Raw genomic sequence first — 55737 nt, forward strand, 5'->3', positions numbered from 1 at the left:
CGCAAAGCTCGTCGCAAAATAAAAAAACATTTCGCAACGGCTGCCTGACCCGCATCGTGCGGGCAAACGTTGCCGCAGGACGCGGCGAACTTAGATTGCCTTCCCTTTGAGAGGTGGCGCTCTTAGCCTTTGTACTCCACCTGAAACGCAAATCAGTAGTATTATTCATTCTTTCAAGTCCCATGAATCTAGTGTACACGGTACATTTTATATACTTTCTTATCTTTTAAAAAAGAAGGCCATCTAAGATTGGCCTTCCATACATTAAAAATATTTTATTGTGCTTGATAAAGGTACTTTTTCATTTGTTTCAAAATGACTCTTCTAGTTAATATCCCTAAAAAAGTTCGCTCATCGTCTACTACACAAACATAAGGATTATTTACTAATAAATCTAACCCTTTTTGAAATTTTTCATTGACATGAATAACAGCAACATCTGTTTGCATAATATCGTCCACTTTTAAATTTGGTAAACGTTCGTATTCAATATGTTCTAATCCTAAAATTTCATCTGTAATTTGTTGAGAACTTATTAAGCCCTGAAGTCTATATTTTATATCCAATACTGGAATAGAAGAATACCCAGTTTTTGTAAGTACAAGTAAAGCATGTTCTGCGTTATTTCCTAATTGTACATGCGCAACCTTTTCCGCAGAAATAATGAAATCCAAAATTGGAATTTGTAAAAAATCTTTGCTGCTCACGGTTATCATTGCATCCTACTCCTTTGTTTGCTTCTATCATAAGTAAACACCCTATGTAACTATCATAGCATATTTAAGGAATAAAAAACCCATGTAATCGCTTACTTTTTTTAGAAAGGATTAGCATTTAACCATTGCCCACCATCTAACGTTACTATTTCACCATTCATATATGAAGCTTTGTCCGACAATATAAATGTGGCTAGATCTGCAATTTCTTCTGGTTTTCCAAGCCTTCCAAGAGGAACAGATTGAAGTGTTCGTCTCGCAGCTTCTTCTGATTCCCACAGTTTTCCTGCTCCTCCAGTACGTTCGATAGGACCTGGTGCAATTCCATTTACTCGAATTCCATATTTAGTCCCCCACTCAACTGCTAATGTTCTTGTTAGGGACATAACACCAGCTTTTGCGGCAGCTGAATGTACTACTCCAGCTCCTGCTCCCCATGCGTAAGTGGCAAGCATATTTAAAATAGAACCCTTACTCCCTTTACTAATCCAATAATTTCCAATAGCACTTGAACAATAAAAAGAACCATTTAGAACGATATCAATTACTGCTTTCCACCCATTAGGAGAAAGTTTTTCTGCTTCTACTATAAAATTACCTGCTGCATTATTAACTAAACCATCAATATGACCATATGTTTTGTCTGCAAACTGAATCATCGCTTCTACATGTTCTGGTTTACGAACATCCATTTGAAAGTACGATATAGTATTACCATATGCTTCAATTTCTTTTTTAGCGCTCTCTAGTTTTTCTAAGTCACGTCCAGTGATGACTACATTAGCACCTTCTGCTACAAACTTCATCGCCATGTACTTCCCCATCCCATTTGAACCACCTGTAATAATTATCGTTTTTTCTTTCAGCATAATCAAACACCCCTTTTTAATTGAATGAACATTCACTCAATATTTTATCATACAAAATGAAAAAAAACCGTAAATTCTTAATAATGAATTTACGGATTTTCATGCTGCATATAAGATTCGTTGATACGTTCAATTGGAACAGGTTTACTGAACAAGTAGCCCTGAGCTTTTTGACAATTAGCGGATTTAAGTATTTCTACTTGTCTGTCCTTTTCCACTCCTTCGGCAATAACTTCCATACCTAAGCTGTGGGCAAGTTGGATAATCGTTGTAGCAATAGCTGCATTTTTATCATCTAATTCCATGTCTTTTATAAAAGATTGGTCTATTTTAATAATATCGATAGGATATTTCTTTAAATAGCTTAGGGAAGAATAGCCAGTTCCAAAATCATCAATGGAAATAATCACTCCTATATCCTTTAGTTCTTTTAACGTAGTAAACGTATCCTGCATATCGGTCATAGCACTCTCCGTGATCTCCACTTCTAATGAACTCGGACTGATCTCATACTTTTGTATTTTTCCGTGTATCTTCCTAGCAAAGTTGTCTTGGATAAACTGTTTTGGGGATATGTTTACTGCGATTCTTACTGGTCTATACCCTTTTTCTTGCCAATACTTCAACTGTTTACAAACCTCTTCTAGTACCCAATCTCCTATTTGCATGATCATCCCGGACTCTTCAGCAATTGGTATGAAATTCATAGGTGATACATAACCAAATTTTCTATTATTCCATCGAAGTAACGCTTCAAATGAATTTATTTCACCTGTTACAAGATTAACTTGCGGCTGATAATGAATAGAAAACTCTTCTTTTTCAATCGCTCTTCGTAAATGCGATTCCATTAAGGCATCATTTGGAAAGGCTAGATTCATATGTTCTTGGTAATAACGATAATGGGCTCTTCCTCTGTCTTTTGCTACAAATAATGCTTGATCTGCTTTTATAAGTAACTCATCCATTTTTTTCCCATCGTATGGAAACATGGAAATACCGATCGAAGCCGTAACAAAATATTCTTGATGATCTAAATATAGAGGCTTAGAAAGTTCTATTAAAATATTCTCTGCAAATTCACTGGTCTCATCTCTAGATTTACCATTAATGATAAAAACAAATTCGTCTCCACTTTGTCGATATAAGTTATTTGATTTATCGATGTACAATCCAAGTCTATCCGCAATTTTTTTTAATAGCTCGTCTCCATAATTATAGCCAAGTGACTCATTTATCAATTTAAATCGATCTAAATCAATTCGAACTATAGATATTTCACTATCTTGTACCGCATTCATTAAAGTATCCCGTAAATGTTCCTTCAAGGCCCGTCTATTCCATAAGCCAGTTAGATGATCATGATAAGCAAGATAATACAATTGTTCTTGGTCATCTGACACTTCCGCAATATCTCGAAGAACCAAATGCAAACCACTTACATTACTATTTGTTTCCAAAGGCATTGCTTTTAAATACATAGGTAAATAATGGCCTTTTACATGCAGTATTAAACATGTTTGCATTTCTGTAGCATAGCCAGACAATGTTTGCTTCATCATCAATTGAAAATTTCTCATCGAGTTTTCTTCAATAAGTTGTTCGATTGGTTGACCTAATAAAACCTTTGGATCATACCCTAACATTTTGGATGTCATAATATTTATATCAAGGATATTTCCATTCTCACAAATTGAAATAATAGGATCCAAATTATTATTAAATAAAGAAAGATATTTGTCTTTATATCCCTTTAATACATTTTTTTCTTTTTCGTCATTCGTCCTATCGTACATCGTTACCCCATAAATAGTTTCTATTCCATCTTCTAGCAAAATAATAGCAACATCATATATATATAATTTATTTTGTATGGTAAAAGAAATATTTTGATGGAACTCGTACCTTTGATTGCTCACCAATAATGCTAGTATTTGGTTCAATACATCTTCCAGTAAGCTTTGTTCAACCGGTTGAAAGATAAAAGAAGCAGCATCATTTACGTAAATAAGAGAAAATCCATTTTGTTCATCTTTTTTAAGCAAATATGTTGGGATTGAAGGATTTTCCTTGATGATATTTATTAAATAATCACTGATAGCTAATCTTATATTTGATGAATTATGCATTTGATCCTCCAATGATTCCATTAAAAGTACTTTAATATATATAACTTTACTTTATTTATCGGTTTATTGACTACTTTCTTTAGAAATGTCTTCCATATATATTTATTTGTATAATTTTTCGGATTTGTGTACACAATTACCTGTAAAATTGGTATGATATACTTATTGGAGTGCTTTAGAAGGGAGATTATATGTCAGTTATATTAGATGAAAAAAACATAGCAACAGCAATCTATACAGTAAACCGTCATGCGAAAACAGCACTAGATAACAAGCCACTATATGAGTTAAAAAAGTTAACAATTGATAAACTTTTAACTGAAAACAAAGCGAAGAAAGTTGGACTTCATTTTGTTCGAAATCCTAAACATAGTCAACAACAATCCTCTGTCTTGATCCAGTACGCCGACTATTATTTTCATATGATTCCGGTAAAAGAAGATTTTAAGAACCTCCCGCATCTTGGACATCTAGATGATTCCTATCGAAACCCAATTCGAAAGATGAATTTAAAGATAGCTAAGCAGTTACTTACCGAATATATCGGTCCTCAACCTATTGTGAAAAAGTCCTCGAAGAAACCTGTTGTTTGCACTAAGTCTTACATGAGTGAGCAAAGAAAGAAAAGTACAATGAAATCCTATTTAGATCGATGAGAAGTTTATAATCGAATTGAAACTAACAGGAAGAAATTATTCTTCCTGTTAGTTTTTTTGCATAGAAAATAATATATAATGTATTTTGCAAACTCTTCTATCAAGGTAGATATTTCCTTTTCCGTCTAGATTACAGAATCATTTTTCCAATAGAACATCATTTTTAAACTGAATTTTTTGGATCAGTTTACTAAATAATGAAGCAAGTACTTGCTGGAATAACATTCCGAAGACTACAGGCATTGCAACTTTTGCAGGAAAATAAGTGGTTGCAACAACAACCCCAACTGCAATGTTTCTCATTCCACCAATGAAAACAAATGTAGTTAGAATACTAGTATCCTTCCAGATAAATCGACCAAGTAGCATAGCAAAAGTATAGCCGGAAATAGATAGAATGAGTACAAAGATTATTACAACGATTAGTTCCCAATTAACATCTTTTAGATAGGGTGCAACAGCACTACTATTAATCATAATGACTGCAAAAAGACATAATTTTGACAGCGGTGCTAAGTGTTTTCCTAAGGTGCTTTGGATAGCACCTCTAGAAACTTCATTAAGTACAATCCCTAGAATAGAAGGCAGAACTATCATCCATAGTAAATCTATGACAATTGCTGATGTATTAATAGAAATACTTTCACCCACAATTAAATGCAATAAATACGGCATAATTATTGGAGATAATAATGTATCAATTAATACAATAGACAAGCTAAGTGGTAAATGTCCTTTACACATATTAACCCAAATGACACTTGTTACTCCAGTTGGAACTGCAACAGAAATAACAAATCCAATCGTTAACAAATGATCATCAAAAACAATTTTAGAAAGCCAATATGCCCAAATAGGCATCAAAATATGTAAAAATGCGATACTTACTAAAATTGTTTTATGGTATGTGTTAAAAACCTTTATATCGTTAAGCTTCATACTCAGACTACTAGAAAAAGTCATAATCGCAAATAGCCATGGAACTAAGAATAATAGATGTCCACCCACATCTTCAAAAAGTACTCCTAGAACTAAGCTTAAAGGAGTTAAAACAGCCATCCATTTTTGAATAAAGAAATTGAAATTTAGTAGCAAAGGAACGCCCTGCCTTCTAAATGATGTTTGCTCATACTAGAACATTTTAAACAAAGATTATAATATAAACTTGTCGATCTTCAGGACAAGTTCTGCTATTTCTGGTTTACTAATTTGATCCTCTGCTCCGACTTTATCTCCTTTGTGACGAAGATCATCCGTAATTAAACTAGAGAATATAAGTACAGGTAGCTTTGATAATTTACTATCCGCTTTTATCTTTTTAGTTAGAGCATGGCCATCCATTTGAGGCATTTCAATATCAGTTACAACAATTTGCACATGTTCTGTAATATCACTCGTCACTTTTGTTAGTTGTTCTAAATAGTTAATCGCATCTAACCCGTTCTCAAAAAACTCTAAGTTTGCGTAACCTGCTTCCGTCAAAGTGTCATGTAACAGTTTACGGAGTAAGGGTGAATCCTCTGCTATCACAATTTTTTTGTCTGAACGCTCCCGTTTTCCAAGCTTTTTCACGGACTCCACACTAATACCTGATTCTGGATTAATATCGACAATAATTTTCTCGAAATCTATTAATAGAATCATTTCTTCCTGTCTTTTAATAACCCCAATAACATGTGATGCGCTGCCTTGGTAGATTTCTGATGGTTTTTCAATTTGATCCCATGAAATACGATGAATTTGCGTGACATTATCCACATGGAATACGACACGTTGTTTGTTGAACTCTGCTACGATAAACTTTTCTTGCTCACATTTATTTTGGACAGGAATACCTAACACTCTATTCATGCTTATTACGGGTAAAACCTCACCACGAAGTTGAACAATCCCTTCCACATGTGGATGTGCATGTGGGATAAATGTAATGGCAATAGGCTGGATTATTTCTTTAACCTTTATCACATTTATACCAAACTTATTTTGTCCAATTTGAAATTCTACAATTTCCAATTCGTTTGTGCCACTTTCGAGTAATATACCTTTATGATTGTTCATGATGATTCGCCTACCTTCATAATTATTAATACAGTTATTATAACATGCACTAGTAAATAATTACTATATTATAAATAGAGTTTAATTAAGGCTTGTGTACCATTTTCACCGTAACCATCATTCATTAAGTCCTCATACAAAGATTTTGCAAGTGTTAAACCAGGCAATGAAAGACCCATCTTTTCTGCCTCTTCCAAAGCAATTCTCATGTCTTTCACGAAATGCTTTATAAAAAAGCCTGGTTCATTATTTCCTGCTATCATTCTAGGAGCCAAATTGCTAAGTGACCATGAACCTGCTGCTCCTGTTGAAATAGAACGCAAAACCTGATCTAAATCCAAGCCGGCCTTCCTTCCATAAGCTAACGACTCACAAACCCCTATCATGCCTGTTGCAATAGTAATTTGGTTACACATTTTAGTATGCTGCCCAGCACCAGCTGTTCCTTGATATAAAATCGTTTCACCAAAGAGATTTAATATGGGAAGGGCTTGGTCAAACGTCGACTTTTCTCCACCACACATGATAGAAAGCTTCCCTAGTTGTGCACCAATATCTCCTCCAGAAACAGGGGCATCTAATGACAGTATTCCCTTCTCTTTTGCTTTTTCATCTATTTTCTTTGCTAAGGTTGGAGTAGACGTTGTCATATCTATTACCACTAAATTACGTTTGTCTATTTGAAAAATACCATTATCTCCAAAATACACTTCTTCTACATCCTGAGGATAACCAACCATTGTAAACAAAACTTCTACTTTTTGTGCAACTTCGCTAGGAGAAGCGGCCATTATCGCTCCTTCTTTTACAAGATCAGCTGCCTTCTCTTTCGTTCTTGTATAAATTGTTACCTCATGATGAGCGTTTAATAAATGCTTCACCAAACTTTTCCCCATTACACCTGTACCGATAAATCCAATCTTCAATTGTTTTGACATAGTTAATCCTCCATTTATATTTAATACATTTAGTGTACCAAAAAAAGAGGACCATCCATATAACTTTTGGATGGTCCTTAAAAAGGGGGAAATGAGAATGTTGCTGTGTTCTTTATTATTATGCCCCGCTCACTATTTTTTAAACATCTTTTTCAAAGAAAAATTTTGTTTTTATATTTTTTAGAGTTGACAGAAAAAATTCGGCCTTATCCGAGGATATAGTTAAACCACCATATCTTACTTCCTCATAAATTTGAATGAACTCATCCTTCACTGCCCATTCCATCCGTAGGAACCATTCACGAACTGTTTCACTTTTAGTCCGCTCAAAAGAAAACAAAGCGGCCTCTTCTTCAAATTCTTTGTACCGCTCTCTTAATAGTGATGTATCAACTTTATACAGTGAAAGCTGACCATTCCTTTGTTTCTCTTCCTGATCATCCTCTAACTCTTTATTTAAATAATGAATAACACTAGGCTCTGCCTCTAATGTATCTGGTTTACTTTTCAATAAAAATCGAACAAAAACTATGACCACAATAACTGCTAGTGCCATGAAGAAAATTTCAAAAGGAAAACCATTACCAAAACTTTCCGAAACCATTTCAGTTGGCTCTAGCTCCGTTTGCTCTTCCGACTGGATACGTTCACTTTCCTCCGGCACTTTAATTTCTAACCTATCTAATAATTTATCTAAGTATTCTAATAATGGAATAAATGGGATTATTGCGATACTCGTTACCTTTCCCAAAAGAAAACCTAATCCTTTTCTTATAAACGGACTCAAAAAATAAATGGCAGTAGATAAGCCTATAACAGAAAGCAATCCTAGGGAAAATCCACCTATCACCTGAGGCATGGAAGCGGAGTTTTGTTTATTCGTACTCATCCAAACAGCATACAACCTCATAGCGACAGGCAACACTATTCCTAAAATGACTATGCAGTAAAGTGGGAATATATAGTTCTCTATTCCAAGCATAAAACATATTAAATGAACAACTAAAAATAGTAAAAAGAAATTCAGATTATAGTTGCTTTCAACTGTTTGATCATCTTGTATTTTATTAAACCGTACTTGTATACGCCATATAGATATGCCTGCACCTAGTACAAACAACCAAAGAGGACTATTATACAAAAATAAGATTAGTAAAACACTAGTAGGAACTATAAACGGAATAACTGAATTTGGTCCTGTTCTACTCATTATTATTTGCATGCAGATTGCTATGATCAGTTGAAGTATAATCCATAAAAAAGGTAAGACAAAAACCGTTTCATGCTGAAAAATAACTAAAAGTAGCGCAACAAACCATATGTCTTGCATGTATTTCTCCAATGACTGTGCTTGAACTTTTATGGGGTTACTCATACTCATATTAACCATAAGAGATGCCCCCTACGTCCGCAGACGACTTATAAAATACATTTGTTCGCTGCTCCCATTGACGGAGCAATGGTGTATCCTTATGGGCATTATTCGTCATTACATATGTTGCAACTGGTAGCTCCTCATGCAAATCTAAGTATGCTAGTAATTTATCAAAAGGAATAATACTATGAGCAATCGATAGGACGGAAAGTAGTTCCATTGCCTGTATACGATGGGAATCCCCACTACCTAATGGGAGATATACAAAGGGCACTTTTCCTGTCGTACGGATATTTATAGCAAATGAAAAAGGGATATCTTCCTTGTAGCAAGCATCCACGTATGAAGCAAGCCACTCTAATTTTTCTTCAAAATCAGCAAGAACACTAAACTTGTCACCTACATTAACGACAAATAGAACCGACACATTTGCCACACGGGTAAATACCTTTGTCTGTAACTGCTGAGTCTTTGCACTAGCCTTCCAATGTATATGATGAAACTGATCTCCAGGTTCATATTCCCTAGTACCTATAGGAAAGAAAGGATCATCAAACAAAGAGGAATTCAAAACTAAATCTCCTTGCTTCAATTTTGATGGCGCAATATTGTCCTTAATAGTATATATATTAGGAAATACAATCGCATCGATAAGGATATATGGTTTAAATTCCAATAATATGGATCCATCTGTTAAAGGATGTGGTATTTGGATTTCGAGTTGCTTGATCTTGGCAAGTCCTCTGCTAACACCTTTAATAGGAATCTTTAAGGAGACACTTTTATTATAGCCAATAGAAAAAGGGATTTTAACTTCGTGAAAGTCCCCCACTGTTGTATTAGGAATTCCATTTGGCTCTATATTCGTTTGAAAAGATACGGTTAATACAGCGTTCCAAATTGGCAGACCTTTGTTGTGGAAAGTCAATGTAAAGTCGGAGGAAGTATTCGTCATTAAGCGTATTCTTTTTTTATCATTCACAAATTCAAATTTTTTCCCTACATTACGATAATAAATTATTTGCACTAGGCCAACTAATAATAAAAATGAAACAACTGCAACTAAAACAAATTGTTTAAAAAGAAAACTGAGAATGAGAGCAAAAACGAGGAGATCTATGTAAAATTTAGCGTTCCTCATACCTGAACCATGCCGATTCCAATTCATCGTGCACTGGCCTCAACAGGTGCTTCCACCTCTTCTACTATTGCTTTTAAAATATCAGATAGATTGTGAATAAGCATTCCTTGAGATGATAACTTCATTCGATGAAGACATACTGGTTCCAAAACCATTTTCACATCATCTGGTGTCACGAAAGTTCTATTGTTCACAAAAGCATATGCCTTTGCAGCTTGTAGCATAGCGAGAGAAGCTCGGCTACTTAAACCTAGTTCTATGTATGGATGATTTCTTGTATAATGCACAATTTGAATGATATACGTCATAATATCTTCATGGACTGTTACTTCTTTCACTTGCTCCGTCCACTCTTCAATCTGTTGCAATGAAACCATTTTATCGATAATAACTTTTCCTGGCGTCCGGCCAAATTGCTGTAGAATACTTTTTTCCTCTTCCTGAGAAGGATATCCTATTGTCAATTTAAATATAAAACGATCTAATTGAGCTGCCGGCAAAGGAAATGTACCTTGTTGCGATTCTACTGGGTTTTGTGTAGCAATAACCATGAAAGGACTTAACAGAGGAATCGTTTCTCCATCTATGGTGACCTGTTTTTCTTCCATTGCTTCTAGCAAGCTGGACTGGGTTCGTGGGGTTGCACGATTGATCTCATCGGCAAGTAATATATTACTCATTACTGGTCCTACGCGAAGAACGAATTCTTGTTTTTGCGGGTGAAAATAACTTATGCCGGTAACATCTGAAGGCAATACGTCCGGTGTAAATTGCAAACGCTTAAATTCACCTTGAATAGCTTCTGCAAATGCCTTAGCCATCATTGTTTTACCGGATCCCGGGACACTTTCTAATAGTACATGACCCTGCACTAATAACCCCATTAACATAAAGTTTATTTCTTTTTCTCTTCCAACAATGGCTTTATTCAGTTCTTGTTGTAATAATGACATATTACTCAATGAATTCTCTCCCCTTGTTATCACTCTATTTTGTTTTTTTCCTCATCTGCATCTATATATTGAAAATCATTTAATAACTGATCTAACTCTTCACTCAATTTAATCGTATCATAGCTTAAAACACCTTTTTCTAGTGCTGATTTATACATTTTTTCTCTTGTAGCCTCTAATCGGTTTAATCTTTTCTCTGACATACTGAATCACTCCTTTAAAAAACCTTCATTATTACTCAGTATACCTTTTGAATTTGTTTGCTAAACCTTAAAGTGTACGACAATTAATGACATTCTCAACTTCTAGCAATATTTAAATAGGTATATACTATTTGTCCACCTTGTTTTGCATTTCCAGAAAAATGTTTAAAATCTTCTCGTTGAACTAACACTTCTCTAAAATCGATAAAGTCATTTTTTTCTATGACTACGTCTTTAATATCGCCATTTTTTAGCATATTAAGTTTTTCTTCAAATGATTGTTGCATGTATGTTCATTCCTTTCATTTTTAAATTAAATTTTTTTCTAGAAGATTAGCGAAAATACTTTACGTACTCTTTATTTTAAGGCAAACTGTATTATATTATGTTCTTAAGGGGATGGGACACTCTATGAAAATAGCTGAAGTTGGGAATATTATTGAATTCAAAGATGGTCTTCAAGGCATTGTAGAAAAAGTCAATGAAAACTCGGTGATCGTAAACTTAACTTACATGGAAAACTTTAACGAACTAGAGACAGAAGAGAAAACAGTTGTCAATCACAAGCGTTATAAAATATTATATAGTAATGAAGATTAAACGTCATGCCGTTCCTCTCAAATAGAGGGAGGGTTTTTTTAAATATGAAAAGGATGTGTAGTATGTTTCGTCAACCACCAATATATCAGCTAGTACTTCCATTAATTCTCGCCTTTTGTTTATCCTGGATTACTTTTTCAAACGAAAAAGTATTTTGGTACTTTTATACTTTCTCTGTATTTTTCCTGATGGCAGCTTATTTCTATTTTTCCAAAAAAGAAGAAGACAACAATTCAATTCGCTTAAGTTTACTTGGGATTATGTTTGGGGTGATTGCTTATGCGGGTATGTTTGGGGCTTATCTCTTAATGGACATGGGACCAGCTTATTTGACAAACAGTATCGATAAATTTTTAAGCGTGTATGGTCCAACAGCCATTTGGCATTACTTATTGCTCCTATTCATCATTGCTCCTGGAGAAGAAGTTTTTTGGAGAGGATTAATCCAACAACAATTGAAAAATTATATGCAACCAAAATTTGCTGTTATTTTGAGCTCACTGCTATTTGGACTGTCGTTCATTTTCACTGGTTTTTGGATAGGTATATTAGGAGGATTTTTCGTTGGGATCATCTTTGGTATACTGTATGAGTGGAAACGTAGTATTACTGCAATAGTACTTGCACATATTACTTTGCTAATTCTATTGTTTTTAGTATTACCTTTCACTTGAAACAAATGATAACCCTTTTCGTCAATATAAAAAAGGAGCTGAAAAAGGATGAAAAAAATTTATACATTGCTTTCAATTCTCGTACTAACCGTTCTTCTTGCAGCTTGTGGTACAAGCACAACGACTGAGGAACCAGATAGTACCCAAGGAACAGTAAGTGAAAGTACAGAACAAACAACATCGCCGGAAGAAACAGAAGATGAGGCTGATACAACCCAGTCTACTTCACCTGATAAACAATTGGAAGGAACCTCAACGGATAGTGACAGTCAAAACTATTCCATCACTGTTGTGGAAGGCTTTGAGTTAACTGGTGAAGAACCAAATAAAGATATGTTGTTCAATCTAGACAACGATTTACAGTCCATGCGCATCGAAACTTTCTCAGCAGATGAAGTAACTATTGAAGAGATACAAGAAAATTTAGTTCCTACTTTACAGGCATCTAATGAATCTTCAACTGTTACAGAAATTAAAGATGAAAATCTAATTCCAACACATGAAACTATAACAAATACTTCCGCGCATCAAATTGATACTCCTGAAGGTAAAGTGTCAGGTTATGTATTTAATCGAGAAGGTCTAATTGTTAAACTAACTGTATTTGACACAACTGATTCTCCTGCTCTCGAAACATTTGTACAGATGGCAGAAACAATTAGAGCAAAATAAATAAAGTCCAGCGATAGAATGTGAGATATTCACTTTCTATCGCTTTTTTCACACAAATTTTCATACTACAAGTTATGACAAAAAAACTTCGATCCCATTGCAAGGCCGAAGTTTCATTTATTAATATGATAGATTTTTAATAGATAGACCTAATTTTTTTATAAGCTCAATTACTTCTAGTTTTTCGTCTTCCGATAATGCATCCATGAGTTTGACCAATTGCTCCTCATGGCGTGGAAATAACTCATCCATAAACTTTGTGCCTTCTGCAGTTATTTCTGCATATGTCACACGTCTATCCGTTGGACTTGATACTCGATTAACATAGCCTCGTCCCTCTAGTTTATCCACAACATACGTGATAGAACCGCTTGCCAATAAAATTTTGTTACCAATTTGCTGAAGTGGTTGTTTACCTTTATGATATAAAAGCTCTAACACAGCAAATTCCGTTGGATTTAAGCCATTTTCCTGAAAAAATTGATTGGTGCATTCATGAATTACTTTATGGGCACGTGATAATACTATAAATAGTTTTAATGCACTGTTTGGTTGTTCAATTGTCATATTACGCCATCCTCACCTATATAAAATACATTACCCACTATTATATAGGTTCATGGATTGTATTGTCAAAAAACTAAGACTTTATAAACTATATTGGCAAGGCAGGATAAACTCAAAAGTAGTACCTTTACCTACTATACTTCTTACTTCTATATTTCCACCATGTTCTTCTATAACTTTATAAACATGTGATAATCCAAGACCTGTCCCAGTTGATTTTGTAGTGAAAAAAGGTTGAAATATTTTTTTGATATGCTCATCCTCAATCCCACATCCTTGGTCACTTATAGAAATACTAACAAAGCTTCCACGTATACTTGAAATTTTAATATCGATATTTCCACCATTTGGCATAGCCTCGATCCCATTTTTAATAGCATTAATAAATACCTGCTTCAATAATTGACTGTCTCCGTAGACTTGGCACCCCTTGTCTATGCTACTAGTAACTACTAGTTTAATAGATTTTAGTAGTGCTTGAGGAGCCATAAAATTTACAACTTCAAATACTATATCTTCTATATTTAGGAAAACAAATTGGGACTTACTTGGTTTAGAGAGATGTAAAAATTGCGTGAGTATATCTTCCATTTTATTAATTTCGTCCGTTATTACATTTAAGTATCGCTTTGCATCTTCCGTCGCATTTTGGTTTAATAATTGAGTAAACCCTTTCAATGACGTCATTGGGTTTCGAATTTCATGGGCTATTCCTGCAGCCAGTTGTCCTAATGTACGCAGTGATTCAGATTGATCAAGTCTTTTCTTCATATAAACTTTTTCTGTTTCATCTGTTATTTCGACCAAATACAAACCACTTTCCCTTTGTTTAGAAATTAGAACATGAATATATTTATATTCGCGTTCTAAAGTGTTCAATTCAACATGAGTATCCAAATAGTCTTCGTTGATCAGTTTTTCTATTAATCTTTTTTTAACTTCCACGGTATTATTTAACATACTCCATAGATGATCGCCATTTTTGCCGATGAAATCAATTTTTTGTATTTGTAGTATTTTTTCAGCATAAGAATTTAAATCTAATATTATTCCCTTGTCATCGATAAATATAAGTCCACTAGAAAAAAGCTGAAATATATGATCAAACTTTTCCTTGTATTCGTATTTTGTTAACAAGAAATACTACACCACTCTTTCTAAAATTACTTACATAAAGTTATAAATATGGGGAAAATGAGATTATTAGTTTATTCTGATTATTCCACAAAAAGGGAATATTTACACGATACTTATGACCTATATTGTCGACAAGATTAATGATTGGTACAATAGAGGTACTTATAAAGGAGCTTTGAACAATGAATATAATTTTAACCACCCTGAATGCAAAGTTTATCCACACTAATTTAGCTTTACGCTGTTTAAAAGCCTATGCAGAACCTGATTATCACCCTTTAATAGTAGAATACACAATAAAAGATCCAACTTTTAATATTGTTGCAGATCTTTATCAAAAAAAGCCTAATGTTGTTGGTTTTAGCTGCTATATTTGGAACATTGAAGAAACGATAAAAGTGATTAAAATGTTAAAAACTGTCGACCCATCTGTTGTTGTCGTTTTAGGAGGTCCAGAAGTTTCCTATGATACAAATGTTTGGTTACGACAAGTAAAAGAAATAGATTATGTGGTCGTTGGTGAAGGGGAACAAGTGTTTAAAGATTTACTAGACTTTTTATCTGATAAACAAACGATCATAAAAGCTGTCCCTGGTTTAGCTTATGTACGAGATGACAAATTTATACTAAATCCGCTACCGCCAAAACTCGATTTAAGATTATCCCCATCCCCTTTCCGTTTTGAAGAGGATATCCCAGATTTATCGAAACGTATCGTCTATGTGGAAACAAGTAGAGGATGCCCATTTTCTTGTCAGTTTTGCTTATCTTCTATAGAAGTTGGCGTACGTTATTTTAATCGAGATAAAGTAAAAGAGGATATTCGTTTTTTGATGGAGAATGGTGCTAAAATCTTCAAATTTGTGGACCGAACATTTAATATTAGCCGAAGTTATGCCATGGAAATGTTCCAATTTCTAATTGATGAGCATCATCCCGGTGTAGTTTTTCAATTTGAAATAACAGCAGATATAATGCGACCTGAAGTTATTCAATTTCTAAACGAAAACGCTCCGGCTGGACTATTCCGCTTTGAAATAGGCGTTCAATCTACGAATGACTTAACAAATGAGCTTGTTCAACGTCGCCAAAACTTTGAAAAACTAAAACGAACGGTAACTATGGTTAAAAATGGTGGAAAGATTGCCCAACATCTAGATTTAATCGCGGGTCTCCCTGAAGAAGATTATGCTTCTTTTAGAAATACATTTAATGAGGTATTTGAGATGCGTCCTGAGGAACTTCAGTTAGGATTTTTAAAATTACTTCGTGGAACTGGTCTGCGAGTGGAAGCTAAAAAATATGGTTACGTTTATGTAGATCAAGCTCCATATGAGATATTCTCTAATAATGTGTTGAATTTTGATGATATTTTACGTATTAAACAAGTAGAAGATGTTTTAGAGAAATATTGGAATGCACATCGGATGGATCGCACATTGGAGTATTTATTCGAATATGTATTTGAAACTCCTTTCGATTTCTTCCAACAGTTCGGCACATTCTGGGAAGAGCGCAACTGGTCTAGAATCGGCCACCAATTAGAGGATTTATATACTAGACTTTATGCGTTTTTAGAAGGACTTGATAATATTTCAATGCCTATAATTAGAAGTGTCATGAAACTAGATTATTTATCAAAACAAAAGTTCCAACCTCGTAAGGCTTGGTGGAATAATGACCTTAGTAAAGAAGAACAATCTAAAATGTATAAATTATTAGTAGCAGATCCAAGTCTAGCTGGAGAATCATTTACTGCATTACAGTTGAATGAGCGAGAATTATATAAACAAACATTTATCACACCAATTTCTATTGATGTAGATGCATTTTTGCAAGGATCTATTGAGCAAAAAGAAGGATATTTGTTAACTACATTTGGTAAAATGAAAACTCCTCATTTATCTTTTGTTCAAGAAACAACCGCAACTCAAATTTAGTTTAATATAAATTTAAAAAGCCGGGCAATAATTTCATTGCTCGGCTTTTCATATTACCCAATAATTACTCGCTCTTTTGGGAAACGATATTTTGTTTTTTTATGCTTGCCACCTAATGTAAAAAGGAAGGAGATTAATCCTACTCGCCCGATGAACATCAGAATCATAATTACTGTTTTTCCTACATTCGACAAATCCTCTGTAATTCCAAGACTCATTCCACATGTTCCAAAAGCAGATGCAATTTCAAATACTAAAGAGGAAATTGGTACACCAGGCTCCGTAGCGGAAAGTAATAGGGTAGCAGTGAAAACCATCACTAATGCCAGAATAATGACAGCATAAGAACGATAGACATCTATTAAGTGAACTTCACGATTAAAAATTTGAATATTATCTTTTCCTCTTGAAAAATGGATTAGAAAAAGGAGTGCAATAGCAAAAGTCGTAGTACGAATTCCACCCCCGACAGAACTTGGGGAAGCTCCTATAAACATTAGAACACTCATTAAAAAATTGGTACCCTCACTAAATAGAGTGATATCCATAGTCGTTAACCCTGCTGAACGGGTAGATACCGAATGAAAATATGCGGTAAAAAGCTTCTCGTGCCATGGCATACCCTTAAAGGAATGAAACATTTCTAATAAAAAAATCATAACTGTGCCAAAAATAAGAAGTGCTCCATATGTAATGGTCGTTAACTTAGTAAATAAAGAAAAACGAAAATTTTTGTTTTTGTTCGACAAAAATTCCTTTACCTCGATTAAAACTGGAAAACCTATTGCTCCAAAAACAATCAATATACTTGTTACCGTTTGCACAAAGTAGTCATTGTGGTAAGCAAGTAATGATTGCCCGGTAATATCAAATCCTGCATTAGTTGTTGCGGATACTGACGTGAATACCCCATGCATTGCTGCTTGTTTTACAGTATCAAAATACTGTGTAAAATGTAGAGTTAATAGTAGCGCACCGATAATTTGAATAAGTAGAAGAATTTTAACAATCTCTTTGATCAGATGAACAACACCAGATAAATTTGGTTGGTTATGATCAATCATTATTAACTGTCTTTCACGTAAACCAATTTTCTTCCCTGCGATCAACCAAATAAATGTCCCTAACGACATAATTCCAATTCCACCAAGTTGTAGAATTAGGATAAGCATGAAATAGCCAAAAACACTGTATGTTTCTGAAATATTAACTGCGGTTAAACCAGTAACGGAAACGGCACTCACGGCAGTGAACAAACTATCAATGAAAGCCACTTCAACTCCTGGTTTATGCACTCCTGGCAGACGTAGAAGAATAACAGAAATAGCGATTGCAATGAAATAATAAGTGACAATTACTTGAGCTGGTATAAATTTCAATTTCTTTTTTAGTTGTGGCTTCTTCATTCATTTTTTTCCTTTCAGCATTCTGAGTAATCATTATCTCATTGTAAAAAAAAAAAACGTAAAAAGATAGTTTAATCTATCTTTTACGCTTTTCCTTTTATTATTTCGCTTCTTTTTTCTGTTGTGCAACACCTAATAGGTAACCACCAATTGCGATTCCTAGTAATACTACCCAGAAAGTTACCTTCCAAGGTGTAGAGTGTGGGAAATGCTCATCTAAAATTGCAATATTTGGGTGTGCTAATGTCATTACCGCAAGTTTAACCCCAACCCATCCTACGATTAAAAATGCAGCTGTTTCTAATGTAGGCATCTTTTCCAGTAATTGAACGAATTTATGTGCAGCAAATCGCATAATTACTAGACCAATAACTCCGCCTATGAACATTACTGCGAACTGTCCACCATTAATACCTCCAATTTCATAAGTTCCCCAATATGGTAATGTTACTGCTATTGCAACAGCTGCTAACATCGAGTCAATAGCAAATGCAATATCTGCAAGTTCTACTTTTAAAACAGTGAACCAGAAGCCAGAGCCTTTTTTAGGTTCCTTTCCATCTTCCATATCAATATGTGTTTCCTGTGGTTTCCGTGAATCGTAAATATGTTTAATCGAAATGAATAACAAGTAAGCTGCTCCTAATGCTTGAACCTGCCAAATATTCACTAAGAAAGTAATCATAAATAACGCTAAAAATCTAAATACAAACGCACCTAGTAAACCATAAAATAAAGCTTTTTTCTGTTGTGCTTTCGGTAAATGTTTTACCATTACTGCCATTACAACTGCATTATCGGCTGCTAGTAATCCCTCTAAACCAACTAGAACTAATAGCACCCAACCGTACTCTAAAATTATCGCCGTATCCATCAATATCCTCCTTTTTTGCATATAAAAAGACCCCTGCCTTAAAAAAGGCAAAGGTCTTGCTAAGCAAAAATATTATAATTGCTATCATAACCGGTGGCATAAACCACGTAATGACGACTATGAAATAGGTTTCCCTATAGCTACTCCCCCTTGACGTTAGTCAAAAGTTTATTTAATTATGTAGTTAATTATAACATAATTTATGCGCTTGTAAACTAATTACTACTTTATCGGAATATGAAAAGACGAGTCATGTTTATGTTTATTATAAAAGTTAATCATTGCCGGTATCGTTTGTATAAAATCTGGGCAAGTAATACTTCCTTTAGCAAGAATGGTCTCCGCATTTGTCGTATCAAATGTGGCATTCCAAGTTAAATAATCTAAAGTTTCTTTTTCTACCTGCAAAAACTTCCGAATTGGATATAATGCAACTGCTGTTTTCGCGATTGGAAGCGGCAGTCTTCCTTTTGGAAACTTTCCTGTAACTTCTTTTACAAAAGCTCTATATACCTCTTCTACTGGATACGGGTTTGGATCAGTTAAATGTAGCGTTTTACCGATTGCCTCGTTACTCAAAGAACAATAGATTGCTGCTTTCGTTATATAATCACTTGGCACAACATTTATACATGCAGTCGATTTTCCTAAATACGGAAGGAATGGAAGTTTCCTTAGATTTGAAATCATATTTACGAAGAAATAAGGACCATCAAATTTTATCGTTACTCCAGTTTCTGAATGCCCTCTAACAATTCCTGGACGAATAATTGTAATAGGTAAAGTTTCCTTTAAATTTTCAACAAGTAATTCTGCCTCATATTTCGTTTCCTCATAATGGTTTTTAAAACCAACAGGCCGGATCAGTTCCGTCTCTAACAATCTGCCTTCCCTCAAGCCTGCAACATACGCTGTACTAAAATATGTATATCTTTTTAGTTGCTTGAACTGGGTAACTAGTCTATTAAACATCTCCGTACCATGTACATTCACCTTCCATGCAATTTCCTTAGGCACAGCTAAATCATAGATTGCTGCTAAATGCCAAACATATTCAATTTCGTTACATAATTTTTCAAGCGTATCCGGATGAATCCCCGCATCTGGTAGTGTAATATCTCCTTCTACTATTTCAATAGTTTGAACATGGAGTTGATCTTGATAGATTTCCGCAATCATATTTTCTGCTAATCCGATTTGCGAAGGAAGTACAAGTACATAAATTTTTGAATAAGCATGCTGCTGCCTTAGCTCTTTCGTAATATTTCTTGCCAAAAATCCTGGAAAACCTGTTATTAATGCTGATGACAATAAATACACCCCTTTTTTACAGTATACAAATAAAGAGCCTTCAATTGAAGACTCTTTATAATAAATCACAGAATATTTTGTTGTTTTCTTCTAGTTTCTTTATCAAATAAACTATAAATCACTGGAACTACGTATAATGTGAGGAAAGTGGAACTTATTAACCCGCCAATAACGGTTATTGCCATCGGCTGATTAATCTCAGTGCCTTCCCCAATACCTAATGCTAATGGTACTAATCCTAGTATTGTCGTTAAAGCCGTCATTAATATTGGACGGACACGATCCCGTACAGATGTAATAATTGCTTCGTACGAAGACATACCACTTGCTTTTCGTTGATTAATATAATCGACTAAGACAATACCATTGTTGACCACAATTCCAACCAATATTAAAATTCCTATGATGGCAGAAATACTAATTGGTAAATTTGTAGTAAAGAGTCCTATGAAAATACCTATGATTATTAGTGGAACGGTAAACATAATGACAAATGGATATTTATATGATTCAAACTGGGCTGCCATCACTATAAACACTAGCACCACTGCCAATAATACCGCCATTATCATATCGTTCTTGGAGTTATCCAATAATTCTCGATCGCCACCAAAAGATACAGCAATGTCCTCTGAAAATTTCTGTTCCTCTATAACCCCATCGACTAAGTCAGACATTTCACTTAAAGAATATTCTGACTCGTATTTTACAGAAAATGCGACAGCACTAGCTTGGTCCACGCTTCGAATTGCGACAGGTCCTTTTTCTATATTTATATTTGCAACCTCTTGTAGTGCAATATACTGACCAGATGGAGTACGTAATTTCAATTGCTTTAATTGTTCCATATTACTACGGTACATTTCATCATATTTTACATAAACACCTAATACTTTTTCACTATCATCAATAATTTGAGAAGTTAATACCCCTCTTGTCATGTTATTTACGGTCTGCGCAATTTGGGCTGGAGCAATTCCATACTCAATGGCCTTCTCTCGATTAACAGTAATCTGGACCTCTTCCATCTTTGTGCTTAAGTCATTAGTAACTTTGACAACCCCATCTAAGCTTTCCAAATCTTGTTGTAAGGTAGTCACTGCTGTGTCTAATTTAGTTTTATTATTAGAAATTACGGTAAATGACACAACATTTGGAGATGAACCAGAAGCAGTTTGCACATTAAAATTAATTTCTGCATCATCTCCTACAGCTTTTATTACTTTTGGTTGCACTTCATCTACAAAGGTAAAAACGGAGCGATCTCTATCCTCTAATGCTTTGAGTTTCACTGAAATTTCAGCTGTATTAGAGCTTGAGCTTCCTCTAGACTGTCCTTCTTGACTGCCTCCTACGAAGCTCACATAAACTTCTATATCCGTTTCTTTTTGTAGTATATCCTCCACTTTATTGACCACTTTATCTGTGGCTGTAAAAGAGGAGCCATTTTCAAGATCTACGGAAATAGTGACAAATCCTTCGTCCGTTGCTGGCAAAAATTCTGTACCAGTGCGGAACAATCCAATACTTGAAATAACTAGAAGGATAACAGTAATCGTTAATATGATTGCACGATGACCCAACGTCCACTTAATCGATCGCTCAAAATTATTATACGTCTTTGATCTTCTTCTTTTCGCTTCAATATTTCCTTTTGGCTTTTTCAATAACTGACCTGCCATCATTGGAATAACTGTTAAAGCTACTACCAATGACGCAAACAAACTAAAAGAAATCGTTAGCGCGAATTCGGTAAATATCTGGCCAATTAAACCCGATAGAAACAGAACAGGCACAAAAACAGCTATTGTTGTCAAAGTAGAAGCAGTAATAGCACCAGCTACCTCTTTAGTTCCAATACTAGCTGCTTCTTTAGGTGTCTTTCCTAATCCTAAATGCCGCTCAATATTCTCAATAACCACGATGGAGTTATCCACAAGCATCCCAATGCCAAGTGCAAGTGCCCCAAGCGTCATAATGTTTAACGAAAAACCTGCAAAATACATTAGAACAAACGTCACAATAACGGAATATGGGATTGCTACACCAACAATAATCGGACTTCTAATTCCTTTAAGGAATATAAACAAAATAAGCATTGCCAATAATCCACCCGTTATTAAGGTAGTCCCTATATTACTAATGGCAAGTTTTACATAGTCCCCTTGATCAAAAAGTATATTTGCTTTTACATCTTTAAACGCTTCTTTTTCTAATTGCTTGTCTAATTCTTCTTGAAAAGCTGTAGACACATTAGCAGTATTAGCACTCGATTCCTGGAAAACAGATAGTAAAACAGCTGGTTCATCATTGGCTCTAGTTTCGGAAAATTGTTCTTGCTTCGCTAAATCTACAGTCGCTACATCTGCAATAGTGACAGCCTTTCCATCCAACGGGTTAACTGTCACAACCAATTTTGCTATGTCTTCGACAGACGTTAATGTGCTAATAATTCTAGTAGTCAGTGATTTATCCTCATCCGTTTCAATGGGACTACCTGGGAGAGAAATATTATTTACTTGTATGACTTGTACAATATCCGATTGTGTAAGTCCTTTGCTTATTAATTTATCCTGATCCAGTAAAATTCGCACTTCTTCCACCAAAGAACCAGAAATATTAACACTTGCAACTCCTTCTGTTCTTAAAAGTTCTTTCTCTAATTGGTCCGCGATTAGCTGAATATCGGTTTCAGAATCCGTCGTATTCAAAGATAGCTGGATGACAGGAAATTGGGAGGGATCAAACTTCAAGAATCTTGGTTTATCTACTCCATCTGGAAGAGGTGTAATATCAATACGCTGCATGACATCTAATTGAATTGCATCCATATCCGTAGACCATTCGAATTCTAATAAGATGAAATTAGCCCCTTCTCTCGATGTACTATTAACAGACTTAATGCCTGGTAAAGTACTCAAGGATGATTCCAAGGGCTTCGTAATTTTTTCATCTACCTCAATGGGGCTTGCCCCTTGATAATTCGTCACAACGACTGCAATAGGTGGATTTAAATCCGGTATTAAGGTAACAGGTATTTTAAAAAATGAAACCCCACCCAGTATAATAATTAAGAACATAATAACAGTTGTAAATACGGGTCTTTTTATGGAAAAGTCACTAATCTTCATTTTCGTGCGACCACCTTCTTATTTGCTCTTTCTATCATATGCTCTACAGAAGCAGAGTTCAAATTTATTATGTAAAAGTGAAGCATGATACAGGATTTTAAGAGTGGATCTTGCGATTTTAGAGGTCGACCTTGCGATTTTCGGTGTGGATCTTGCGATTTGAGGGGTCAGCCTTACGATTTTCGGTGTGCATCTTGCGATTTGAAAGGTGCATCTTGCGATTCAACATAAAAGGCCACCTTTTGAAAGGTGGCCTTCTCCATTATAGTAAATTATAAAGCTTAATATGATCGTATTTGTCTTGGAACCAACGAGTGGCAAACTCATTTTCAAATAAGAATACATATTTATCATAACGATCTTTTACAAGCATGGAACGTGGACCAGTCATGGATTCCTTCACTTCTTCCTCGTTCTCGATCCAACGTGCTACTTTTGAACCGATTGGTTCCATTCGGACCTCCACATTATATTCGTTATTCATGCGATGCTCGAACACTTCAAATTGAAGCTGCCCAACTGCGCCCAAAATAATTTCCTCTGTATGAAGTGTTTTATAGTACTGGATTGCCCCTTCTTGTACTAATTGTTGAATTCCTTTATGGAAATGCTTCGACTTCAGTACGTTTTTAGCAGTTACTTTTACAAATAGCTCAGGTGTAAACTGAGGAAGTTTTTCATACGTGAAAGCTTTCTTACCTCCAACTACGGTGTCTCCTATTTGATAATTTCCCACATCGTACAGTCCGATAATATCTCCTGCAACCGCAGTTTCAACAGTTTCACGATCATCAGCTAAAAATTGAGTAGACTGCGTCACTTTATACGTTTTTCCTGTACGAGCCAAAGTAACCGTCATACCTCTATCAAATCTACCGGAAACGATGCGTACAAATGCAATACGATCACGGTGAGCAGGATTCATATTCGCTTGAATTTTAAAGATAAAACCAGAGAAATCCTCGTTTAACGGATTTATTTCTTCTTCCTTTTCTGTCATGCGTGGCTGAGGAGTAGGTGCAAACTGCAAGTACGTTTCTAAAAAAGTTTGCACTCCGAAATTCGTTAATGCACTACCAAAAAATACGGGAGTTAAGTCCCCTGACAGTACTTTTTTCTCATCAAAATCATTGCCTGCTTCATTTAGCAGCATAATATCTTCCATCGCTTCAGTGTAATAAGAAGTAGCTTTCATCGAATGATCTACTGCAAGCTCTCCGTCTTCATCTATAGGAAGGAATCTTTCCGATTCTTCAGTACGGAATTGCTCAATACGCCCATGAAATCGATCATATATTCCTAAGAACTCTTTCCCCATTCCTATTGGCCAGTTCATGGCATAAGATTGAATGCCAAGAACTTCTTCTAGCTCTTCCATTAGTGCAAGTGGTTCTTTCCCTTGACGATCAAGTTTGTTTATAAAAGTAAAAATTGGAATTCCTCTCATACGACAAACTTTAAACAGTTTTAACGTTTGAGCTTCAATACCTTTTGCAGCATCGACAATCATAACTGCACTATCAACTGCCATCAGCGTACGATAAGTATCTTCACTAAAATCCTGATGACCAGGTGTATCCAATATATTTATACGACAATTATTATAGTCAAATTGCATAACGGATGATGTTACCGAAATTCCACGTTGCTTTTCGATTTCCATCCAGTCAGATGTTGCAAATTTCCCAGATTTTTTCCCCTTAACTGTACCTGCATCACGAATAGCTCCACCAAAGTATAAAAGCTTTTCCGTAATAGTTGTTTTACCAGCATCCGGGTGGGAAATAATTGCAAAGGTTCTTCTTTTCAATATTTCATCTTGTAATTTTATATCCATTCTGTTATGTCTCCTTCTTATTCACTTACTAATCATATGGATTTAGGGAAGAAAAAACAAGTAAAAAAAGCGTAAGCGCCTATTTATCACCGAAAAGCGTTGGAAGAGTGGCAGTAAAGGCTAATTTGCATTTACCTGACATTCTGAAACTTCTCGAGGGGCTAGGCGCTGGAGCTGGATTAAAAAAGCGCAAGCACCTATGTTAGTCCTGAAAAGCGTTGGAAGAATGGTTGTAAAGGCAGTATTTTCCTTTATCCGACATTCTGAAACGATTCAGGTGGGCTATGCGCTTGAGCTTGATAAGAAAAACCGGGCAAAAAGACGCCCGGTCCTTTACGTACAAAACCTGTTCCTATCGTTTTCGAAGGATTTGAACAAGCATTTTGCTATATGATTACCGAGTGAATTTTTAGTGATATTGGTTGTGACAGCCGTCACAACCAATATCACTTTTTTCGATAATCTTATGGTGTTTGCCTGTCCGTCGCCCTTCTAAAACTACTTAAAACAGGTAAGTGCGTTTTTGGATAACTAGAGAAAAGATATTATCCTATTCATAGCGGCGGATGAAAGATGACAGTCTAAGTACTCGACATCATGGTGCTCCTGCGCAAAGCTCGTCGCAAAATAAAAAAACATTTCGCAACGACTGCCTGACCCGCATCGTGAGGGCCGAAGATGCAATTTCGTTCGCTATTTCGATTCTTTATTTGTGATCACTTACTATTTCACTTTATTTCCACTAGTATAAAAGAAAAACTACTTTCTTCATCCTTCTTTGTATAATAGTGTTTCTAATTCAAAAGCGATTAAAAATAATTTGATCACTCTCTAAAATTTGACCAATCTTTTCATCTAAGCGATAAACTATGCTATATCTTATAGTGGAGTACTACACACTGTTTGATTGTAGTGAAGGGTGGCGACTCCTTCGGGATGAGTGAGACAGATGAGATATCACTTCGAAGCGTAAGCGACGGTGATGGCTCATCTGTCTCACCCCGCGGAGGCCAACAGGATGTTGGTCACAAAGGCGTAGCCACAAGAGGTGGCGCTCTTAGCCTTTGTACTCCACCTGAAACGGAAATCACAGTATTATTCATCCACTCAAGTCTCATAAACCTAGTCTTCATGCTACATTTTTATAGACTTTCTGTTTTATCTTTTTAAAAAATACGCTAGAGCTTCATTTAATAGAATCGGTTTTACCCAACTCTCAAGAAATTTTTGTGTTTACGTAACTGTATAAGATTTTAGCTGTATTTTCTAATGAATCGATATGTGTACGTTCATATGCGTGAGAAGCTTCAATTCCAGGCCCCAATAGAGCATGCTTGATATCATACCCAGCACGAATTGCCGCCGATGCATCTGACCCGTAGTAAGGATAAATATCTAACTTATAATCGATATTTTCTTCTTTAGCCAACGCTACTAATTGACGAGTTAGTTCATAATGGTATGGACCAGAAGAATCCTTTGCACAAATAGACACGGTATACTCATCCGACGATTGTCCGTCTCCAATTGCTCCCATATCTACAGCCAAATATTCTACTGTTTCTGCAGGTACGTTGGAGTTACCCCCATATCCAATTTCCTCATTATTAGAAATATAAAAATGAGTTGTATGTGGTAAAACCACGTTTTTATCTTGAATATTTTTTATTAATTGAAGTAGTAAAGCTGTACTCGCTTTATCGTCCAGGTGACGTGATTTAATAAAACCATTTTCAGATGCTTCAAATCGAGGATCGAATGAAATAAAATCCCCCACCTCTACGCCTAATTTACGTGTATCTTCCGCAGTTAATACTTTTTCATCTATACGAACTTCCATATTTTTTTCATCACGAGGTAAACCACTAGCATTTTTGTATACATGCACGGTAGTTTGGTGCATTAAAATAGTACCTCGAATTTTTTTGCCATCTGCAGTATGAATAGTGCAATACTCTCCTTCCACAGCATTCCAATTAAAACCACCTACCATAGTAAGTTGTAATCTACCGCTTCCTTTAACTTCCTTAACCATCGCACCTAATGTATCCGTATGAGCAGTTAAAAGCCTATGCTTTGTTTCATCCGTACCTTTTATTGTGGCGATTAAAGCACCTTTATTTGTCCTAATATAATCTACTTTCAGTTGTTTTAGGATACCTTCCATAAAGTCCATAATCTCTTTTGTGTAACCAGACGGACTTGGGATTTCTACCAACTGTTTTAATAATGAAACCGTATCTTTTGCGTGAAATATATATGACATATGTATCCTCCTTCAATTCCTTACTACCATCTTATCAAAATTTTATATATTTTTTAGCACAAAGTTTGGTACTTCGTGTGCTTCTTAATTACTTAAATTATTTTAGTAAACCTCTCACTAATTTGACTTTATTTTTGTAGGGTGGAAAAACAATATTAATTGGTAAGGAAGTATTTTTCTTCACGATGGATTTTTGATGGGTAAATAAAGTAAAACTAGCTTCCCCATGATAAGATTGAACTCCTGAGTTCCCTACGCCACCAAATGGTAGATAGGTACTGCCTGCATGAGTGATTGTGTCATTTATACAACCCCCACCAAATGGTAATTCTTGAAGAAAGAATTCCTGTGCTTTTTCGTGCTCACTAAACATATAAGCAGCCAAAGGTTTTGGTGATTTTCGAATTTGACGAATAATATTCCCCAGATCTTTGTAACCAATTATAGGTAATATCGGTCCAAATAGTTCATCAGCCATTGACGGACTATTGAAGTCAACCCCATTTAACAGCGTTGGCTCTATAAATAAATCATCGCGATCCGTTTTACCTCCAAATATAATATGTTCCTTTTCTGCTTCTAAAATCCCCATAAGTCGATCAAAGTGATTGCCATTCACAATTCTTCCAAGGTCTGGACTCTGTTGCGAATCCTTACCATAAAACTGAGCAATAGCTTTCTTCATCTGTTCAATAAACTTATCTTTTACATTTTCCTCCACTAATACATAATCCGGTGCTATACAAGTTTGTCCGGCATTCACAAATTTGCCCCAAACAATGCGCTTAGCTGCAACCGCTAAGTTCGCGGTATGATCAACAATTGCAGGGCTTTTTCCACCTAATTCTAAAGCAATTGGAGTCAATCTTTCTGCGGCTGCTTTCATCACTATCTTTCCTACTTGGACGCTTCCCGTAAAGAAAATAAAATCAAAAGGTGCATGTATTAATAAAGAAGTTTCTTCCTTTTCGCCTTCTACAACGCGAATGTAACTTGGATCGTATGCTTCCGATATAATTTTTTTCACTATATTAGATGTATGTGGTGTTGCTTCGGAAGGTTTAATAATAGCGCAATTCCCTCCAACAATCGCTCCTATTAAAGGCTCCATAATTAGCTGGAATGGGTAATTGAATGGTGCAATGATTAAAACTGTTCCATAAGGGTCATTTACGATAAAACTTTTAGATGGCATTAAAGCGACGGGAGTTTTTACATATTTCGGTTCCATCCACTTCTCGATATGTTTAATCATATATGAAATATTGTCATAAACTAAGCCGATTTCTGTAACATAAGCTTCAAATTCACTTTTTCTTAAATCTTTGTACAATGCTTCTATTACTTCTACCTCATACTTCTTTATTGTCATCTTAAGTATTTCCAATTGTTGTACTCGGAATGCTACAGGTCTAGTTATTCCAGCATAAAAATAAGCTTGATGCTCGTCTAGCATGTGATTTAGTTGTTGCTCTGTAAATTCCATTACTATTCTCTCCTTTTTCTTCCATAGTTCTTAAGGGAATCATACTATTTATTTGCAATAGAAGAAAGAACAAACATTTCATTTGAAATACATGAATACTGACTTTCGTGGAATGCTAGATTGAAGAAGTTATTTTCAAACTATTGGCTGAAAATATAAGTCTATAGGACTTCAGAACACCTATGCTAAATGATTCATTTTTCAGCTAATTTGTTTAAGCTGGAAAGTAGGCAGGGTATAGCATTGATATAAAAATAAACGAATAATGGGAGGAAATAAAAATGACAGTTACTGAAACTACTTGGTGGGAGCCCATTTTTACAGGAGCTTTTGAATTAGGACTTAATAAAGACCGTATAAATGAAATAGAGGAAGAGTCATTTTTATATTTTAAAGAGGACCTAGGTGAAACAGAGACAACTAATTGAAGAATAAATATAAGATTTCAGCTTCTCCTTTCCTAAGGGAGAAGCTGATTTTTCATTCTATATTCTTCCAAAGATATAAGGCGGCGTAACTATTAAAGGGAGACCAGAAGGACAAATGTGGTGTAATTTCACTATTCATAGGCTTTCTGTCTAAATCCCATAGCTTCTTAAGCGAATTTTGCAGGCCTATATCTGCCAAAGGAAATAAATTCTCTCTACCTAACCCAAATAACAAAAAGCTTTCTGCAGTCCACGGGCCAATTCCTCTGTACTTGATCAGTTCTGAAAGGACGACATCATCCGATTTAGTTGCAAGTGCGTCGAGGTTTAAATCACCCTCTGCAATGGCTTTAGAAATCCCGATAATATATTCTGATTTCCTTGTACTAAACTGCATTTGGCGTAGCGTTTCAACATCCAAACTGGCAATAATCTCAGGAGATGGAAATAACCATACCTCCTCTTTGCTTTTACCAAATGTTTGGACAAATCTTTCTGTTAGTGTTCTGGCAAAAGAAAGATTTAGTTGCTGATGAATGATACTTTTAATAATATTTCCATATAATGAAAAGTCAGTAATAATCGGAGTGCCTTCATATTTCAAAAACAACGATTGTAAATTGGTATTTAAAAAGTGCTTTTGGATGGGCTCTAGACTTCTATTGAAATGTAATATGGACGTAACTCGTTCATACTGTTCTTTTGTTTCTAATCCGGTAAGTATAAATTTGGGTTCATAAAACGTCCCTATACTTTCAACAGTTATTATTGTTTCATCTAATGGAACTTTGACTGTTTGATTGGAGAGATCCACGGAATTTAATGGATCTAGAGCTAGTCTATTTAATACATCCTCTAGAGAATAGTTAAATGGTAATTCTACAGTTTGTGTCATGATTTTCTCCCCTTTCGGTTATATGCTAAACTATAATGGGTGATATAAATGAAAAAGTTTTTGATATGTATAGGTGTATTTTCATGCTTATTGTATGGATGTGAAGAAAATTCCACTAACGGCGTTATTCAAACGAGTGGGAGTACTGAGCAAATCCCTGTAGAAGTTGTTGATATAATTGACGGAGATACTATTAAGGTTAAGTATAATGGAAACACAGAAAAAGTTCGATACCTGCTAATAGACACACCAGAAACAAACCATCACACATTAGGAAAACAACCATTTGGAGAAGATGCGAAACAACGTAATAAGGAATTATTAAATAGTGGAGATGTCACAATTGAGTTTGACGTGGGAAATCGATTAGACGATTATGGTAGAATGCTTGCGTATATTTATGTGGATGGGGAAAACGTACAAGAAATATTACTAGAAGAAGGATTGGCACGTGTAGCATATGTTTTCCCTCCGAACACACGGTATTTAGACGACTTCGAGAAAGCTTCGGAAATAGCTGAAGAGAAAAATATTGGTGTATGGGAAACAGATGATTACGTCACAAATCGAGGGTTTAATGCTTCGGTTTTACCTAGTAATAGTGCTGAGGAAGAAATACAAACAGCCGAGAAATGTAACATCAAGGGCAATATTAATCGTCAAGGGAAAAAGATTTACCATATATCTAGCGGGAAATATTATGAGCAAACAAATCCTGAAGAATGGTTCTGTACGGAGCAGGAAGCTATAAAAGCTGGATTTAAAAAATCTGGTGAATAATTAGAAAAATCGAATAATAAAACGTCCGGTCCTTTAGGATCTAATCCTGTTTCTCCTGTTTTCGAAGGGCTTTGGGCAGGCTTATTGATATATAATTACCGTTTGATTTTTTAAAGATGCTGGTCGTGACTGAAGTCACGACCAGCATCTTTTTTTCTCGGTAGTCTTATGGCTATTGACTGTCCGTCGCCCTTCTACAACTTCTAGAAACAAGTTAGTGCATTTTTTGTTAACTAGAGAAAAGCTAAATTTCTATATAGAGAAGAAATGATCACAGTCTAAGTACGCGACATCGTGGTGCTCCTGCGCAAGGCTCGTCGCAAAAAAAAAACATTTCGCAACGACTGCCTGACCCGCATCATCGTGCGAGCCTGAAGATGCAATTTCATTCGCTATTCCGCTTCTTTATTGGGTAGACACTTACTATTTTTCATTATTTCCGCTAGTAAAAAAGGAACCTTTTGAGACCTGGCGCCCTTAGCCTTCGTTCCTTATAAGCATTACAAAGGAAAGCGTCCACATGTAACGGAAATCAGTAGTATTAATCATTCTTAAAAGTCCTGTAACACTGGTGTTCACGCTGTATTTTTAAATACTTTCTGATCTTTTAAAACAAACTGTATAGCCTCATTTTTAGAGGTTCCACAGTTTTACCCCGCATTAACGGGCAGTAACTACCGCTTCCTAGCTAGGTCCAAGCAACGAAGCATTATTATTAGTGGGAGATAACTGCCCGTAAAAGCACGAATGGTCGGGCCAACAGGATGTTGGTCACTCAAACATTGCCGCATGATGCGGCGTTATTTGCCTGAGTTCAACTTTTAAAATCACTGGGGGTTGAAGTTTCCCTTTAGGTTCTAGCACCTTTTATTTTAGATTCGGGTGCTGTTTCTTCTGGTGAAATATCTGCAAATGTTTCATTTTCTTCTTCTAAATCTCTTGTACGATGTGCTAAACGGGAAGCTGCACTTGAAGCAATGCTCGCCACTAAGTCATCTAAAAATGTATGCACTGCTCCACCGACTTTTGTGTCTAGTTTAGAAATAAGTCCGATTTTATTTTTATCTAAATGACCAAACGTAGTTACTGCAATACTGCCGTAAGTAAATACAGCTCCAAGTGCAATCGTTTCGTCAACTCCAAACAATCCTTCATCCGATTCCACTATTTGCTGTAAGGGTGCAGATAACATTTTCTTCTCTGCTAACTCGTCTAGCTCGATGCCAACTAATATCGCATGTTGCATTTCTCTTTTTTTCAATACACTTTTAACCGATTCTACACAATGCTCTAAAGTAAGCCCTTCGTTATATGGAAACTGCATTTCGAATACGATGTCCGCAATTTCTTCTATAGTAACTCCACGTCTCTTTAGCGCATCCTTTGTAGCTTGCTCCACTTCACGTGAATGGACTCTAGATGTCTGTCTATCCATATTCGTATCCCCTTTGTTGTTTCGTTGTTTGGTTTATTATACCTCTTTGCTAGTATATGATACAATTTCTGTATTACATGAATGACATTAGGAGGAAATTATGAACAGGGGTACTATTCAAGACATCACTTTATTTAGCAATGCTTTACAGGAAGAAATGCAGCTGTTAATTTACTTGCCACCAAATTATTCAGCCCTTTATAAATATTCCGTTCTGATCGCATCAGACGGTAAAGACTATTTTCAGCTAGGTAGAATTTCTCGAGTGGCTGATGAGTTATATGAAGAAGAAGCAATTGAAAACTTAATCATTGTTGGAGTGCCCTATAAAGACGTTAAAGATCGGAGAAACAAGTACCACCCCGATGGTTCTCAGCATCTTGCCTATACACGATTTTTAGCGCAAGAATTAGTCCCTTACATAGATGAAAACTACCCTACTTATCAGGTCGGTATGGGAAGATCACTGATAGGCGATTCCTTAGCTGCGACTGTTTCACTGATGACTGCTTTAGCTTATCCAAATACTTTTGGAAAAGTAATTATGCACTCCCCACTCGTAAATGAAGACGTACTCGAAAAAGTAAAAAGCCATCAAGATATACATGCTTTTTCTCTATATCATGTCATTGGAACAGAAGAAAAAGCAGTAAAAACAGGTGACGGGAAACTAACAAATTTCATCATACCTAATAGGGAATTACACGATTTAATCGAAAATAAAGGTATTTTAACCTTTTATGACGAATTAAAAGGAGACCATACTTGGAAGCTTTGGCAACCAGATATGAAAAGATCATTGTTGCATAACTTTCGTCTATAGAGAAATATTGTTATAATAATAATGTGATTTAAATAATAATTTGAGGAGGTAATGAAAATGAAATACGGAATTGTTGCTTTTCCATCTAAAAAGGTACAGGACTTTGCCAACTCCTATAGAAAGCGTTATGACCCTCACTATGCTTTGATCACTCCACATATGACCGTTAAAGGAGTATTTGAAGCGGATGAAAATGAGATCAAATTAATTGCAGAAAAGGTTTCTACAGTTGTAAAGAATCATAAACCATTTACATTAAAAACAACGAAGGTTAGTTCATTTGCACCTGTTACTAATGCCATTTACTTTAATGTGCAGCCAACAGCAGAGCTACTTAAACTGAATGAAGATTTAAATGCTATTGAATATAATGATGAGGAAAGTTATTCTTTTGTTCCTCATATTACAATCGCTCAAAAGATGAATTCGAGTGAACATGATGATATTCTTCCGCAACTTAAAATGATTGGTGTAGAGTTTGAAGAAGAAATCGATCGTCTGCATCTTTTATATCAATTAGAAGATGGATCTTGGACGGCATACGAAACATTTAGATTGTCTGGAGCTGAGTAAGTATTGGTGTACGCAAAGCAAGTTGAAACTGAAAAAGAATATGAAGATGCTATTCAAGTTAGAAGAAAAGTTTTTGTAGAGGAACAAGATGTCCCACTTCATCTTGAACTCGATGAGTATGATGCCGAAGCGGTACATTTTGTAGCATACGATGAAGAAATACCTTTTGGTGCAGGTCGGATTAGAGTTATTGAGCCGGGCATCGGAAAAGTAGAGCGTGTTTGTATTCTTCCAAGTTATCGAGGAAAGAAATTAGGGAATCTTATGATGCAATGCATGGAAGAGTACTCGATTTCTGCTGGAATTTCCAAGTTAAAGCTAAATGCACAAAGTCAGGCTATTCTGTTTTATGAAAAACGAAATTATACAATAAATTCACCTGAATTTTTAGAGGCCGGAATTCCTCATCGAGCAATGGAAAAAAATATTAAATAAAAAAACCACTTACCGGATTAGAATCTGGTAAGTGGTTTTTAAGTTTATAAGAACTATACGTACAAATTAACACTGTTTCCTTTTCCATTGATTTCAGCAATTATCGGAGATAAGTTTACTGGATTTGGAAGAATAAAGCCTTTAGATAACGGTAGGATTGACGGGCTTTCTTTTTCCAGTAATTGCTCTTCTTCCTCTTCGATCAACTGTTCCTGCTCTTCTAAGTGATCTTCAAAACCAGATTTAAATTTTACCGGATAGATTTTATTGATGTAAGCAAAATTATAACTGCTTCCACTCATTCGATTTGCATAAACTTCCGATTGAATAGGTTGCATTGGAATAATATATCCCATTTTCTCCACCTCCACGTTATTATTCTAGTAAACTTTACCCCATTCTATTCATACTTAAACCTTTTTCATAAAATTAAATTAGTTTAAGATTTTATAGTAGTTTTTGAATATCCGCTAAACTTAGTGAACTACCACTCTGTAAAATAGAGCGTGTCAGTTCATCCTCTAGCTCCTGAGAAACAGGCTTATTTGCTAACTTGCCAACTTTACGTACAATTTTACGAACCTGTTTTTCATCCGTAAAATCAGCATATGAGATGGCATTGGCAAGCGTAAATAGTTCATCCATTGATACACCGGTTTTGTTTTCAATTGATTTAAAAAATGAATTTTGCATAATTTTCCCCCTCACATCTTTAAAATTTTGGTTTAATAAGGGAGAAAGCTTCTACCAACAATGATTAGTAATATAAATAATACTACGATTAGTACAAATGTAGAACTTTTATTACCTTCGTTCTCGTATCCTCCTTGATAACCTGGATAACCTCCGCCACAGTAGCCGTACATACTCTTTCCCTCCTCTCCTCTTCAACATATTGTATGCAAGAGGAGAATGGAAAAAAGGGCGATTCAACTAGTATGTTGTTTTCCGCTTTTGAAAAATGAATGCACCAATTACGCCAAACAGAATAGCAGAACTAATACCCGAACTTGTTACTTCAAACATTCCAGTCAACACACCTATTATCCCATGCTTCTCTGCCTCTGCTAATGCCCCGTGCGTCAGTGAGTTACCAAAGGAAGTAATCGGAACTGTTGCCCCTGCTCCAGCAAAATCAATCAATGGCTCATAAAGACCAAAACCATCTAATATGGAACCTAATACAACTAATGTACTTAATGTATGTGCAGGTGTTAGTTTAAACACATCCATAAAAATTTGACCGATCACACATATAAATCCTCCAACAACAAATGCTGTCACTAACGATGAAATCATGTTAACTCCTCTTTTCCATACGACATTCAATGGCATGTGCAATGCAAGGGATTGTCTCCCCTTGTTGAAATGTTAAAGGAGACAATAATGCCCCTGTAGCTACTAGCAAAACTCGCTTAAAAACGCCTTTTTTTAACTGGTCATATATTTGACCAAAGAAGACTGCTGCCGAACATCCTGCTCCGCTGGCACCTGCATTGAAAAAGGGTTCATTTCCATAGAATTGTGCACCAGCATCTTGTAAAATTACTCCACTATTTTCATCCTGAAACATTTCTTTCAAAATGGATATTCCTATATTACCTAAATCACCTGTCATAATGACATCAAAATCTGACATTTGGCTTTTGGTATTAGTTAAATGCCGCTCAATAGTATCTCTAGCTGCAGAAGCCATGGCTGCACCCATATGTAACGGATTTTTTTGTTTACCATCAATCACTCTGCCGATTGTGGCATGTGTTACAACCGGTACATCATTTAACTCTTTTTCCAATAAGGCAAAACCAGCAGCAGTAACAGTCCACTGTGCTGTTTTAGGTTTTTGTGCCCCGTACTGAAGTGGATATCTAAATTGTCTCTCCACTGCTGGATGATGGCTTGATGCTCCCGCAAGTACAGTTCTTGCATTTCCTGATTCCAATAAAAGACTTCCTATAATAATGGCTTCCACCGAACTTGCACAAGCCGAGAATACACCTAAAAATGGTAAAGCTAAACTTCTTGCAGCAAAATTGCTCGGTGATAACTGATTAATCAAATCCCCTGCTATTAGAACATCTATATTATTTAGTTGCGTATGGCCATTTTTAGCTGCCCATTGACATGCCATTTCAATCATACGGGAATGTGCCTGTTCATTTGTTTCATTTTTTTCTGTTTCTAATGGAAGAACCTCGTCAAAGCTTTCTGCAAAAGGACCGTCCTTTTCAACTGGACCAGCGACTATCCCCGTATTTGCTATACTAATTTTTGTTATAAACTGAAGAGTTCCAAATGTATTTACCATGAAATCACACCTATCGACACTAATATTGTTTTAATAAGTGCAACGACGAATGCAGATAAGACACCAAATAATATAACGGAACCAGCAAGCTTGAACATATTTCCACCAACACCTAATACGTATCCTTCTGATTTATGCTCTATTGCGGCTGAAATTACAGCGTTACCAAATCCTGTAACGGGTACTGCTGAACCAGCCCCACCAAATTGCGCTATTTTTTTGTATATCCCAGTTCCAGTTAGAATCATTGCGATAAAAACTAAAGTAGCGACCGTCGGATTAGCAGCAGTTCCTTCTGTAAAAGGGAAAAAACGCATATAAAAAAAAGTGAGTAGTTGTCCAATAGTACAAATTATCCCACCTACTATAAATGCTTTTAGGATGTTCAAAAAATATGGTACTTTAGGGTTTTTTTCATCTACAATTTTTTGAAATTGTTGTTGGTCCATTATGTCTCTTCCTTTGATAATGATTTTATTTTTTCAATCGACTTTTTAAGGTCCTCTTCTTTTAACTTCTTGTCGATGATGGACTCTACTTCCCACATAATTTTTTGGTCGCCTGTGACTAGTACTTGTCTTTCTGGAAATTGTTTTTCAATTTGTTTTGTAATTTTTTCTTCAATTTTTGTTTTATTAAAACGAGCAAATCGATTTATATTAATGGCCACTAGAATATTTTCCTCGTTTATCACACTTTTATACCCATGAATCGTTTCTTGTTTTTGCATGATCGGTTTTAGTGAAGCGGAATTATCTGCGGGAAATATCACTTTTTCTTTCTCGTTTGAACATGCACCCAACAATAAGAGCATTAAAAAAACAATTATGCTTTTTTTCATAAAAAATACGGCTCCTTTTTTCAGTTAGTATGCTTCGTTTAAGTTGAAATATGCAATTGGGTTACGAGATATTTGCCCTAGTCAAGATGAACTTCACACATAAGTTAGTAAGAGATAAAGAGGAGGTGAATTTTAATGGGGTGTGGAAAAATAGGTGACGTTACGGATGAACATCGTTCTAGAGGTTGTGTTTGTGATGTTGTCCGTGCGATTAAAGACATTCAAGATCAAGCAACAAACGATGAATGCCCTCAATGTCCGACAAATTGTTTTCTAGAGCCACTTGGAGGTCTTGTAAGCCCAGCTTCCAGACGTCAAGCTGACACTCGTGTGTTTATGTTATTAACGAAAGACGGAGATCCTTTTAAAGCATTTTTCAGAGATAATGATAGATTTGATTGTGATTGCGTTTCAGTTTTCTTCCGTGTAGAAGATATTTTCGACGGATGCTGCGCAACTTTACGAGTGTTAGAGCCACTTGATAGAGAACGCAAAGAAGTAGATTTATTGAACGAATGTGGTACAAAAATCGATTTAAGAAAACTTTGTAAAGTTCGAAACTTCAGATCAACTGGCAGCTGTGTGACTGTAGATTTGGATTGCTTCTGTGCAATTGAATGTATCGCCGATGTATTTTTAGATGTATGTGACTGATCGTTTCATCATTGTAGTGTCTATTCCGTTCGGGCAGAACCCGAGCGGTTTTTTATTGGAAAAAATTATCGGAGAGATAAAAAAACAGGTAAGGACAATCCGAGTTCTTTAAGGTCAAAACCTGTTTCTATTGTTTTCGAAGGGCTTTGTAAAGACGTTTTGCTATATGATTACCGAGTGAGTTTTTAGGGATGCTTGTTGGTTGCGACGTCCGTCACAACCAACAAGCGTCCTTTTTTTTCGGTAATTTTATGGCATTTGTCTATCCGTCGCCTTCCTAAAACTCTTAGAAACAGGTCAGTGCAATTTTGGTTAACTAGAGAAAAGATACAGTCCTATAAAAAGAGGGGAGATGATGGCAGTCAAAGTACACGACATCGTGTCGCAACGACTGCCTGACCCGCATCGTGCGGGCCTGAAGATGAAATTTCGTTCGCTTTCTCGCTACTTTATTTAGTGAACACTTACTATTTCTTTTATATCCACATGAATAAAATAAAATCTACTATTACCATCGAGCCCTACGCTATGCTTTCATTATAGTGGAGTACTATCCACTTAATCGAATGGAGTGTAAGGTGGCATCTCCGTTATATAATTTCTTTAAACAGAAAAAAGCTATCCTGCAATAGGATAGCTTTTTTTCAATTCATTATACTTCCACGCCAAACAATTTTTTCGATTGCTTCTAAAGGATACGTCATCCATTCTTCTTTACCAACAAGTAAAGTAACAGCATCCTCTTCCACTTTTTCTACTTCACCTTGCACAGATACTCCATCTTTCAGATGAAAAACTAACGGACGGTACACTTTTCGTTGAAATGGCTTTGCTAAAAAGTTCAATTTAGCTATAATTGCTAGTGTCTTCGTGGAGTAACTTTTTTGTATCTCATAAATTGATGTACTTTCATCTTGTAGTTCGTATGGAACTTCAACTCGTTCATTTGGTGGAAGATGAAAGACAGGAGGACCTTTTATAAAGAGCAAAGGATCATTAAATGAGTTCATTAGCACATCCTTTTTCCTTTACTTTATGCTACTTCAAAAAATATGATACAAACTACAAAGATGAGATAAATATAGTTGCCAATCCAAGATAAATTAAAATACTGACTACGTCATTGACCGTTGTGATGAATGGACCCGATGCGACAGCTGGATCTATTTTCATTCGATGAAATAATAAAGGTATAAATGAACCCCCTAATGTAGCAATAAAAATAGATCCAAAAATAGAAGAGCCAACCAATATGCCAATTAGTAAATCATGCTTCCAAAAGTATACTAATCCGACTACTAGCAAACCACAAATGAGACCAGTAACTAGACCAGTGCCTGCTTCTCTATAAAGTAACTTCGTCTTGCTTTGTTCTCCAATATCTCCAGTTGCTATACCACGAATAGCCACGGCAAGTGCTTGTGTACCACTATTACCAGCCATACCAGCAATTAAGGGAATAAAAACAGCGAGCAACGCAACTTCATCTAAAGTTTGTTCAAAAATGCTCATCAAATTAGCAGTAAGCATTCCAAGGAATAATAAAATGATCAGCCATGGCAATCTTTTTCTAGCAGCCTGTAATGGTCCTTTATCGAAGGTATCCATGTTGGAAACCCCTGCAAGTTTCGAGTAATCGTCGGATGCTTCTTCGTCTAATACGTCTAAAATATCATCGACCGTAACAATTCCGAGTAAATGATTTTTAAAATCTACAACTGGTACTGCTAGAAAATCATAGTCTTTAATCATTCGAGCGACTTCCTCTTGGTCAACACTTACTAAAACACTGACAACCCGATCATTCATAATATCTTTTACCAATGTATCTTCATCTGCAATTATTAAGTCACGAAGTGAAATCACTCCAGATAGCTTATGGTCATCATCCACAACGAATAAATAATAGATGGTCTCCGCTTCTGGTGCAGCGCTTCGCAAAATAGTCATTGCTGAGCGAATTGTTGAATTTTCAGGAATGGCTACATATTCCGTTGTCATAATGGAACCAGCGGTGTATTCCTCATAATGCAACAGATCCTTAATTTCCTGTGCAGATTCCTTATCCATAATATTTAAATAACTTGCCACCTGATCTTTTCCTAATTCATTTAATACGTCTACCGCATTATCCGCAAACATAAAAGAAAGCATATCGGCAGCATAAGTAATATCCATTTCCTGCAGAAATAAATCATATTGTTCATCATCAAACTTTGTCGCTTCAAATAGCTCAGCTATTTCTTTAGGAGAAAGGTAATGATAGATTTTCTTCCTTAAATCTGGACCCACCTTCTCAAAAAATATGGATTGATCATACGGATGTAGTTGCATAAATTCTTCTCTAAAATTGTCCATTGAATCATTCAATAAAAACTCAATTAATACAGACTCCTCTAAAGGCTGTTGTTGAATCATTTCATCTTTCACTCTTTCTCCTCCTCTCGGCTTTTTTCCCTTACCTATTGTATGGAGTTAGAAATAAATAAGCAATAAAAATATTCCCTAGGAAATAATAATAAGTAAATCTCTGTAATGTGAAATCCCCACTATTCATCCTGTCATTTAGGAATAATTAGTGGGAATCAGTGCTTTCATATCTTGTGGAAAAGGAGCAACTAAGTGAATATTTTCATGTGTAAAGGGATGTATCAGGGTCAGTTCTCTTGCATGAAGTGCTTGTCTGTCAATAAATTGTAAATCGCCACCATATAGGTCATCCCCGATTAATGGATGACCAATGGACATCATATGCACACGTATCTGATGTGTTCTACCAGTGTGTAACTGTAATCGCACATGCGTAATTTTTTTCCCGAATTTTTCAAAACGGGTCAATACTCGTACAGAGGTTTTAGCCTGTTTACCATCGGAATCAATCACTCGTTCAATAATACTGCCATTTTTCCTGCCAATAGGGGCATCAATTAGAAATTCATCTTGCCCTATATGGCCCTGAACGAATGCTTCGTAAGTACGTGAAATTTGTCCTAACTTTTGCATTTCACTCAACAAATGATGAGCATGCCGATGCTTTGCAACACAAATAATACCTGAGGTGTCCTTATCTAACCTAGTCACAATATGTACCGTAGATGATAATCCGCTTTTCTCGATATATCCGGCGATGAAATTTGCCATAGTTCCTGTTGGATGCTCTCGAGATGGAATAGTACTAATTCCGGGAACCTTCGTAAGAATGAGGAGATGATCATCCTCCATTAAAATAGGGAACTCTACCTGCTGTGGAATGAGTCCATCACTTTTTTTCTCAGGTGGAAATGTAATCATAACAGTATCGCCAACATTTAATCTATGCCTTACTGTCTTTTCTGCTCCGTTGACAGTAATTTTACCACCTTCGTATTTAATGCTAGTTAATGCTTTTTTTGAAATACCGTTTTGTCGAATAGCATCTCGAAGTAATTGTTTCGATTCATTTATTTGAAATGTTAGTTGTATTAACCCTTCTTTCATATTTCTAAATCACTGTCAATAAAGGAGGAGTGTACTCTATGCCAAAATGGAAATGTTCTAAACCTTGCGAAGCGTATTTTTTCGTCTGCTACTCGATATTTAATGGATTGAACATCTTTATGTAATAACTGAAGATGATCCACAGTTACCATAAAATCAGGTCCCTTAACAGGTTTAAGTAAACAAGAGTGATGTTTTGGTAAGATAAGTGATGAACCAACTGTACGGAAAACCCTGTTATTAATAGAAGCGATTTCTGCAAGCTGAATAGCTTCTAATGAAGGATGCACAATTGCTCCTCCTAGTGCTTTGTTATATGCAGTACTTCCCGAGGGAGTCGACATACATAATCCATCTCCTCTAAAACGCTCAAAATGAACTCCGTTTAGCTCCACATCCATTACTAACGTGACATCTGGGGATTTTACAGTAGACTCATTTAGAGCCAGATAGATTGAACTATCTTCGCCATGTCTATAATTAATCGTCACCTCAAGCAAAGGGTATTCAGTTACTTCAAATTCTTTTTTCGCAATACTAATGACTAGTTTTTCAATTTCTTCTGGTTTCCAGTCAGCATAAAATCCAAGATGCCCAGTGTGTAACCCTACGAAAGCTACAGAGGAAGTTAAATGTTTATACTTATGAAAAGCATGTAATAATGTACCGTCGCCACCAATCGATAAGACAATAGCCGGATTTTCTTCATCTAATATAAGTCCAAAATCTTCTAGATATGTTTTTGCACTTTTCATTAATTCATTGGATAAATCATCATTTCGAGACAATATAAAAAATTTCATGATTTATGTGCCCTCTCTTTCGTTTTTCGATTCAAGAAGATTAGGATGCGAAAGTTCCTTATATTCACTAAAGTATTTTTGTGCTTCTTGGATTTCTCCTCGGATTAAAGACATTTCTTCATCTAGGCGAAATGCTGCTTCTGCTGCATTTTGAAGTCTCTTTTTTATTTCTTCAGGGAACATTCCTTTATACTTATAATTCAATGAATGCTCAATAGATGCCCAGAAATTCATCGCTAATGTACGTATTTGAATTTCAGCGAGAATGTTAATCTCCCCGTGAATTGTTTGAACGGGATATTCAATAATCATATGATAGGACCGATACCCACTTTGTTTTTTGTGGGAAATATAATCGCGCTCCTCCACTACCCTTATATCGTTTCTAGCACGCAATAAAACAACGACAGTTTCTATCTCATCTACAAATTGACACATCATCCGTAAACCTGCAATATCTGGGATTTCCTGTGCTAAAGTATCGGAAGGCTCAAATACTATTCCTTTTTCTAGTGATTTATCGTAAATACTTGCCAAGGGTTTGACCCGACCTGTCACAAATTCTATAGGTGAATTTGTATTGTCTCTCTCAAACTGAGCTCGCATTCCTTTTAATTTTATTTTCAACTCTGAAACTGCCTGCTTGTACGGCTCTAAAAAGCGATCCCATTGCCCCATAAGCTTGACCTCCACTTCCGTTACCTAAGTACTACGCTTGTAAAATTTCACTAAATGTATCTTCCACTGCTCTAGTGAAATTAGCACCATAATTGTCATTACCTTCAATATTGAAAATAAGCATGTTTAGTTCATCTTTAAAGCCATGTAGAGTCAGCTCTTTTTCACCAATTTGAACCGATGGATCGTCTACAGCTTTTAAAGTATTTACAAGTAATGGCCAAACCTCTTGACCAAACTTCAAATAATGATAGCCTGCTTCATCTTCTAATAGATAGATAAAGGCAAATGATTCAGAATCAGTAATCATTTGACCAGCCGCTTTTAGTTGAGGGTTATTAGGAATCCCCTCTAGTGTAAAACGTATATCATTTTCTAATTGAATACCACTAAATACATTATAAGTAATAGGCAAAATAATCGTTCCTTTCAATCCATTCTCCCACTATTTTAACATATTGAAACTCGTTGAAAAGCGCTATAATAGAAATAATAGGAAAGGTCGTGTATTATGCAAAAAGAAAAAGAAATAGAATTTAAGAATTTATTAACGAAGGAAGAATTCGAGCATTTTGTATCCTTTTTTGCAATAAGTCAAAAGGACTTTCATTCCCAAACAAATTATTACTTTGACACACCAGATAACTTTTTTAAGAACAATGGCATGGGATTCCGCCTACGTGTTTTAAACGACCACAATGAGCTTACGCTTAAACATCCGATAGAAGAACATGTAATGGAAGAAAATACAATACATGTGTCTAATCAGGAAAGGGATGCTATTATCAACCAAACCTCTTTCCCTTCTATTCCCTTTCTAGCGCAATTTAATCTAATTTCTCCATTAATTTGTATTGGGAGCCTACAAACAAATCGCGTACAGATACCTTTTGAAAATGGAACTCTATTTTTTGATCACTCCATTTATAGTAAAACAGAGGATTTTGAGGTAGAATATGAGAGTAGTAATGTAAAATATGGAAAAGAAGTGTTTCTTGATTTGTTAGATTCACATCAAATACCTATTCGACACACAGATAAAAAAATTGCTCGCCTTGTGAAATATAACGCTAAGTTGAAAGGTTGATCCCTTTGGATATTCAATCCTTAAAAGTTTTAATGGAGATAAATGCAATGCAGTCATTGGGAAGTGTACAAGACACTCAAAATAATTCCACTACTTCTTCAATGTTTTCAGAAATGTTAGGACAAGTTTTACAAGCAAGTACTGGAAATTCATCGACTGAAAGTTTATCTACATTACTATATAGTGGAGACTCGCCTGTATTTATTCCATCTAATTTGTACTCTGGACAGAGTAGCTTAACAGAAGCTGTCTCTTCTTATCCATCTATCTCTAAAAATTATGGAACGAATTATGACGAGATTATTAAGAAAGCCGCTGAAAGATACAATGTTCCTGAAAAGCTTATATCTTCTATCATCAAACAAGAATCGAATTTTGACCCTTCAGCTACTAGTTCTGCTGGTGCTTCAGGGCTAATGCAATTAATGCCCGGTACAGCTAAGTATTTAGGGGTTACTAATTCATATGATCCCGAACAAAACATAATGGGTGGAGCAAAATATATAAGTCAAATGCTTACTCAATTTGACGGTAATATTGAAACAGCGCTTGCCGCATACAACGCAGGACCTGGAGCAGTAAAAAAATACGATGGTATTCCACCGTATAAAGAAACACAAAATTATGTAAAAAAAGTCATGAATTACTTCCAGGTATAAACTTAAACTTCCATCAGAGAGGGTATTACAACCAGTTTCCCGGATTAAAATGAGTTCGGACAACCTATTAAATTTAATAGGTTGTTTTTTTATTTATATAATAGAACCTGATACGCGTGGAGTCACTCCGCTTCGTCATAACTGGAGTCGCCTATCCTATATTAGAGAAGTTTTTTAACTTAAAAGCATTTTACTTGCGCTTGAATTCGATTTACCGGTACTTTTTTCATATCTCCGTTCGTACCTTATTTATTCGCTCTTAAGTGCAATTTACATGCGGAGAGGGTAACTTATCCATTTTTTTCTAGATGGTAGTGAAAAGGATATCTATCCTTATAAGTATTTCCGCGAACAGACTCGCATGAAGCCGGCCATATGGTTGTGGCGAAATGATGTCTCTATTTTAACTGTAATTTCCCCCCAATAACCTTCTGTATTTCTATGAGATAATCTAATTGTTTGAGATATTTGGGTTTCGTTGATAGAATAAGTATAGTGCTAAGAGCAAAGGGGTAAAAAAATGACACAGAATCCAATACTTCCCTACGATGAAATCGGAGAAGAAAAATTACACCTGCTTGTGGATACGTTTTATGGAAATGTAGCAAAGCATCCACTGCTTATACCGATTTTTCCAAATGATTTATCGGAAACAGCTAGAAAACAAAAACAATTTTTAACTCAATATTTAGGTGGACCTAATTTATATACAGAAGAACACGGACATCCGATGATGAAAATGCGTCATAATCCATTTCCAATAACGCCTGAGCGTGCACAAGCTTGGCTCTCTTGCATGAGAGATGCAATGGACAAGGTAGGATTGGAAGGCAAAATTCGCGATACATTTTATAGACGTTTAGAGCTAACAGCAAACCACATGGTCAATCAAATGAGTCATGAGGAGGAAGAAATGTGACAAGAATACAAATTCCGTCTGAGACGTTCACATCCCCTTTATTAAACAAGCCGCTTGAAATGTATGTTTTTTTGGACCCACTGTGTCCAACTTGTTGGGATATGCAACCTACAATACGGAAATTGGAAGTAGAGTATGGCCAGTATTTTACTGTACGCACTGTACTTAGTACTCAATTAAATAAGTTAAATACAGTTTGTAACTTTCCCAAAGCCTATTTGAGTAACGAGTCATGTAATATTTCTAAAATAGAACATTCTGTTTTTCCTTCTATCGCAGTGAAAGCTGCTGAATTTCAAGGAAAAAAAGCTGCTTTACGGTTTTTCATAAAAATGCAGGAGTATTTGTTTTTAAAAACAAAAAACGTAACATCATTTTCTGTATTACAGGAAATAGCAGAAGAAGTTAAACTAGACGTAGATGAATTTACTCGAGATTTTATTTCCAATGAATGTGCTAAGTCCTTCCAAAACGACTTATCCATTACTTGTGAAATGGAAGTAGATTCTTTTCCAAGTATTGTATTCTTTAATGAAAATATCGAGGATGAAGGTATTAAAGTAGCTGGAAATTATCCTTACGAGGTATATGTGCAAATTCTGCAAGAAATGCTTTATGAAAAGCCTGAAATTCAAGACCCGCCATTACTGGAAAAACTATTTGATCGATTCCATTCTTTAACCACAAACGAGATTGCAAGCTATTATAAAATTTCTGATCAATTAGCTGAACGTGAACTTAAAAAACTACTATTATTGCAAAAAGTTGAAAGACTTTGCTTACCAGACACCGTTTTATGGCGGTTAAAGTAAATATAAAGCAGCCTATCTTAAAAAGATAGGCTGCTATTTTGTCATTAAAACAGAAAATGCCCATTTCCTCCTACCGAGGAAAGGGCATTTTCAATTTACAAAGGGGATGGGAGAAATGTTCACGTTCAAACAAAGGGGTGTATGTTATCTTGTGATTTATTTCACATTCTTACTTTAACACGTCGTTTTATTAAATACAATATATTAGGTACTCTTTTCACAAATTTGTCATACATCATAGGACGTCCTACCTTTTACGACAAATTAGTTGACATGGCGATCAATATACCTAATTAGAATTCCCTTAACAAAAAGCCTGGCAATTTGCCAGGCTTTTTGTTATTCTCCTAAAAGTAGTTGTTCTAATTCATTTAACTTTTCTTCAAAGACGCGGCATGCTTCTTCAATAGGAGCAGCAGTATTCATATCGACTCCCGCTTTTTTCAACACTTCGATTGGGTAGTCCGAACAACCTGCTTTTAGGAACTCATTAATATACCGATCCACAGCTGGTTTACCTTCTGAAAGAATTTGATTACTTAGAGCAGTTGCTGCACCTAAACCAGTCGCATATTGATATACATAGTAATTGTAATAGAAATGAGGAATTCTTGCCCATTCTAAACCAATTTGCTCATCAATAACAATTTCATCACCAAAGTATTTTTGATTCAACTTATAATATTCTTCTGTTAGCTTATCAGCGGTCAGAGCTTCGCCATTCTGATCTAATTCGTGAATAATATGTTCAAATTCAGCAAACATAGTTTGACGGAAAACAGTTCCACGGAAGGTTTCTAGCCAATGATTTAATAAGTAAATACGTTTCTTAGGATCGTCAATTGTTTTCAGTAGGTAATCGTTCAATAATGCTTCGTTGCAAGTGGAGGCCACTTCCGCGACAAATATAGAATAATCCCCGTAAACATAAGGCTGATTGGCTCTAGTATAATAACTATGAATACTATGTCCAAATTCATGTGCTAGCGTAAATAAATTGTTAACGTTATTTTGCCAGTTCATCAGTATATAAGGGTTTGTACCGTATGTTCCTGAAGAGTACGCACCAGACCGTTTACCTTTCGTTTCTACTACATCGACCCAACGGCTTTCAAGGCCCTGCTTAACGATTGAGACATATTCTTCACCTAGTGGTTCAAAACTTTTAATCATCGCATCACAAGCCTCTTCATACGTATATTCCATATTCAATTCTTTCACTAATGGCGTATATAGATCCCACATATGCAATTCTTCTAAACCTAACACTTTTTTTCGAAGAGCTACATATCGGTGAAGTAAATGGACGTTTTTATTGACAGTATTTACTAAGTTGTCATATACACTTTCAGGAATATGATTATTAGACATTGCTGCTTCCCGAGCTGATCCATAGTTTCTGATTTTCGCGTTGACATTGTCTCCTTTAATATTTCCTGTTAGCGTTGACGCAAATGTATTACGGAATTTACCGTACGTATCATACATTGCTTTAAATGCATCCTCACGCACACGAGGGTCTTCACTTTCTAAGAAACGTGAAAATCTGCCATGTGTTAGTTGCACGTCATTACCATCTTCATCTTTAATTGATGGAAATTCTAAATCTGCATTATTTAATTTGCCAAAGGTATCCGATGAAGCACCGGCAACTTCCGATAATTGTGCCAGCAATGCTTCCTGTTCTTTTGGAAGTACATGTGGACGCTCTTTATTGATCTCTTCCAGTAACTGTCTGTATAGTTGTAACTCTTTATTCTCAGCTAGGTAACCGGCAATAACAGACTCTTCCACGGAAAGAACCTCTGGAACTAAAAATGATAGCTCAGTTGAAACTTTCACATACAATGATTTAATTCGACTATCCATCGCCTGGTATGTGCTATTAGCTGTATCTTGGTCTGTACGCATATGTGCAAATGTATATAATTTACGTAATCTAGAAGTAATTTCATCACGATAAGTCAACACTTCAAGTAAAGCATTTGCCCCATTGTTGACTGTTCCTTGATAAGATGATGCCTTCTCTGATAAGGCAGAAACCTCTTGATATTCTTTTTCCCATTCATCATTAGAAGCAAAAATATCTTCTAATTTCCATGTTAAATTTTCTGCAACTTCATCACGAGTTAAGATTTTGTTTTTTGCATCTGTAGCCAAAATAGGTTCCCCCTCATATTGTTTCGAATTTCGAATCACTTACTATTTTCTCAATTTTCTATTCAATTTGCAAGGAATTCACCGTACAACATTCGCATCATCAAAGAGTAATTTATTTTACTAGCATATATTACTTGATCTGTTGAAATTAAACAGTGTTGCAATATATTAAGATATGATTCTACTGCCTTAATATGTTCAGCTGAAGGGTTGGAAGATAGTTTTCTATATAACAGAAACCATTCACAATGTTGAACATCAACTTGATGAATGGCTAGTCCTAGTTTATGTATATAGTCAATAAACTGAATTTGCCACTCGACAGCATGTAATGAAAAAATAGAAGCGTTCTTGGTAGGAATGCCTATAAATAAAGGGATTTTTTTCGGATGGATTCTCCATCTATAGCATATTTGTAAAAATGGAGATTGAATTCCTCTTCTATTAAAAAAGTACAGATTGTCTAACTGTTTGAAACGATGATGCTTATAGATAGTAAAGTACTTTTGAAATTCTTCCCATGAAATCCTTTTTGTAATTGCAAATGGCCAGGTCTGCTTTTCCATCGAAAGCTTTTTTACTTTTACAATATAATTATTACCCTTTATATGCACTGGATTAGAAATATAATGAAAGTTTTTCGTTTGAGGGCAATAGGTGAGAATTATTTTTCCATTCGGAGTAGTGTAAAAAAACTGTTGGCGGTATGCGGAGAGTTGCATTGTCCCCATTTCTTGGACAGGGAAATCGGAAATTTTTGGTGTTCGTAATATCCAAATGGGGATAATTTGCTTCGATATATAGCCAATTGTTCGCTGCTGGATCGCATTAACAGGTATTTGACTACACTGAAATTCTATTGCAATGGGATAGGGGTCACTGTGGACATATAAATCAGGTCTTTGTAGAAGGGATGGAAGATAGGATTCCAGTTGTACTTGGGAAGCATGCTTTTGCAAAAACTCATATAAATGTAGTTTACCTTTTAAATGATCCTCACTTTCTCCTTCTGAAAAGGTCTGTGTACAAGAAGCATTACGAGTATGTGCAAAATGCGGGGTTTTTATCATACCGTTTTTTAATATGACTTGTTCACTGCATTGTATACAGGAGAATTTGTTATTGGTTTTCATTTCGACTAAAAAGGTTCTTGGATGCTGTGCGGGAATAATAATTTTTCCATCTGCTGTAACTGCTGATAGTATTTGTACCACCTCCTTCTACTAATATACAAATTTTCAGAAAATATTGCAACATCCTAGAGAATAAGTATTTATTTCTAGCAAAATTCGGGAAAAGACACGCCCGATCCCCTTTAAGGTCAATACCTGTTTCTAACGTTTCCGAAGGGCTTAGGATAGACGTTTTGCTATATGATTACCGAGTGAATTTTTAGGGATGCTGATTGGTAATCTTATGGCGTTTGTATATCCGTCGCCTCCTACAACTCTTAGAAACAGGTAAGTACATTTTGGATAACTAGAGAAAAGATACTACCCTATTCATAGCGGTGGATGAAAGATGGCAGTCTAAGTACGCGACATCTTGGTGCTCCTGCGCAAAGCTCGTCGCAAAATAAAAAAACATTTCGCAACGGCTGCCTGACCCGTATCGTGCGGGCCCAAAGATGAAATTTCATTCGCTTTCTCGCTTCTTTATTTAGTAAACACTTACTAATTCTCTTATTATCACTATATAAAAGAAGTTCTCATTTCTTCCTCATTTATTCAATAGTCGATTTTATCCCTATATTAACTTTGACTACTCTTTTCATCTAAGTGATAGGCTTTGCTATATCTTATAGTGAAGTACTACACATTATTTTGATTGGAGTGAAAGGTGGCGACACCAGCGGGATGAGGGAGACAGATGAGACGTCACATCGACGCGCAAGCGACGGTGATGGCTCATCGCTCACCCCGCGGAGGCACACAGGATGTGGGTTATGCAATCGTTGCCGCAGGACGCGGCGAACTTAGATTGCCTTCCCTTTGAGAGGTGGCGCTCTTAGCCTTTGTACTCCACCTGAAACGGAAATCAGCAGTATTATTCTTTCTTTTGAGAAACATGATTCCTGTGTCTGCGGTAAATTTGATATACTTCCTTATACAAAAAAACCTTCTATAAATAGAAGGTTTTAAAAATGTTTATTTAATTCGTTTAGAACGCCGCTTTCGATTATCTGTTTACCATACTCTTGAATAATATGAATAGTTGTTTTGGAATTACTTGCAAACTCTGAAACAACACTTAATGTATTAAGCACTAATTCAAATTCTGTTATATCAAAATCAAATATAATATGCAAGTAGTATTTTCCATCATAAAAATACAAAGAGGTCTGTAAATCTGCCTCATTTAACTTTTTCGCAAGACCAATGACATCTTCAAAGCTTTCAAAAACAAATGTATAATCCGTTGGAATTTCTTCTAAGTCCTCCATATAACTTGAAAAATCATCAAACTCATGTGCACCAATTGAGCTTGATACTCCATTTTTAAATATTTTGCTTGATATATCATCCGAACCTGAATTATTTCCTAAACGCTCATCTTGTGTTGTTGTTTCCGTTCTTGTAACAATCACTTCCAAACCTTTTTCCATCGCATGAACTTGAATCCATAAGGGACCATCTAATTCATCAAAATGATCATCATCATGAACCTCATCCATCATTTCCCAAAAAAGCTGCTCGCTCTTATCCTTATTGAACCAGATTTCATCTCGGCTGAAGCCTCTTTCTTCAATGTCGATGTATGAAATGTATACTTTGAAAGTGTTATCATTGATACGCTCGATATCCATTTAACACATCTCCTTTCGCTTCTTACCGTTTCAATTGTGTAGTGTCTATTACTATTGTATGTCGTTTGTGAAAAAAAGAAAAGGATTCCTGCTCCACTTTTAAAATTATTAACGAAACTATATGCATTGTAAAAAATTTAAGCTTTAAATGCAAGTAGAATGAAAAAAGAAAGCCAATTATTTTTCAAATGAAGATTGAAAAATAATTGGCTTAGTATATTACTAGTTAACTAGACGTTGTGCTTCCAGTAATTGATAAGCACGTACTTTTCTAGGTAAGAATCTACGAATTTCATCTTCATTGTAACCAACTTGTAGACGCTTTTCATCTAATATAATTGGTCTACGTAATAATCCAGGATGCTCTTGGATTAACTCGTAAAGACGTTGTAACGGAAGACTTTCTAAATCCACATTCAACTTTTGGAATATTTTAGAACGAGTTGAAATAATTTCATCTGTTCCGTCTTCAGTCATTCGTAAAATTTCTTTTATTTCACTTATACTAAGTGGTTCCGAAAAAATATTGCGCTCTCTATATGCTATCTCATGTTCTTCTAACCATGCTTTCGCTTTTCTACAAGAAGTACAACTTGGTGAGGTAAATAAAGTTACCATCATTTTAAAAAACACTTCCTTTCAAATGTCTGTGTTATATAAGGTAGATTATAATTAATTTAATGTAGTAATACACATTCTAAGTATACACTAATTTTATTTCATTTTAAATATGTTTTTATGAAAATTTTACATTGTAAAATTTACTGTCACAATTTCGTATTACTTGTAAAGGTAGCCATCTAATTAATATACATAATTTAGATACATAATAATTAATACCCATCATTTAAAGATCTTAAACATCTCCATTAGAAATAAATCATTTTCTCAATTAGTAATACTTAATGAAAATAACTGTTATACTTAATAGTACGTTTTGAATGTAAAAAGGTTTCAAAAAAGAAATAAGTAGAATGAAATTTTTCATTCTACTTCATAAATTATTAAATTTCAAGAAAAATAATTCCATACTATACTACCTTATGCTTAAGGAGTGTAATCTACTCCTTCAGAATATCTATTTCCTGCATTCCATAATAAGTATTCTTTGATACCTGCTTCGTTTAATGCCTTAATCTGAGCCTCTACTTCTTCTTTACCATAAGGTTGATAATTGCCTGCCCCTAAATACGAAGCAGTAAAATCTTGCAGCCATGGTCTTGATACAGGAGGATTTTCAAGCACTGCTAGTATTGCATTTTCAGCTTTTGCGTATTCTTGTACTAATCTGTAGGGCTCTAAATCTGGTTTTACAATTCCAAAGTAAGAAGTCCAATGACTTGGGTAGATCATGGAAGAAATAACATCCACATTTCCAGAGATTTTACTGAAGTTTTGTCCAATTCCTGGTGCTTCCGGTAAAGTGGCAGAATAACCGAAGATATCAACCGATAATTGCGCACCATATGGTCTAAGTTTTTCTCTTGCATAAGCTACAAAATCCGTAACCGCTGAAACCCTACGTTGAACTAGATCTAACTCCGAAGTTTCATATTTACCCATTGAGTATTTTAATGTGGTTTCTCTGTTCTCAAACCCTTCAGGAAAACGAACGTAATCAAATTGGATTTCCTTAAAGCCCATTTTAGCAGCCTCGATAGCAATTTCCACATTATAATCCCATACCTCTTGCATAAATGGATTTACGAATGCTTCACCACGTCCGTTTTTCCAAACCGATGCACCTTCTACAAATGACCATTCAGGCTTTCTCTCTGCAAGCTCCGTATCCTTGAAGATAACGATTCGAGCTATAGGATAGATCTGTTTCTCTTCCATTGTCTTTAGCATTTTTTGTGGATCTTTTATGTATCGTTTCCCAATATTATACTTTGCCAAAGGGGAATCTTCTGATGGGACGTATGTAAGATTTCCAAAATCATCTTTAATGTCAATAACCATTGCATTCAAGTCCGTTGTATCCATTAAATTCACTAAGTTATTAAAGCGTTCTCCCCCTGCGGAATGTCCTGTTACATACACGCCTCTAACGGCATCTGGATATTCAAAAGTATAACCAGAGTCATATATAAACAATTTGGAAGAAGATACGATTGTTTCATCTATTGCTTGAAAATTAAATTCTTTTGTTGAAAAGTCCTTGGAAAACAAAGTTGTCTCTGCCTTACCTGTACCAGGTAGTAATAAAGTCATCGCAATTGATGCAGAAGCTATAAAACTAAAATTTTTTTTCATATAATATAATTCCTTTCCTTGATATCCTTTCATTCTAACAATTCATGAACCTGAATGAAAGTGTCAATTGGCCAAAATAGTTTAGATTACTAGAAATATTGGGTTTATTCTAAACTGGCAATGAATAATGGTAGATAACATTTAATATACACTGTAATTCTTTAAGAAAATCAACCGGTCCTTTAGACAAAAGTGTAGATATGCCGTTGGTTTCCGCTCCGAGCGGACGCTTTCCGTGGGCACGGCTTCAGCCGCTTCCCTCGCTCCGCTCAGTCCAGGGTCTTCAGCTCGCGCTGTTCCCACTGGAGTCGCCGCTCTGCGCTCCAATCAATTAGATCCACTTTAGATAAACGTATAATTAGATTTAAACCACCTAAATATACGTGTTTTATCTTAAAATTAGTAAGGATGAAAGGGATTCCCATCGAAGAAAATCCACTTTCTACCTTCCTAATAAAATAGTGTTCCTAACCAAGCAGACGGTTTTATCCCTACATTTAACTTGGACCACTCTTATCATCTAAGCGAGAAGCTATGCTAAATCTTATGATTGAGTACTACTCACTATATTGATTGAAGCGCAAGGCGGCTACTCCAGCGAGATTAGCTTGAGCTGAAGACCCCAAAGGAGCACAGCGACGAGGAGGCTAAAGCAAAGCCCGCGGAGGCCAACAGGATGTTGGTCACGAAGGCGTTACCACACGAGGTGGCGCTCTTAGCCTTTGTTCCATCGCCTGAAGCGGAAATCATTAGTACTATCCAATACTTCAAGTATCAAGCCCCAGTGAACACGTTACATTTTTATATACTTTCTAAGAAAAACCGGACAAAAAACGCCCGGTACTTTAGGATCTAAACCTGTTTCTACTGTTTTCGAAGGGCTTTGGACAGACTTATTGCTATATAATTACCGTTTGATTTTTTAAAGATGCTGGTCGTGACTGAAGTCACGACCAGCATCTTTTTTTCTCGGTAATCTTATGGCTATTGACTCTCCGTCGCCCTTCTACAACTTTTAGAAACGGGTTAGTTCATTTTTGGGGTAACTAGAGAAAAGATACTATCCTAATAATAGAGGATAGATGATGACAGTCTAAGTACGCGACATCTTGGTGCTCCTGCGCAAAGCTCGACGCAAAATAAAAAACATTTCGCAACGACTGCCTGACCCGCATCGTGCGGGCCTGAAGATGCAATTTCGTTCGCTATTTCGCTTCTTTATTGGGCAGACACTTACTATTTTTCTATTTTTTCCACTAGTAAAAAAGGAGTACTACTCACTTAATTGATTGGAGTGCAGGGTGGCGACTCCTGTGGGAACAGCAAATGTTTTCTGCACCGATAGCGAAGCGACAGGTGCACGAGCTGAAAGCCCCGCAGGAACGTTTGAAAGAGACAAAGGCTAAGAGCGCCACATCGCGATCGCAACGCCTTCGTGACCAACATCCTGTTGGCCCGAGGAGATTGAAGCCGTGCCCACGGAAAGCGTCCAAATGTAACGGAAATCAGTAGTATTAATCATTCTTAAAAGCCCTGTAAAACTGGTGTTCATGCTGTTTTTTTGGTTCTACGTCAAATGTTGGGGTGAAGTAAAATTTCCTTCACCTTAACCAACATGAGTTCCAATCTTTTTATACTTGTGCGTTAGTAATATTTTAGCTCGAAATCTCAAGAAATTTCGATAACCAAATGCGTTTCTTTTAATCACTTTTGTCAAATTATTAATGCCTTCTAAAAAACCATTAGAATAGTTGTAAACAAAGCTATTAAGAATTTCTACTTGCCAATTTTGTAGCGTTTTTATAGCCTTATTGAATTCCGGAATATCCACTTGTTTTACATGCTCATAAAAAGCATATAATGTTTCTTTGGTCTGGAGGATTTCCTCTGGACCATTCTCTTTTGCTTGAGTAAACCATAGTTGAAAGGCTTCCTTCAATTCATAGGCCTGCTTTAATTCTTCAGACAT

At 35.7% G+C, this 55737-nt stretch carries 57 protein-coding genes; 16 read left to right on the plus strand and 41 right to left on the minus strand.

Annotation, left to right across the window (positions count from 1 at the left end; genetic code table 11):
- Positions 1–275: 275 nt before the first annotated feature.
- The 3 genes from cbpB to LDK52_RS12935 all read right to left on the minus strand — a co-directional run bounded on the left by cbpB (position 276) and on the right by LDK52_RS12935 (position 3714).
- Positions 276–716 carry a cyclic-di-AMP-binding protein CbpB gene (cbpB, locus tag LDK52_RS12925; protein ID WP_277586369.1) on the minus strand — a complete coding sequence of 147 codons (441 nt, stop codon included), beginning with the start codon at positions 714–716 and terminating at the stop codon, positions 276–278.
- 101 nt (positions 717–817) lie between these two features.
- Entirely contained in the window at positions 818–1585 is a 768-nt protein-coding gene (fadH, locus tag LDK52_RS12930) for a 2,4-dienoyl-CoA reductase (RefSeq protein WP_277586370.1), read from the minus strand.
- A gap of 89 nt (positions 1586–1674) precedes the next feature.
- On the minus strand, positions 1675–3714 hold the full coding sequence (locus LDK52_RS12935; protein ID WP_277586371.1) for a GGDEF domain-containing phosphodiesterase: 2040 nt from the start codon (positions 3712–3714) through the stop codon (positions 1675–1677).
- Between the two features lie 191 nt (positions 3715–3905).
- On the opposite strand from LDK52_RS12935, the gene LDK52_RS12940 reads away from it, so the two are divergent.
- Positions 3906–4370: a YkyB family protein gene (locus LDK52_RS12940; protein WP_277586372.1), complete on the plus strand. Its 465-nt coding sequence runs from the start codon at positions 3906–3908 to the stop codon at positions 4368–4370.
- A 138-nt stretch (positions 4371–4508) separates the two neighbouring features.
- Here LDK52_RS12940 and LDK52_RS12945 read toward each other — a convergent pair whose 3' ends face one another.
- From LDK52_RS12945 to LDK52_RS12980, 8 genes are all read right to left on the minus strand, one after another.
- Positions 4509–5465, minus strand: coding sequence for a bile acid:sodium symporter family protein (locus tag LDK52_RS12945; protein WP_277586373.1), 957 nt, complete (start codon positions 5463–5465; stop codon positions 4509–4511).
- Between the two features lie 57 nt (positions 5466–5522).
- Complete coding sequence (locus LDK52_RS12950) at positions 5523–6428, minus strand: chemotaxis protein (protein ID WP_277586374.1); 906 nt, start codon at positions 6426–6428, stop codon at positions 5523–5525.
- Between the two features lie 68 nt (positions 6429–6496).
- Positions 6497–7366 (minus strand): NAD(P)-dependent oxidoreductase, encoded by an 870-nt coding sequence (locus LDK52_RS12955; protein WP_277586375.1) that lies wholly within the window; start codon positions 7364–7366, stop codon positions 6497–6499.
- 139 nt (positions 7367–7505) lie between these two features.
- Complete coding sequence (locus LDK52_RS12960; protein ID WP_277586376.1) at positions 7506–8756, minus strand: hypothetical protein; 1251 nt, start codon at positions 8754–8756, stop codon at positions 7506–7508.
- Positions 8749–9909 (minus strand): DUF58 domain-containing protein, encoded by a 1161-nt coding sequence (locus LDK52_RS12965; RefSeq protein WP_277586377.1) that lies wholly within the window; start codon positions 9907–9909, stop codon positions 8749–8751. The genes LDK52_RS12960 and LDK52_RS12965 overlap by 8 nt, the downstream gene beginning before the upstream one ends.
- On the minus strand, positions 9906–10835 hold the full coding sequence (locus LDK52_RS12970; protein ID WP_277586423.1) for an AAA family ATPase: 930 nt from the start codon (positions 10833–10835) through the stop codon (positions 9906–9908). The genes LDK52_RS12965 and LDK52_RS12970 overlap by 4 nt, the downstream gene beginning before the upstream one ends.
- A gap of 29 nt (positions 10836–10864) precedes the next feature.
- Positions 10865–11038 carry an aspartyl-phosphate phosphatase Spo0E family protein gene (locus LDK52_RS12975; protein WP_277586378.1) on the minus strand — a complete coding sequence of 58 codons (174 nt, stop codon included), beginning with the start codon at positions 11036–11038 and terminating at the stop codon, positions 10865–10867.
- Between the two features lie 95 nt (positions 11039–11133).
- Positions 11134–11325 carry an abortive phage infection protein gene (locus tag LDK52_RS12980; RefSeq protein ID WP_277586379.1) on the minus strand — a complete coding sequence of 64 codons (192 nt, stop codon included), beginning with the start codon at positions 11323–11325 and terminating at the stop codon, positions 11134–11136.
- Between the two features lie 124 nt (positions 11326–11449).
- Between LDK52_RS12980 and LDK52_RS12985 the strand changes: the two genes are divergently transcribed.
- The 3 genes from LDK52_RS12985 (at position 11450) to LDK52_RS12995 (ending at position 12984) form a co-directional block, all read left to right on the plus strand.
- On the plus strand, positions 11450–11638 hold the full coding sequence (locus LDK52_RS12985) for a YkvS family protein (RefSeq protein WP_277586380.1): 189 nt from the start codon (positions 11450–11452) through the stop codon (positions 11636–11638).
- A 62-nt stretch (positions 11639–11700) separates the two neighbouring features.
- Positions 11701–12312 (plus strand): CPBP family intramembrane glutamic endopeptidase, encoded by a 612-nt coding sequence (locus tag LDK52_RS12990; protein ID WP_277586381.1) that lies wholly within the window; start codon positions 11701–11703, stop codon positions 12310–12312.
- Positions 12313–12360: 48 nt separating this feature from the next.
- A complete protein-coding gene (locus LDK52_RS12995) occupies positions 12361–12984 on the plus strand; it encodes a hypothetical protein (RefSeq protein WP_277586382.1) in 624 nt (207 codons plus the stop codon).
- Between the two features lie 120 nt (positions 12985–13104).
- On the opposite strand, the gene LDK52_RS13000 is transcribed toward LDK52_RS12995, so the two are convergent.
- Positions 13105–13551 (minus strand): MarR family winged helix-turn-helix transcriptional regulator, encoded by a 447-nt coding sequence (locus LDK52_RS13000; protein ID WP_277586383.1) that lies wholly within the window; start codon positions 13549–13551, stop codon positions 13105–13107.
- Between the two features lie 81 nt (positions 13552–13632).
- Positions 13633–14688: an ATP-binding protein gene (locus LDK52_RS13005; protein ID WP_277586384.1), complete on the minus strand. Its 1056-nt coding sequence runs from the start codon at positions 14686–14688 to the stop codon at positions 13633–13635.
- Positions 14689–14870: 182 nt separating this feature from the next.
- Here LDK52_RS13005 and LDK52_RS13010 point away from each other — a divergent pair, with 182 nt between their 5' ends.
- On the plus strand, positions 14871–16628 hold the full coding sequence (locus tag LDK52_RS13010; RefSeq protein WP_277586385.1) for a B12-binding domain-containing radical SAM protein: 1758 nt from the start codon (positions 14871–14873) through the stop codon (positions 16626–16628).
- 53 nt (positions 16629–16681) lie between these two features.
- Here the strand turns inward: LDK52_RS13010 and LDK52_RS13015 are convergent, their stop codons facing one another.
- The 5 genes from LDK52_RS13015 to LDK52_RS13035 form a co-directional block, all read right to left on the minus strand.
- Positions 16682–18034 (minus strand): TrkH family potassium uptake protein, encoded by a 1353-nt coding sequence (locus LDK52_RS13015; protein ID WP_277586386.1) that lies wholly within the window; start codon positions 18032–18034, stop codon positions 16682–16684.
- A 100-nt stretch (positions 18035–18134) separates the two neighbouring features.
- The gene (locus LDK52_RS13020; protein ID WP_277586387.1) at positions 18135–18908 is read right to left on the minus strand and encodes a TerC family protein; all 774 of its coding nucleotides are present in this window, start codon (positions 18906–18908) and stop codon (positions 18135–18137) included.
- A gap of 222 nt (positions 18909–19130) precedes the next feature.
- Positions 19131–20219, minus strand: coding sequence for an SDR family oxidoreductase (locus LDK52_RS13025; protein ID WP_277586388.1), 1089 nt, complete (start codon positions 20217–20219; stop codon positions 19131–19133).
- Positions 20220–20284: 65 nt separating this feature from the next.
- Complete coding sequence (locus LDK52_RS13030) at positions 20285–23350, minus strand: efflux RND transporter permease subunit (protein ID WP_277586389.1); 3066 nt, start codon at positions 23348–23350, stop codon at positions 20285–20287.
- A gap of 262 nt (positions 23351–23612) precedes the next feature.
- The gene (locus LDK52_RS13035) at positions 23613–25187 is read right to left on the minus strand and encodes a peptide chain release factor 3 (protein WP_277586390.1); all 1575 of its coding nucleotides are present in this window, start codon (positions 25185–25187) and stop codon (positions 23613–23615) included.
- Between the two features lie 903 nt (positions 25188–26090).
- Here LDK52_RS13035 and LDK52_RS13040 point away from each other — a divergent pair.
- Positions 26091–26357, plus strand: a complete 267-nt coding sequence (locus LDK52_RS13040) for a hypothetical protein (protein ID WP_277586391.1) — start codon at positions 26091–26093, stop codon at positions 26355–26357.
- A gap of 46 nt (positions 26358–26403) precedes the next feature.
- Here the strand turns inward: LDK52_RS13040 and LDK52_RS13045 are convergent, their stop codons facing one another.
- Positions 26404–27453: a M42 family metallopeptidase gene (locus LDK52_RS13045; RefSeq protein WP_277586392.1), complete on the minus strand. Its 1050-nt coding sequence runs from the start codon at positions 27451–27453 to the stop codon at positions 26404–26406.
- Positions 27454–27550: 97 nt separating this feature from the next.
- Positions 27551–28939, minus strand: coding sequence for an aldehyde dehydrogenase (locus LDK52_RS13050; RefSeq protein WP_277586393.1), 1389 nt, complete (start codon positions 28937–28939; stop codon positions 27551–27553).
- A gap of 281 nt (positions 28940–29220) precedes the next feature.
- On the opposite strand from LDK52_RS13050, the gene LDK52_RS13055 reads away from it, so the two are divergent.
- On the plus strand, positions 29221–29367 hold the full coding sequence (locus LDK52_RS13055) for a hypothetical protein (RefSeq protein WP_277586394.1): 147 nt from the start codon (positions 29221–29223) through the stop codon (positions 29365–29367).
- A 52-nt stretch (positions 29368–29419) separates the two neighbouring features.
- Here the strand turns inward: LDK52_RS13055 and LDK52_RS13060 are convergent, their stop codons facing one another.
- On the minus strand, positions 29420–30262 hold the full coding sequence (locus LDK52_RS13060) for a DNA-3-methyladenine glycosylase family protein (protein ID WP_277586395.1): 843 nt from the start codon (positions 30260–30262) through the stop codon (positions 29420–29422).
- A gap of 48 nt (positions 30263–30310) precedes the next feature.
- Here LDK52_RS13060 and LDK52_RS13065 point away from each other — a divergent pair, with 48 nt between their 5' ends.
- Positions 30311–31042, plus strand: a complete 732-nt coding sequence (locus LDK52_RS13065) for a thermonuclease family protein (protein WP_277586396.1) — start codon at positions 30311–30313, stop codon at positions 31040–31042.
- 850 nt (positions 31043–31892) lie between these two features.
- Here the strand turns inward: LDK52_RS13065 and LDK52_RS13070 are convergent.
- A complete protein-coding gene (locus tag LDK52_RS13070; protein ID WP_277586397.1) occupies positions 31893–32477 on the minus strand; it encodes a phosphatidylglycerophosphatase A family protein in 585 nt (194 codons plus the stop codon).
- Between the two features lie 100 nt (positions 32478–32577).
- Between LDK52_RS13070 and LDK52_RS13075 the strand changes: the two genes are divergently transcribed.
- Genes LDK52_RS13075 through LDK52_RS13085 form a run of 3 tightly spaced genes read left to right on the plus strand, consistent with a single transcriptional unit; the run spans position 32578 to position 34308 of the window.
- The gene (locus LDK52_RS13075; RefSeq protein WP_277586398.1) at positions 32578–33300 is read left to right on the plus strand and encodes an alpha/beta hydrolase; all 723 of its coding nucleotides are present in this window, start codon (positions 32578–32580) and stop codon (positions 33298–33300) included.
- Positions 33301–33357: 57 nt separating this feature from the next.
- Entirely contained in the window at positions 33358–33873 is a 516-nt protein-coding gene (locus tag LDK52_RS13080) for a YjcG family protein (RefSeq protein ID WP_277586399.1), read from the plus strand.
- 3 nt (positions 33874–33876) lie between these two features.
- On the plus strand, positions 33877–34308 hold the full coding sequence (locus LDK52_RS13085; RefSeq protein WP_277586400.1) for a GNAT family N-acetyltransferase: 432 nt from the start codon (positions 33877–33879) through the stop codon (positions 34306–34308).
- A 53-nt stretch (positions 34309–34361) separates the two neighbouring features.
- On the opposite strand, the gene LDK52_RS13090 is transcribed toward LDK52_RS13085, so the two are convergent.
- The 7 genes from LDK52_RS13090 to LDK52_RS13120 all read right to left on the minus strand — a co-directional run bounded on the left by LDK52_RS13090 (position 34362) and on the right by LDK52_RS13120 (position 37457).
- On the minus strand, positions 34362–34664 hold the full coding sequence (locus tag LDK52_RS13090; RefSeq protein WP_277586401.1) for a hypothetical protein: 303 nt from the start codon (positions 34662–34664) through the stop codon (positions 34362–34364).
- Between the two features lie 91 nt (positions 34665–34755).
- Complete coding sequence (locus tag LDK52_RS13095; protein WP_277586402.1) at positions 34756–35001, minus strand: stage VI sporulation protein F; 246 nt, start codon at positions 34999–35001, stop codon at positions 34756–34758.
- A 32-nt stretch (positions 35002–35033) separates the two neighbouring features.
- Entirely contained in the window at positions 35034–35174 is a 141-nt protein-coding gene (locus LDK52_RS13100; protein ID WP_277586403.1) for a YjcZ family sporulation protein, read from the minus strand.
- 67 nt (positions 35175–35241) lie between these two features.
- Entirely contained in the window at positions 35242–35607 is a 366-nt protein-coding gene (spoVAE, locus tag LDK52_RS13105; protein WP_277586404.1) for a stage V sporulation protein AE, read from the minus strand.
- Between the two features lies 1 nt (position 35608).
- On the minus strand, positions 35609–36616 hold the full coding sequence (locus LDK52_RS13110) for a beta-ketoacyl-[acyl-carrier-protein] synthase family protein (protein ID WP_277586405.1): 1008 nt from the start codon (positions 36614–36616) through the stop codon (positions 35609–35611).
- Positions 36610–37065: a stage V sporulation protein AC gene (spoVAC, locus tag LDK52_RS13115; protein ID WP_277586406.1), complete on the minus strand. Its 456-nt coding sequence runs from the start codon at positions 37063–37065 to the stop codon at positions 36610–36612. Before spoVAC ends, LDK52_RS13110 begins: the two co-directional genes overlap by 7 nt.
- Complete coding sequence (locus LDK52_RS13120; protein WP_277586407.1) at positions 37065–37457, minus strand: YhcN/YlaJ family sporulation lipoprotein; 393 nt, start codon at positions 37455–37457, stop codon at positions 37065–37067. Before LDK52_RS13120 ends, spoVAC begins: the two co-directional genes overlap by 1 nt.
- Before the next feature lie 135 nt (positions 37458–37592).
- On the opposite strand from LDK52_RS13120, the gene LDK52_RS13125 reads away from it, so the two are divergent.
- On the plus strand, positions 37593–38111 hold the full coding sequence (locus tag LDK52_RS13125) for a CotY/CotZ family spore coat protein (protein ID WP_277586408.1): 519 nt from the start codon (positions 37593–37595) through the stop codon (positions 38109–38111).
- 644 nt (positions 38112–38755) lie between these two features.
- Here the strand turns inward: LDK52_RS13125 and LDK52_RS13130 are convergent.
- The 6 genes from LDK52_RS13130 to LDK52_RS13155 all read right to left on the minus strand — a co-directional run bounded on the left by LDK52_RS13130 (position 38756) and on the right by LDK52_RS13155 (position 43502).
- Positions 38756–39121 (minus strand): hypothetical protein, encoded by a 366-nt coding sequence (locus LDK52_RS13130; RefSeq protein WP_277586409.1) that lies wholly within the window; start codon positions 39119–39121, stop codon positions 38756–38758.
- Positions 39122–39173: 52 nt separating this feature from the next.
- A complete protein-coding gene (mgtE, locus tag LDK52_RS13135; RefSeq protein ID WP_277586424.1) occupies positions 39174–40529 on the minus strand; it encodes a magnesium transporter in 1356 nt (451 codons plus the stop codon).
- 147 nt (positions 40530–40676) lie between these two features.
- The gene (locus LDK52_RS13140) at positions 40677–41588 is read right to left on the minus strand and encodes an RluA family pseudouridine synthase (RefSeq protein WP_277586410.1); all 912 of its coding nucleotides are present in this window, start codon (positions 41586–41588) and stop codon (positions 40677–40679) included.
- A complete protein-coding gene (locus LDK52_RS13145) occupies positions 41585–42391 on the minus strand; it encodes an NAD kinase (protein ID WP_277586411.1) in 807 nt (268 codons plus the stop codon). Before LDK52_RS13145 ends, LDK52_RS13140 begins: the two co-directional genes overlap by 4 nt.
- Before the next feature lie 3 nt (positions 42392–42394).
- Positions 42395–43069, minus strand: coding sequence for a GTP diphosphokinase (yjbM, locus tag LDK52_RS13150; RefSeq protein ID WP_277586412.1), 675 nt, complete (start codon positions 43067–43069; stop codon positions 42395–42397).
- A gap of 31 nt (positions 43070–43100) precedes the next feature.
- Positions 43101–43502 (minus strand): UPF0738 family protein, encoded by a 402-nt coding sequence (locus LDK52_RS13155; protein WP_277586413.1) that lies wholly within the window; start codon positions 43500–43502, stop codon positions 43101–43103.
- A 78-nt stretch (positions 43503–43580) separates the two neighbouring features.
- Here LDK52_RS13155 and LDK52_RS13160 point away from each other — a divergent pair, with 78 nt between their 5' ends.
- The 4 genes from LDK52_RS13160 (at position 43581) to LDK52_RS13175 (ending at position 46546) form a co-directional block, all read left to right on the plus strand.
- Positions 43581–44156, plus strand: a complete 576-nt coding sequence (locus LDK52_RS13160) for a CYTH domain-containing protein (RefSeq protein ID WP_277586414.1) — start codon at positions 43581–43583, stop codon at positions 44154–44156.
- A gap of 5 nt (positions 44157–44161) precedes the next feature.
- Positions 44162–44815, plus strand: coding sequence for a lytic transglycosylase domain-containing protein (locus LDK52_RS13165; RefSeq protein ID WP_277586415.1), 654 nt, complete (start codon positions 44162–44164; stop codon positions 44813–44815).
- A 520-nt stretch (positions 44816–45335) separates the two neighbouring features.
- Positions 45336–45734 carry a globin domain-containing protein gene (locus LDK52_RS13170; protein WP_277586416.1) on the plus strand — a complete coding sequence of 133 codons (399 nt, stop codon included), beginning with the start codon at positions 45336–45338 and terminating at the stop codon, positions 45732–45734.
- Positions 45731–46546, plus strand: a complete 816-nt coding sequence (locus tag LDK52_RS13175) for a DsbA family protein (protein WP_277586417.1) — start codon at positions 45731–45733, stop codon at positions 46544–46546. Before LDK52_RS13170 ends, LDK52_RS13175 begins: the two co-directional genes overlap by 4 nt.
- A gap of 339 nt (positions 46547–46885) precedes the next feature.
- Here LDK52_RS13175 and pepF read toward each other — a convergent pair whose 3' ends face one another.
- The 6 genes from pepF to LDK52_RS13205 all read right to left on the minus strand — a co-directional run.
- Positions 46886–48706 (minus strand): oligoendopeptidase F, encoded by a 1821-nt coding sequence (pepF, locus tag LDK52_RS13180; RefSeq protein WP_277586418.1) that lies wholly within the window; start codon positions 48704–48706, stop codon positions 46886–46888.
- A 62-nt stretch (positions 48707–48768) separates the two neighbouring features.
- Complete coding sequence (locus tag LDK52_RS13185) at positions 48769–49920, minus strand: competence protein CoiA (protein WP_277586419.1); 1152 nt, start codon at positions 49918–49920, stop codon at positions 48769–48771.
- Positions 49921–50843: 923 nt separating this feature from the next.
- A complete protein-coding gene (gene mecA, locus LDK52_RS13190) occupies positions 50844–51512 on the minus strand; it encodes an adaptor protein MecA (protein WP_277586420.1) in 669 nt (222 codons plus the stop codon).
- A 222-nt stretch (positions 51513–51734) separates the two neighbouring features.
- Positions 51735–52130 carry a transcriptional regulator SpxA gene (gene spxA / locus LDK52_RS13195; protein WP_277586425.1) on the minus strand — a complete coding sequence of 132 codons (396 nt, stop codon included), beginning with the start codon at positions 52128–52130 and terminating at the stop codon, positions 51735–51737.
- Positions 52131–52559: 429 nt separating this feature from the next.
- Positions 52560–53768, minus strand: a complete 1209-nt coding sequence (locus tag LDK52_RS13200; protein WP_277586421.1) for a putative glycoside hydrolase — start codon at positions 53766–53768, stop codon at positions 52560–52562.
- A gap of 1606 nt (positions 53769–55374) precedes the next feature.
- Positions 55375–55737 (minus strand): transposase (locus tag LDK52_RS13205; RefSeq protein ID WP_277586422.1); only part of this gene is annotated, 363 nt, incomplete at its 5' end.

Source organism: Psychrobacillus antarcticus (assembly GCF_029533155.1).
GTDB lineage: Bacteria > Bacillota > Bacilli > Bacillales_A > Planococcaceae > Psychrobacillus > Psychrobacillus antarcticus.

What these genes read in the sequence shown, in the direction of transcription:
- cbpB (WP_277586369.1), bottom strand. Translation starts at nt 716, where the DNA reads ATGATAACCGTGAGCAGCAAAGATTTTTTACAAATTCCAATTTTGGAT.
- fadH (WP_277586370.1), bottom strand. Translation starts at nt 1,585, where the DNA reads ATGCTGAAAGAAAAAACGATAATTATTACAGGTGGTTCAAATGGGATG.
- LDK52_RS12935 (WP_277586371.1), bottom strand. Translation starts at nt 3,714, where the DNA reads ATGCATAATTCATCAAATATAAGATTAGCTATCAGTGATTATTTAATA.
- LDK52_RS12940 (WP_277586372.1), top strand. Translation starts at nt 3,906, where the DNA reads ATGTCAGTTATATTAGATGAAAAAAACATAGCAACAGCAATCTATACA.
- LDK52_RS12950 (WP_277586374.1), bottom strand. Translation starts at nt 6,428, where the DNA reads ATGAACAATCATAAAGGTATATTACTCGAAAGTGGCACAAACGAATTG.
- LDK52_RS12955 (WP_277586375.1), bottom strand. Translation starts at nt 7,366, where the DNA reads ATGTCAAAACAATTGAAGATTGGATTTATCGGTACAGGTGTAATGGGG.
- LDK52_RS12960 (WP_277586376.1), bottom strand. Translation starts at nt 8,756, where the DNA reads ATGGTTAATATGAGTATGAGTAACCCCATAAAAGTTCAAGCACAGTCA.
- LDK52_RS12965 (WP_277586377.1), bottom strand. Translation starts at nt 9,909, where the DNA reads ATGAATTGGAATCGGCATGGTTCAGGTATGAGGAACGCTAAATTTTAC.
- LDK52_RS12970 (WP_277586423.1), bottom strand. Translation starts at nt 10,835, where the DNA reads ATGTCATTATTACAACAAGAACTGAATAAAGCCATTGTTGGAAGAGAA.
- LDK52_RS12975 (WP_277586378.1), bottom strand. Translation starts at nt 11,038, where the DNA reads ATGTCAGAGAAAAGATTAAACCGATTAGAGGCTACAAGAGAAAAAATG.
- LDK52_RS12980 (WP_277586379.1), bottom strand. Translation starts at nt 11,325, where the DNA reads ATGCAACAATCATTTGAAGAAAAACTTAATATGCTAAAAAATGGCGAT.
- LDK52_RS12985 (WP_277586380.1), top strand. Translation starts at nt 11,450, where the DNA reads ATGAAAATAGCTGAAGTTGGGAATATTATTGAATTCAAAGATGGTCTT.
- LDK52_RS12990 (WP_277586381.1), top strand. Translation starts at nt 11,701, where the DNA reads ATGTTTCGTCAACCACCAATATATCAGCTAGTACTTCCATTAATTCTC.
- LDK52_RS12995 (WP_277586382.1), top strand. Translation starts at nt 12,361, where the DNA reads ATGAAAAAAATTTATACATTGCTTTCAATTCTCGTACTAACCGTTCTT.
- LDK52_RS13000 (WP_277586383.1), bottom strand. Translation starts at nt 13,551, where the DNA reads ATGACAATTGAACAACCAAACAGTGCATTAAAACTATTTATAGTATTA.
- LDK52_RS13010 (WP_277586385.1), top strand. Translation starts at nt 14,871, where the DNA reads ATGAATATAATTTTAACCACCCTGAATGCAAAGTTTATCCACACTAAT.
- LDK52_RS13015 (WP_277586386.1), bottom strand. Translation starts at nt 18,034, where the DNA reads ATGAAGAAGCCACAACTAAAAAAGAAATTGAAATTTATACCAGCTCAA.
- LDK52_RS13020 (WP_277586387.1), bottom strand. Translation starts at nt 18,908, where the DNA reads ATGGATACGGCGATAATTTTAGAGTACGGTTGGGTGCTATTAGTTCTA.
- LDK52_RS13030 (WP_277586389.1), bottom strand. Translation starts at nt 23,350, where the DNA reads ATGAAGATTAGTGACTTTTCCATAAAAAGACCCGTATTTACAACTGTT.
- LDK52_RS13035 (WP_277586390.1), bottom strand. Translation starts at nt 25,187, where the DNA reads ATGGATATAAAATTACAAGATGAAATATTGAAAAGAAGAACCTTTGCA.
- LDK52_RS13045 (WP_277586392.1), bottom strand. Translation starts at nt 27,453, where the DNA reads ATGTCATATATATTTCACGCAAAAGATACGGTTTCATTATTAAAACAG.
- LDK52_RS13050 (WP_277586393.1), bottom strand. Translation starts at nt 28,939, where the DNA reads ATGGAATTTACAGAGCAACAACTAAATCACATGCTAGACGAGCATCAA.
- LDK52_RS13055 (WP_277586394.1), top strand. Translation starts at nt 29,221, where the DNA reads ATGACAGTTACTGAAACTACTTGGTGGGAGCCCATTTTTACAGGAGCT.
- LDK52_RS13060 (WP_277586395.1), bottom strand. Translation starts at nt 30,262, where the DNA reads ATGACACAAACTGTAGAATTACCATTTAACTATTCTCTAGAGGATGTA.
- LDK52_RS13065 (WP_277586396.1), top strand. Translation starts at nt 30,311, where the DNA reads ATGAAAAAGTTTTTGATATGTATAGGTGTATTTTCATGCTTATTGTAT.
- LDK52_RS13070 (WP_277586397.1), bottom strand. Translation starts at nt 32,477, where the DNA reads ATGGATAGACAGACATCTAGAGTCCATTCACGTGAAGTGGAGCAAGCT.
- LDK52_RS13075 (WP_277586398.1), top strand. Translation starts at nt 32,578, where the DNA reads ATGAACAGGGGTACTATTCAAGACATCACTTTATTTAGCAATGCTTTA.
- LDK52_RS13080 (WP_277586399.1), top strand. Translation starts at nt 33,358, where the DNA reads ATGAAATACGGAATTGTTGCTTTTCCATCTAAAAAGGTACAGGACTTT.
- LDK52_RS13090 (WP_277586401.1), bottom strand. Translation starts at nt 34,664, where the DNA reads ATGGGATATATTATTCCAATGCAACCTATTCAATCGGAAGTTTATGCA.
- LDK52_RS13095 (WP_277586402.1), bottom strand. Translation starts at nt 35,001, where the DNA reads ATGCAAAATTCATTTTTTAAATCAATTGAAAACAAAACCGGTGTATCA.
- LDK52_RS13100 (WP_277586403.1), bottom strand. Translation starts at nt 35,174, where the DNA reads ATGTACGGCTACTGTGGCGGAGGTTATCCAGGTTATCAAGGAGGATAC.
- spoVAE (WP_277586404.1), bottom strand. Translation starts at nt 35,607, where the DNA reads ATGATTTCATCGTTAGTGACAGCATTTGTTGTTGGAGGATTTATATGT.
- LDK52_RS13110 (WP_277586405.1), bottom strand. Translation starts at nt 36,616, where the DNA reads ATGGTAAATACATTTGGAACTCTTCAGTTTATAACAAAAATTAGTATA.
- spoVAC (WP_277586406.1), bottom strand. Translation starts at nt 37,065, where the DNA reads ATGGACCAACAACAATTTCAAAAAATTGTAGATGAAAAAAACCCTAAA.
- LDK52_RS13120 (WP_277586407.1), bottom strand. Translation starts at nt 37,457, where the DNA reads ATGAAAAAAAGCATAATTGTTTTTTTAATGCTCTTATTGTTGGGTGCA.
- LDK52_RS13125 (WP_277586408.1), top strand. Translation starts at nt 37,593, where the DNA reads ATGGGGTGTGGAAAAATAGGTGACGTTACGGATGAACATCGTTCTAGA.
- LDK52_RS13130 (WP_277586409.1), bottom strand. Translation starts at nt 39,121, where the DNA reads ATGAACTCATTTAATGATCCTTTGCTCTTTATAAAAGGTCCTCCTGTC.
- mgtE (WP_277586424.1), bottom strand. Translation starts at nt 40,529, where the DNA reads ATGATTCAACAACAGCCTTTAGAGGAGTCTGTATTAATTGAGTTTTTA.
- LDK52_RS13140 (WP_277586410.1), bottom strand. Translation starts at nt 41,588, where the DNA reads ATGAAAGAAGGGTTAATACAACTAACATTTCAAATAAATGAATCGAAA.
- LDK52_RS13145 (WP_277586411.1), bottom strand. Translation starts at nt 42,391, where the DNA reads ATGAAATTTTTTATATTGTCTCGAAATGATGATTTATCCAATGAATTA.
- yjbM (WP_277586412.1), bottom strand. Translation starts at nt 43,069, where the DNA reads ATGGGGCAATGGGATCGCTTTTTAGAGCCGTACAAGCAGGCAGTTTCA.
- LDK52_RS13160 (WP_277586414.1), top strand. Translation starts at nt 43,581, where the DNA reads ATGCAAAAAGAAAAAGAAATAGAATTTAAGAATTTATTAACGAAGGAA.
- LDK52_RS13170 (WP_277586416.1), top strand. Translation starts at nt 45,336, where the DNA reads ATGACACAGAATCCAATACTTCCCTACGATGAAATCGGAGAAGAAAAA.
- mecA (WP_277586420.1), bottom strand. Translation starts at nt 51,512, where the DNA reads ATGGATATCGAGCGTATCAATGATAACACTTTCAAAGTATACATTTCA.
- spxA (WP_277586425.1), bottom strand. Translation starts at nt 52,130, where the DNA reads ATGGTAACTTTATTTACCTCACCAAGTTGTACTTCTTGTAGAAAAGCG.
- LDK52_RS13200 (WP_277586421.1), bottom strand. Translation starts at nt 53,768, where the DNA reads ATGAAAAAAAATTTTAGTTTTATAGCTTCTGCATCAATTGCGATGACT.